The following is a 54832-nucleotide window of genomic DNA, read 5'->3' on the forward strand; positions in this document are numbered from 1 at the left end:
GACCCAGCTCCGCATCTGGGACGTGGACTCAGGCACGTCCAGAGGCGGCTGCGACGACCAGGCCGCCCATTACACCCTGGCCACCGGCTCGCTGCACTTCACCACCGACCCGCACACGATGGTGCTCAACTCCGACGACCGCACCGTACGCTTCGTGAACCCCGCGACCTGCGCGGTGCGCCGCAGCCTGCGCACCGGCAACGGCAACGCCACCCTCAGCCCCGACGGCGCCCTCATGACCACCGAGGAGCCGCTCCGGCTATGGGACACCCGCACCCTCGAACCCCTCGGCGACCCCCTTCCCTTCGACGACTGGCGTGACCACCCCCGCCCCGCCTTCACCACCGACGGCAGACACCTCATGGTGCTGACCGCCGACGGCTCGCTCCGGCGCTGGCCGGTCGCGCCGGACGAGCTGATCCGCATGGCCTGCACCATCGCCGCCCGCGAACTCACCCCCGCCGAATGGACCAGATTCCTCCCGGACAGCGACCCCCGCCCCGCCTGCGGTCAGGGCTCTTGACCGCACCGTCGGTTCGTGCCGATCTCCGCCCCTTCACTCCCTGCCGAGCAGGTCCTTCAGCGCGCGGCGGACCTTGGCGGGGGCCTTGGAGGCGAGGGTCGTCGCCTGGATCATTCCGTCGAACAGCGGCCGGGGCAGCGCCCCGAAGGCTTCTGCGATGTAGCCGCGTACGACCTCGTCGTGCCACACCCCGTACACCTCGCTCAGGCCGCGCCGAGCCTGCGTGATCATTTCGCGGGCCTCCGGGTCGCCCCGCCCGTCCGGGGCGCTCTGGCGGGCTATGCCGAGCTGGAGCAGGGATTTAAGGGTGTCAGGGTGCCGCTCGCCCAGTACCAGCCGCTGGCCCTGGAAGGCCAGGCCCGCGTGCTCGGAGACGAGCGGGAAGTCGAGCGCCCGCAGGGCGGCGCAGCTCAGGCCGTAGCGGACGCGCAGCCTGATGGGATGGAGCTCGTCCAGGACGGCGCTGGCCTGCTCGTCCGCCGCCTCCAGCACCTCCCGGCCGGCGTCGGCGTCCTGCCAGCCCGCCAGGTTGATGCCGTAGCCCACTTTTGCGCTCAGTGCGAGCGGGTTCGTGGGGCCCAGCGTGCGCTCGTACTCCTCACACAGCTCCTTCATCCGGGCGAGCTGCTCTCTGTCCACCTTGCCGAACGGCATCGGCCGATGGGCGAACGCCGCCAGCTCCGCGTCCACCAGTGCCACGGCCGCCTCGAACGCCAGGGGATGCCGCGCCAGCCCGGCGCGTTCGAAACCGGCGAGCGCCTTCTCCGCAGCCGCCCGCGCGACCCGGGGCCGGCTGGTCAACGCGTGCAACAGCGCCTTCTCCAGCAGGCGTTGCGGCAGCTCGGAAGCGGTGACCTGGGTCAGCATGGCAGTCGCGTCCTGTAGCCTGCCCCGCTGCCGCAGCGCCCGCGCCCGGTCGATGCGCATCCGGTCAGCCCGTCCGTCGGACATCCTGGGCAGTTGCTCCTCCAGCCGCTCCCAGTACGGCTCCGCCTCCGCGTACTCACCGAGCCCGTCGAGCGCGGCGGCCAGCGCATGCAACGCCCCCACCTCGGTGCGTGGCGGAGGAGCGGTGAGAGCCCACCGGGCCAGGTCGGCTGCCGGGGCGTAGTCGGCGACGGTGACGAGCAGAAGCGCGGCGCGGGTGGCGGCCGCGCGGGCGCGTGGGTCGCCCGGGCCATGGCGGTGGCGCCGTCGTTCCGCGAGGTCTCGTGCGTACCCGGCGGCGGAGACGTGGTTCCCGGCCCGCTCGTCGATCGCGGCCAGCCGCGACAGCAGGACCTCGGCGATCTCCCCGGGCAGTTCCTCCTGGCCCACCAGGTGCCGGGCGTGCGCCACCACTTCGGGCTCGAGGGCCTCGGCCGCAGGTGTGTCCGGCCGACTGTCGGGCTCGGCGATCGCCAGGTCCACGGGGTCGGACGGGGCCAGGCGTTCGGCCACCGCCCGGCCTACGGCGGCGAGGCAGCCGTGCTGGGCCGTGTCAGGCAGGGCGCGCAGCACGCGTGCGTGAACCGACACGCTCTCGCCCGCCGAGACCACGAGACACCGGCGGACCAGCGACCCCAGCGCCGGCAGAAGCCGGTCCTGCGTCTCCTGCCTGCTCCAGCCGTGCAGCAGCGCCGCCGCCCGGCTCAGCAGGCCGCTCGGGAACGGGACCGGAGCGAGGAACGACGCCAGCCCGAGCACCGTCAGGGCCGGGGCGTCGAGTTCGCGCAGGATGTCCGCGAGCACGTCGTCCGCGGCTCCGGTGACCGCACGGCGGTACTCCGCCACGGTGATCATGCCGCGGCCCGCCCGCAGCTTGGCCCCCGCCACGCGAAGGTCCTGGGGATGCCCGCCGAGGTCGCGGACGAGCCGGACCGCCTCGGCCTCCTCCCCGACCTCGTACCCGTCCTTGAGGAGCGCGAGCCCTTCCGCCTCGCGCAGCCCGTCGAGGCGTACGGGCCCGCCCAGGTCCGTGAACCGGTCCTCCCGGCAGGTCAGGACCGTGCGGACGTACCGGGAGGGGATCAGCAGTTCCCGCACCACGTCATCGGAGACTCCTTCGGGGACTTGGTCGACGACCCACAACACCGGCTCCGCCCGTTCGTTGACGCGCCCGGCGAGGTGTGAGCGCAGGTGCTCGTCATCGACGCCGTCGAGCGGGACGCGGGTGGCGGCGGCCATCTCCCTCACCAAGCGGCGATAGGCGATCAGCACTTCGGAGCCGGAGAGACCGGGGTCGAGAGCGAACCAGTGCGCGCCACCGGGGAAGGCGGCCGCGAACGCCTGGGCGTACTGGGCGGCCAGAGTGGTCTTGCCGCTTCCCGGCAGCCCGGAGACCACCGCCACCCCCATCCTCGGCCCCGGCTCGACCAGCGGCGACGCGCCCGCGTGCAGCGCGGAGTGCAACCGCCACAGCTCCGCGTACCGCTGGATCGCCCCGCGATCGGGCAGCGGCTCACCCGGCCACCAGTGCGGCGCCCTGCCGCCCGCGACCGCGCCCAACGGCCCGGGAAGCGCCCCCACCAGCTCCGCCACCTCCTTGGCGAAGCGCCGCCGCTCGTCCTCGGACACCGGTGGCCGCCGGTACTTGAGGTCACGTAACTCCACCGGCTCGACGTGCTCCGAGCCCTCCTCGGGATTGACCACGAGAATCCGCCCCTGCACGGTTCCGCTCCGCTGGGCCAGCAGGAACGCGAAGGTCAGCTCAAGTTGGCAGGCCGGGCGCGTCGCGTACGCCCGCGAGTAGTAGGCGAGCAGGACGGCCGACCTGAGAACCCCCTCGGTGACCTTCCCGGTGATGCTCTCGTGATGCCCTATGGACCGCTCGTCCATGAACACCCGAAGCTTCACCCGTCGCAGCGCCTCCGCCAGGTCCCGCGCCTGCTCGCGGTCATGGCCGGCGTAACTGAGGAAGACGTCGTACTCGTCCGCTCCCATGCCACCCTCTCGGTGCACCCACCTACGAGAATCCTCCTACAGGAGGCCTTGTCGTGCTGTGATCACGCCGAGATCTGTCCGTGAGAAGATCACCGACTCTCGGCTCTGGCAGGCAGGGCCGGGCATTCTGCGAGGAGATCATCACCAGATGAAGCGTTGGGCGTCGGTCGTGGTCCTTGTCGTGGCCGCATCGGCACTTCACGGCAGCCCCGCCGCCGGCGCGGCCACCACCGCCAAGGATCCGGCGGCGGCGATTCAGCGGCAGCTGGTCGAAGGGCGCGGTGTGCGGGTCACCGAGTACAGCACGTTCAACTCGGGCGCCACTTCCGGCTGGGAGCGGTTCAAGCCGACCAAGGGTGTCGTCGCGTTCGGTGATGGCAAGGTGGTGGCGACCGACCTCTGGGAGGCGGGCGTTCGCGTCGTCTGCATCGGCAAGCGGCGCTGGCAGCACGTTCCGAAGAAGAAGCTGCCCAAAGGCAAGAAGTGGGTCACCCTCAAATATCCTTGCGATTTCCGCCTGGGCACGGGCTTTCTGCGCTTGGACGAGCCGGACGTGCTCAGAGCCGTTTTGTCGACGACGACGAGCACCAAGGCATCGGTGAAGTACGACGGCTCGCCCACGACCCTTCACCAGGGGTCGATCTCGTTTCGCCGGCTGTGGGATGTCAGGCCGGATCTTCGCGGCGGCTCTGTGAAGGAAGAGCACGCCGACTGGGAGATCGACTGGCGGCTGTGGATCGGCAAGGACGGTCTCGTACGCCGGGCCTGGTCCAAGTGGCGCCAGCCGGAAGGTGACAAGCTCAAGGGCACGACGGGTGGCCAGGGCTGGTTCGGCTTCGTGAAGGACGTCCGCTATTCGGACTGGGGAATGAGGCTCGCCATCAAGCCCCCGCCCGCCGCCCAGACCATGGCCGCTTTATGACTCCTGGCCGCCGAAAAGCCGGTGCAGTCCCGCTGTGGCGCGGTTGAGGGCCACGAGGTCGTCGAAGAAGGAGTCGTTCCGTTCCCACGAGTTGATGATCGCCAGGATCGCCTCACGCCGCACCCTCGCGGCCTCGGGGTCGGCCAGGTCAAGCGCCATCTGCAGCTGGTCGGCGGTCAGGTCGGTGCAGTAGGCGGGGGTGCCTGCTTGCATGCGCCAGCCATCCTCGGCGGTGCCCGCGTCCACGGGGTCGAAGCCGGTGTCGTCCACCAGAGTCATCACGAGCTTCTTGGCGGCCGGGTCGGTGCCGGCGACGGGTACGGCGAGGCGGTCGGGGGCGCCGGGTGGTCTGCCCTTGTCGGCCAGCGTCGTCTGGACGAGGGCGTTCCAGGCGCGGATGACGGGCCGGCCTAGCTGTTGCTCGATCCAGACGCCTTGGGACATTCCGATGTCCTTGAGGTGGCCGTCGCGTTGGGGGAGGTGGTTCGAGGTGTCGGCCACCACGACGCCGGCCGGGAGGCGGTCGATGATCGGCCTCAGGGCGGGCACGCGGCCCAGGGGGATGGAGGTGATCAGGACGTCCACGTCGCGGCCGACCTCGTCGAGGGTGACGGGAGTGGCGCCCGACTTCGATGCCAGGGCGGTCATGCTGGACGGCCCTCGCGTGTTCGCGACCCGCATGGTGTGTCCGGCCGTGCCGAGCTTGTACGTGAGCGTGGCCCCGATGCCGCCGGTGCCGATGACGCCGATCCTCAAAACAGGCTCCTTCCAGAAAAGGGTGACATGAGCAGCTTGGCAACGGCGGGCGGGGCCGCGCGATGATGAAGGAGGCACCGGTCATTACCCTCAGGGTCATGAAACGGATCGAGGTCCGCGAGCTCGAATACTTCCTGGCCGTGGCTGACACGCTGCACTTCGCGCAGGCGGCCGAACGGCTCGGCATCGCGCCTCCGCCGCTGTCGCGGGCGATCGCGCACCTCGAACGACGGCTGGGCGCCAAGCTGTTCGAACGGACGAGCCGCCGGGTGGAGCCGACCCCGGCGGGCCGCGTGTTCGAGGTCGAGGCGCGCAACACGCTCAGGGCCCTGGACCAGGCGGTCCGTCGCGTGCAGCAGGCCGGCCGGGGCGTCCTGCGCATCGCGACCCCGCCGGGAACCGGTGCGGGGCTGCTGCGCGAGCTGGTACGCGGCTACGTCGTGCGCTTCGGCGGCGACACCGTCGAGCTCGTCTTCACCAGGAAGCAGACCACGGCGGTCCGCGACGGCCGGGCCGACGCCGCGCTGGTCTGCTCCGACGAGGAGCTGACCGGCCTGGACGTCCAGACCATCGCCACCGAGCAGCCGGTGGCGCTGGTCCCCGAGGGCCACCCGTTGGCGTCCGAGCAGGCACTGACCTCGGCGGACCTGCGCCAGGACCCCGCCTACACCGCCGACCTGCCGCCCGTCGGCCTGGACGCGCTCATCGATCTGGTGGCCACCGGGCAACTGCTGGCGGTCGTCGGTGACAGCGCCGTCGACCGGCTCGGACCGTACGTCACCGCCGTTCCCGTGACAGGGCTGCCTCCGAGGGAGGTCCTGCTGGCCTGGCCGGCCGGCTCGCACGACCCGCGCATCGACGACCTGCTGGCCGCTACCTCGTGACCAGGAGGGGGAACGTCACTCCGGTGAGATCCTCGGAGACGGCCCACAGCCGCTGCTGGAGCGGCATGTCGTAGGACTGCGGGCTGGAGGTGACGAGGCGGGGGTGGCCCATGATCTGGTTGCGTCCGCCGGGGCCGTAGTACTGGCCGCCGAGCACGGCGGGGTCGGTGGCGGCGCGCAGGGTCGGCAGCGCGCCCATCGCGGGGGTCTGGAGGACCAGCGGTGCGAGCCCGTTGACCACGGGCCGGAGAAGCGCGGGGGTGTTGCGGGCGAGTTCGGTGCTGGACCCGCCGGGGTGGGCGGCCACCGCGACGGTGGTGCCGTGCGGGGCGAGCCGGCGCTGCAGCTCGTACGTGAACAGCAGGTTGGCCAGCTTGGACTGGCCGTAGGCCCCGACCCTGCTGTACGAGCGCTCCCATTGCAGGTCGTCGAAGTGGATCGCGGCCCTGATGCGGTGACCGGTGCTGCTGACCGTCACCACGCGGGAGCCTGGCACCGGCAGCATCAGGTCGAGCAGCAGCCCGGTGAGCGCGAAGTGGCCGAGGTGGTTCGTGCCGAACTGCAGCTCGAAGCCGTCGCGGGTGGTCTGACGAGGGGTGTACATGACGCCCGCGTTGTTGATCAGCAGGTCGATGCGGCCGAACCGGGACCGCAGCGCGGCGGCGGCGGTGCGTACGGAGTCGAGCGAGGTCAGGTCCAGCTCCTGGACGGTGACGTCCCCGCGCATACGAGCCGCCGCCTGCGCGCCCTTGGCGGTGTCGCGTACGGCGAGGACCACGGAGGCCCCGCGCTCGGCCAGCGCCTTGGCGGTCTCGTAGCCCAGTCCGGTGTTGGCTCCGGTCACCACGGCGACGCGCCCGTGCTGGTCGGGGATGTCAGTCGTCGTCCATTTCGCGCCCATGCCGGGCTCCCATCTAACGTACCGAAGGTATCTTCCGCCCATGACAGTAAAGTACCGTTGGTACGGTGTCAACGTACCGACGGTACTTAAGTTAGGCTGGCGAACGTGAGTTTCCAGCGGGCCCGGACGGAAGAGCAGCGGGAGATCCGCCGACGGGCGATCCTCGACGCGGCGTCGGCGATGCTCGACGAGATGCCCGTCGCCGACGTCACTCTCAACGAGCTGAGCCGCCGCGCGGGCCTGGCCAAGCCCAACGTGCTGCGCTACTTCGAGTCCCGCGAGGCGGTGCTGCTCGAGCTCCTCGACCGTTTCCTGCGGGAATGGCTGGTGGAGCTGGAGGGCGAGCTGGCCGCCGGGGTCGGCGACGACCTGCCCATGCCCGAGCGGGCGACGGCGGTGGCCGGCATCCTCAGCCGCTCGCTCGCCGGCCGTACGGTGCTGTGCGACCTGTTCGGCGCGCAGGGCAGCGTCCTCGAACGCAACGTCTCCGTCGAGGTCGTCACCCGCTACAAGCGCGCCTCCCTGCAGCGCCTGGAGACCTTGACCGCCCTCACCCGGAAACACCTGCCCGAGTTGGGCGAGAACGCGACCCTGTTCAGCCTGCAGGCCATGGTGCTGGCGGGCGCGCTGTCGCCGTACGACACGCCCCCGCCCAGCCTGCAGGCCGCCTACCAGGCCGAGCCCGACCTGGCCCGCTTCCACCCGCAGCTGCGGGACGCCCTCAACCTGGCCCTCACCGCGACACTCCTCGGCGTGCTGCCCCGCCCCTGATCAGCCGAGGGGCTCTGCGGCGGGCGGCCGGGCGACGGACTCGCGCGCGCGGACGGGCATCGGCACCCGGTGCACCCGGCCCGGCCGCCCGGCGTCCCCGCGGTCGCGCTCGATCTCGGCGAACAGCACGTCCACCGCCTTGCGGCCCAGCTCGTAGTGGGGCAGCGCCACGGTCGTCAGCCGGGGCCGTACCCAGGAGGCGATGGGATGGTCGTCGAAGGAGACGACGGAGACGTCCGCGGGCACCTTGAGCCCGAAGTCGTCGAGCGCCTGGTAGGCGCCCATCGCGATCCGGTCGTTGAAGCAGATCAGCGCGCGCGGCCGGACCGTCCGCAGCAGGTCCCGCGTCGCGGCGAGCCCGTACTCCGGCAGCCAGTCGGGGCAGGTACGCGCGCCCGCCACCTTGACCCCCGCCTCGCCGAGCGCCTCGTGGATGCCGGCCAGCCGTTCCGCCGCCGCGACGCTCTGCTGGGGGACGTCGCCCGGGCCGGGGCCGGCGCCGATCAGGTAGACGCCGTCGCGGTGACCGGCGTCCAGCAGGACACGGGCGGCGTGGCGGCCGGCCTCGATCTCGTCGGGCAGGACGGCGGGCAGGGGAGTGGGCCGGTCGGGCAGCGCGTTGAGCAGGACGGCGGGTGCGGCGGTGACGGCCTTAGGCACCGTGATGGTGCGGGTGAACATCGAGGCCAGGATGAGCCCGTCGACCTGGCGGTCGTGCATGGCCTGCAGCAGGAGGCGTTCGAGCTCGGCGTCGCCCTCGGTCTCGCCGATGAACAGCATGAAGCCGCGCTCGCGAGCGGCCTCGAGGGCTCCTTTGATCATGTCGCCCGCCAGTCGTGAGGTGGCGACGGTGTCGGAGACGAAACCGATCGTCCTGCTGATGCCCGTGCGCAGGCCCACGGAGACGATGTTGGGCCGGTACTGCAGCTCCTCGGCGGCGCGCAGCACGCGCTGCTCGACGTCCTGGGAGATCCGCAGCTCGCGGCCGCGGCCGGACAGCACGAGCGAGGCGGTCGTGCGGGAGACGCCCGCAGCCTTGGCCACATCGGCCAGCGTGACCCGTCGTGGGCTCACCCAGAATCTCCGATCGTCAAGAGTGTGTTACGAGGGGTTGACATGCTACGACGCGCGTGGTGAGACTATCGGGCGCTAACCCGATTTAGCAACGGACTCCGGAGGCCTGCCGGGGTGCCGTCGTCCCCCAGCGGCCAAGGAGATGCAACATGGCTCGTCGAGTTCGCCCCGGCAGGGCCGGCGCCGCGCTGGTGATCGCCATGGGGACGCTCGCCGCCGCCTGCGCGGCCCCCGGCAGCGACAGCCCGCGGCCCGCGGCCACCAGCGCGGCGCCGCAGTCCGCCGCGCCCACCTGCGGCACGACGCCGATCACGATGAACGGCTACTTCGAGACGGGCTTCCCGCTGCCGAAGGCGCTGACCACCGAGTTCAGCAAGCAACATCCGAACGTCACGTGGAACATCCGCGAGGACCAGTTCGCGGTCATCACGCAGAACGCGCCCCGGGTGCTCGTGGACAACCCGCCCGACCTGATGCGCCTGCCCCAGGTCTCCGAGCTGGTCAAGGACGACCTGCTGAAGAACCTCGACGGTTACGCCACCGCGTTCGGCTGGGACAAGTGGCCGGCCTCGCAGCTCGAACAACTACGCCTCGGCCCCGGCGGGCGACCGCGCGGCGAGGGCTCGCTGTACGCACTCGGGCTCAACATGAGCATGACCGGGCTCTTCTACAACAAGAAGCTCGCCGCCCAGATCGGGATGTCCACGCCGCCCGCCACTCTGGCGGAGCTCGACCAGGCGCTGAAGCAGGCCAAGGACGCCGGCATCACGCCCATCGTGCAGTTCAACGGCGGCGCCACCGGCGGCCTGGCCTTCCCGCTGCAGAACCTCATGGCCTCCTACGGCCCCGCGGCGCCGATCAACGACTGGATCTACCAGAAGCCGGGCGCCACCATCGACACCCCGACCAACCTCCAGGCCGTCCAGCACCTGGAGCGCTGGATCAAGGCCGGTTACTTCCAGAAGGACGTCAACGCGGTCGACTACGCGACCATGATGAGCCGCTTCATCGACGGCCAGGGCCTGTTCATGTTCAACGGCGACTGGGAGTCGGGCAACCTCGACAAGCAGATGGCGGGCGACGTCGGCTTCACCCTGATGCCGCCGGCCGAACAGGGCGGCAAACGCGCCGCCATGTCGGCCCCGCTCACCTTCGGCATCGCCGCCGGCGCGAAGAACGCCGACTGCGCCGCCTTCTTCCTCAACTGGGTGGCCACCGACAAGCGCGCCCGGGACATCGGCGTCGAGGTCGGGGGGTCGCGCCCGATGGGGCCCGCCGACGCGTACATGCCGGCCGTCGGCGAGGACAAGGTCACCGCCGCGACCCTGGCGGCCGGGGCGGACATCGCCGAGGACGACGGCGCGATGGACTTCATCGCCAACGCCACCGGCGCCATCTACGCCAAGAGCTGGACGCCGAACCTGCAGAAGCTGGTGGCCGGCGAGCAGACGCCGGAGGATCTGCTGAAGACGGTCCAGGCCGACTACGCCGGCCAGCTCGAAGGGAACTGATCACGTTGATGGCCCGGCCCGCGCGCCGGCTGCGCGGCGCCCGCGGCGCCCGCGGCGTGGCCGGCTGGCTGTTCGTCGTCCCGGCGCTCGCCTTCTACGCGGTGTTCGTCCTGCGCCCGATCGCCCTGACCGTCCAGTACTCGCTGTACGACTGGAACGGCATCGGCGCCTCCACCTGGGTGGGGCTGGCGAACTACGGCACGGTCTTCACCGACCCCGACCTGTTCGACTCGCTGGTCAACGCCTTCCAGCTGATCGTGTTCTTCAGCGTGATCCCGGTCGTGCTGGGCCTCGCGATCGCCGCCACGATCCGCCGGATCGCCGCGAGCAGGCTCGCCCTCGTGGCGCGGACCGTGCTGTTCCTGCCGCAGGTCATCCCGCTGGTGGCCGCGGGCATCGCGTGGAGCTGGCTGCTGGCCTCCACCGGAGTGGTCAACCAGCTGCTCTCGCTCGTCGGCCTCGGCGGGGTGACCAGGGCCTGGCTGGGCGACTTCGCCACCGCCCTGCCGGCGGTCGGCATGATCGGCGCGTGGGTGCTGCTGGGCCTCTGCACGCTGCTGCTCCTGGCCGGCATGAGCAAGATCGATCCCGCACTGTACGAGGCCGCGCGCCTCGACGGAGCCGGGGCATGGCGGGAGTTCGTCTCCATCACGGTGCCCAGCCTGCGGCAGGAGATCGCGGTCTGCGTCACCGTGACCGTGATCGCCGCCCTGGCCAGCTTCGACATCGTCTACATCGCCACCCAGGGCGGTCCCGGCAACACGACCATGGTGCCCGGCCTGCAGATCTTCTACCTCGCCTTCACCGAACGCGAGGTGGGCACCGCCTCGGCCCTGGCCGTCGTGCTCATGCTTCTCGTGATCGCCTGCGCCCTTCCCATCCAGTGGTTCACAAAGGACGACAACCGATGATCACCGCAGGCCGGGAGGCCTGGACCGGCCGGCTGCTGCTCATCGCCATGATGGCGGTCACGCTCCTGCCGTTCCTCAGCCTGTTCGTCACCGCCCTGCACCCCTCGGGCACCTATCCGGCCGGTCTGGCCTGGCCGCAGGACCCGCGGTGGAGCAACTTCCTGCGGGCCTTCGAGGCCGCGAACATGGCCGAGCTGCTGAAGTCGAGCGTTCTCATCGTGCTGGGCGTGGTGCCGATCTCGATCCTGCTGGGCACCATGGCCGGCTTCGCCATCGGCCACCTGCGCGTGATCGGCGGACGCATCGTCTTCCTGCTGTTCGTGCTCGGCCTGACCCTCCCCTTCGAGGGCATCATCACGCCGCTGTACTACCAGATCCGCGACATGGGACTGCTGAACACCCGGTGGGCCATCATCCTGCCGCTCATCGGCCTGTTCATGCCGTTCTCCGTCTTCTGGATGCGGGCGCACTTCGTCAACATGCCAGGGGAGCTGTCGGAGAGCGCCCGCATGGACGGCGCCAACGTGTGGCAGCTGTTCCGGCGCATCCACGTGCCCCTGGCCATGCCGGCGATCTCGTCCCTGGCCATCCTGCTGTTCCTGTGGACCTGGAACCAGTTCCTGCTGGCGATCGTCCTGGTCGACGACCCTGCCAAGCGCACGATGTCCGGCGCGCTCGGTGCCTTCCAGGGGCAGTGGGGCACCGACATCCCGCTGCTGTGCGCGGGATCGCTGCTGATCCTGACGCCCACACTCGCGATCTTCCTCGTCTTCCAGCGTCACTTCGTCAAGGCCCTGCTGCAGGGCTCACTGAAGGGCTGACCCCGTCGTGCTGCCGCCCGCCCGCTGGACCAGCCGGCACCTCGACCTGCCGGCCGAGAGCGCCGGCGACACGGCGCCCGTCATCGGCGCCGCGTCCGTACGCCGGATCCTGCCCGGCCACGACCTGTGGGACCTGTGGCCGATCCAGGAGGAGAACGGCGCCACGAGCGTGCTCGAAGGACGCGAGCTGTGGATGGCCCTGTCGGCTCCCGCGCTCGGTCATCCAGAAAGCCGCCACGACCAGGCCAGGATCCGCCTGCTCGGCAAGATCCGCGAGCAGTGGGAGGACCTGGGCGACGCCTTCGCCGACGGCGCCTCACCGGGCAGCCGCGAGTGGTCGGGATCGGCGGTCCGCCGGCCCGACGGCACCGTGTCGGTGTTCTACACGGCCGCCGGACGGCGCGGCGAAGCACGCCCGACCTACCGGCAGAGCGTCATCGAGACCCGCCCCGCCCTGGTCGCCGGCGGTGGCGGCATAGCGCTGCGGCAGGACGCCGGGCATCGGGAGGTCCTGCGCTCCGACGGCCGGACGTACCTGCCGGCCGACGAGACGGACGGAGTGCCGGGCCGCATCAGGGCCTTCCGCGATCCGGGCTGGTTCCGCGACCCGGCGGACGGCCGCGACCACCTGCTCGTCGCCGCGTCCACCGCCTGGAAGGGCGGCTTCACCGGCGCGATCGCCCTCGCCGAGCGACGGGGCGGCACCTGGTCGCTGCTGCCGCCCCTGATCGTCGCCGACGGCGTCAACCACGAGCTCGAGCGCCCGCACGTCGTCGTGCACGACTCCTGGTACTACCTGTTCTTCTGCACCCAGCGCCACGCCTTCCACCCGGCCGGCCGCGCACCCACCGGGCTGTACGGCTTCGCCGCGCCCAGCCTGAGGGGACCCTACGAACCGCTCAACGGATCCGGGCTCGTCCTGCGCAACCCCTCCACCGCACCCGACCAGGCCTACGCCTGGCTGGTGCTGCCCGACCTGCGGGTGGTCAGCTTCGTCAACTACCTCTGCGGCGCGGGCGTGGACCCGCGCTCCGCAGGAGCCGCACAGGCACGGGCCTGCTTCGGCGGAACCCTCGCCCCCACGCTCACGCTCACCCTGGACGGCACGTCCACCTCCATCACGCCAACCGGCCGGCCTGATCAGTGAGTGCTGGACGGCGAGGCGGAGGCGCCGTGGCTGTTGTGGCCGCTGTGGCCGCCGTCCTCCTCCACCGTGCCGCCGAGCTTTCCGCTCAGCTCCTGCATGAAGGACTTCGACTTGGCCGACAGCACCCATCGATCACCTCTGAGGTAGAGGCCGCCGTACATCTCGGCGTAGTCGAGCCACTCGCGCTGGCCCGTGGCCGTGGCGAAGTCGAGGAACACGTACGGGATCCCGTCGCTGGTGCATTCGCCCTGACGGTAGTCCAGGGCCTTGAGGGTGATCGTGGCGGTGCAGCCGACCTCGGCGGCCAGTTGCTCGATGGTGTACGTACGTGACACCTCCTTCCCGGCTGCCGGCCCCGTACCTTTGCCCGCCCCGGCTTGACCGCCGCACCCGGCGAGCATGAGCGCCGAGGCGACGGCCAGGGACAGGACGGCGCCGGCCCGGCGGCGCCTCCTGACGATGCCGGCCACCCGCACCGTGCCCACCGGCGCGGCATCTCGCACGTCTCGCGGGCGGGAGACGTCCATCATGCTCTTGACCTTTCTCGCGCTGATCGCGGTCCTAAGCGGAGCGACGAGGCCGGTGTGGCCGCTCGCCCGGCCACACCGTGCCCCGCTCCTGGCCGCCGGTCGCTGCCGGCGGGGATCAGCGGCAGCGCCTGCCGCTGTTGATGCAGGTGACGACCCGCTGCATCTGCTGCTCGTTCATCAGGCTGATGAAGTCGCTGTGGTCGGTGATCGGTTTGTGCAGCTCCTCCGGGAAGCCGTCGACGGCGAAGTTTGGGCCGCGCGGCACGTTGTAGACGAGCCGGTGCTCCAGCGCCGGGATCGGCTGGAAGCCCTGCGGGCAGCTCCCGTCAGCCTCGGGGAAGGTGACGTGGGTACGGTGGTTGGCGCTGTCGATGTTCTGGCCGTCCCAGCAGCTCTGGAAGTCGAAGACCCGGACGAGCCTGCTGCCGCGCGGGCAGAGCGGGTACTTGTCGGTCAGCTGGCGGTTCTCGAACCCGGTGCAGGTCCATCCGGCGTTGTGCTCGGCTCCGTTGACCCGGGCGTTGCCGGTGATGATGCGCAGGAACTGCGGCGCCGGCACCACCTTCGCGGTCGGGTTGCCCTTGAACGTGATCTGCACCTGAACCGGGGTGAGGATCTTGCCGACGTTCAGGTCGAGACCGCCGCCGCGCTGGTCGGCGTCGAACTCCTCCTGGCCCAGTGCCCTCAGCACAGGCCAGTAGTGCGTGGACTTGTCGCCGTTGGTGCACGTGGTGCCTGCGGCGAGCAGGCTCTCGTTGGTGGACTGGTTGTTGGTGGACTCGTTGCCCACGTAGTCGTGGGTGTGCTGGGCGCCGTTGGACACGCCCGGTGCCACGATGACGTTGTCGGAGTTGAAGATCCGCCCCTCGTTACGGCCGCAGTCCACGCTGAAGGTGCCTCGGGAGCCGTTCCGCTGGGTGCGGGGGGTTCTCACGTTCGGGCGTACCGAACGGATGTCGACGAAGTCCGCGGCTACGGGCCCTCTGGCCTGCCCGCCGTTGTTGTCGCCATTACCTCCGTCGTTTCCGGTATTTCCGTCGTTGCCGTTGTTACCGTCGTTTCCGTTGTTGCCGCCATTTCCCGGGTTGCCCACCTCACAGGTCGCCAGGGTGCGCAGATCGGCCGGCGCACGGGCACCGGCTCGCTGGAAGGCGAGCGCTATGCGCTGAAGGGTGGCCGTCCGCTTGTCCTTCAGCGGTCCGAGGATGGCGTTGCGGACGAAGTTGGAGCCGCCTTGTCCTGCCGCGCGCTCCAGCCGCCGGTTCGCCTCGGCGATCTGGGTCTCCAGCTGGCGCAGGTTGCGCTGCACCTCAGCGCGGGCACGCGCGGGAATCTGACCCAGCCGGTCCGCCACGGAGGGACAGGTGATCCCACCGGTAGCGCCGGTCTCGCCGCCGTTGTCCTGCTGGCCGTCGTCCTGCTGTTCACCGTTGCCCTGACCGGCATCGTCCTGCTGGCCGCCGTTGTCCTGGCCGTTGTCCTGGCCGTTGTCCTGGCCGGTGCCGTTGCCGTCGTCGTTGCCATCGCCGGTGCCGTCGTCCCGCACGGAGCAGGTGGCCAGACCGTCCAGGCCGTTCGGAACCTGGGCGCCGGCGCGCCGGAAGGCGATCTCGATCCGCTGCAGCGCGGCCGTTCGTTTGTCCTTCAGCGGGCTGAGAATCGCGTTCCGTACGAAGTTGGGCCCGCCCTGTCCCTGAGAGGACGCCAGCCGCCGGTTCGCCTCGGCGATCTGGGTCTCCAGCTGCTGCAGGTTACGCTGCACCTCCGCCTGGGCCCGAGCAGGAACGTCACCCACCCTGTCGGCCACGGCGGGGCAGGAGATGGCCGGCGCGAAGGCTGCGCCGGATGTCGCGTTCGCCGCCGCGCCCGTGGCGCCGACCGTCAGACTGCCGCCCACGACGGCCAAGGCCGTGAGCATGCCCGCGGTTCGGCGGCGGATCCGGGACCTATGTCGAACTCTCATCACAATCCCTCTCTCCCCTCTGTAGCTGCGGCCCGGCCTGCGCACGCGTCAGGCACCAGAACGGAAGGGTTGCGGCCGATCGTCATCACGGGATACGGGGGCACGGCGGCTTAGGTTCGATGTCACTTGCTCCGCTCCGCACCACTGGGCACCGCGACGGCCCAGGATCGCAGGTCGGCGGGCGCGTGCTCGGGCGGAAATCCGGCACCGCGGCGGCTGCCCCGGCCGGGCGCCCGACGCCGGCCGCGTGATGTCGCGAGCCGGTGCCGGGCCATGCGGGTGCGGCGGGCGCCGGGTGAGCCTCATGAGCCCGCCGGCGGTGGGCGCCGTGGGTCCGCCGCGCCTGCTCTCGCGCTCGGCCCGCGGGTCGCTGAGCAGGCGCGCCGTCCCGAAGCGTCCGCGAGCCGCAGCGGCTCAGCGAGATGCTCCTGGTCGAGGTGCCCTGACCGGCCGCGTCCTGGGCCGGCCGAACCTCCACAGCAGGCCGGCGGCGGCCAGGGCCGAGATCGCCTCACCGATCGGCAGGCTGAGCCAGAGTCCTGACGGGCCGCGCGTCCCGAGCGCCAGGACGAGCGGCGCCTTGATGATCACGAGCGTGCCGATCGAGATCAGGTACGACGGCGCGGCTCTGCCGAGGGACTGGAAGTAGGCGGAGATGAGAGGCGGGACACCGGCGAAGACGAACGCGATCGCGATGACCCGCATCGCATCGACCGTGAGGGCCGTGGTCGCCGGGTCGCTGACGAACAGCCCTGTGAGCGGCCGCGCGAGCAGGGCGGCGAGTGCTGCGGTGGTCGCCCCGTACAGGACGGTGGCGCGCAGGGCCAGCGTGAGGGTGCGCTGGACGCGGCCGGTCAGGCCCCGGCCGGCGTTGAAGCCGACGATCGGCTGGATCCCCTGGGTGATGCCGATCTGCGGGGTGAACACGAAGGTCTGCACCCGCGCGCACACCGCGTACGCGGTGAGCGCGACCGCGCCGGTCCCGGCCAGAGTCGTGTTGATCAGCGCTGCCAGCAGCGTGGCGCCGAAGCCGGCGAGGAAGGAGGGGGCGCCCACCGCGAGCACCGCCGCGATCGTCGCCGGGTGCGGGCGCAGATCGGCCGGCCGGATCCGGTACGGACGCTCGCGCTGGACGAAGAAGAACCACAGCGCCATGCCGGCCGACACCGCCTGGCCGCCGACCGTGCCCAGAGCCGCGCCGGTGACCCCCAGGCCGCAGACGAAGATCAGCAGCGGATCCAGAACGATCTGCACCAGCACCGGCAGCACCCACAGCATCGTGGAGAAGCGCAGCCGTCCTTCCGCGCGCACCAGAGCCGAGAACCCGGTCGAGAAGATCGACCCTGCGATGATCACTGCCGCGTAGGGCCGCGCGTAAGCCGACGTAGGGCCGGATCCGCCCAGTACGGCCAGCAGCGGGTCGAGCGCGAGCAGACCTGCCACGGTGACGGACGACGCCACGAGCCAGAACACGACGAACGCGTTCCCCGCGGCGCGTGCGGCCTGATCGGGCCGGCCGGCGCCGAGGCTGCGCGAGACCACCGACGCGCCGCCGACGCCGACGGTCGTCGAGACCGCGCCCAGAATCAGGAGGATCGGCGCGACGAGGTTGACCGCCGCCAGGGCCGTCTCGCCGATGCCTCGGGCGACGAACCAGGCGTTGGTGAGCGCGTAGATGCCGTAGACGCCCACCGAGAGCGTCGTCTGGGAGCAGGTCCACCACAGCAGCGGCCCGATCGGGCGGCTGCCCAGCGACTGCGCGTGATCACGCACTGCCGGGCCGCGCCGGCCCATCAGCCGGTCACCGGGTGCGGCCGAACCGCGCCATCAGCAGGTCCAGCTGCGCACGGCCGAAGTCGTCGCCGCCGGGCACCTGGGTGCTTTCATAGGCTCGCTCGATCATCGCCTGGAGCGTCTCGAGCGGGTGCCGGTTCTTCGTGATGCTCTTCATCGCAACTCCCGTCCGGCCGCCCCTTGCCGTGCCTCGGCTCGATCGCCCGCCGGGGGATTCTACAGAAAACCGACATAGGTGACGGAATCTGGCGATGCCAGGCTCATGCAGCAGTGATTCGTCCATGCGCGTGCCCGGTGGGAGCATCACGTCGGCCGGGGATCTCGTGAACGGCGGGAGAAGGAGCGGCTGGTGGGGATCAGGGCGGCCGCGGCAGGAGCGGCGAAGCACACGATCGTGCAGACGGCGAGGAGCCGAAGCCTGCCGGTGGCGGCTCAGGACCGCGAACGGAGGGCGGCCTGTTCGATGACGCGGGCTACGACGTCGGGGTGGGAGACGGCGACCGAGTGCGAGGCGCGCACCTCGGTGACGCGTGAATGCGCGCGCTTGGCCATGAAGCGCTGCGCCGCGGGCGGGATGTTGAGGTCCTCGGTCGCGATCACCGCCCAGCTCGGAATGGCCTTCCAGGCCGCGACGGCGGCCCTCTCCTCCAGCGCTGCCTGAGCGATGGGCCGTTGCGTGGCGGCCATCAGGGCGGCGGCGCTCGCGGGTACGTCCGCCGCGAACTGGTGGTGGTACTTGCCGGCCTTGATGTAGAGGTCGGTGCCGGTGGTACCGTCCGGCAGCCGGTACGGGACGGGGTCGAGCGTGTCGGGCAGGGTGCTGCCGGGGAACTTGCCGGTCAGCTCCAGTGCGGACTCCCCGACGTCCGGCAGGAACGCGGCGACGTACACCAGCGCCTTGACCTTTGTGTCACCCGCGGCCGCGGTGCTGATGACCGATCCTCCGTAGGAGTGACCCACGAGGACCACCGGGCCGTCCACATGGTCCAGGAGGCTGCGCAGTGCCGCCGCGTCGGCGGCGGGCCCGCGCAGCGGGTTGGCAGCGGCGATCACCCGGTAACCGTCCTTGCGCAAGCGCTCGATCACACCGTTCCAGCTGGAGGTCTCGGCGAACGCGCCATGCTCCAGCACGACGGTCGGCTTCGCACCAGCCGGTGCGCTCGCACCGGCGGCGGGCCCGCTCAGCGCGAGCGCACCGAGCGCGCCCACGGCCACAAGTCCCGCCAACGCCCCCGTCCTCAGCCGGGGACGCCGTTCGGAGCGGAGGCTGGAGGAAGACAACATGGGTTTCATCCTTTCGACAGTCATGGCAACAGGCGTGACCGGTGCCCGTCTTCGCCGCGAGGTTGGGTCTGCTCGTCATGCGCGCCGATGACGGCGGCGCGCGACGGCTTGGAGCAGGGCTCGCCGTCGGTCTCAGTGACCAAGTACTGAGTACACGCCGGTCGTCGGTAACTTCAAATGAACCGACGTCACATGCAGTCAACCGACGAGACATCGGCCGAGATCGCCGGTGTCGTGGCCAGTCTCAAGCTGGGTCAGACCCTGGCTGGTCGGGCGGTGCCTCTCCAGTCTCACAGTCCTCAAGTGCTCCGTGGTCTTGCGGGTGAAAGAGGGGATGGGCCCGGTTGGATGCGCAGATCGAGCGGCTGTTCGCAGCTTCGGCGGCACGTATGGCTCCCCGGCGGTCACGAGGGACCTGCACGAGGCGGGCCGGCGGTTGTCGGAGAACTCGGAGAACACCGTCGCGGCGCGGATGGCTGAACTCGGCCTGGCCGGGCGGGTGCCGAAGAGGCCGCGCTGCGCCCGGGCTAGCCGACCGGTCAGGTATTCGGGAGCCGTCGGGTCGTACGCTGGTGGCATGGGACGGACCAGCGATGCCAGGGAGAAGATCCTCGACGCCGCGCGCACGCTCATCGAACTGCGCGGCTACTCAGGCCTAGGCGTAGCGGAGATCTGCAAGGCGGCCGGCGTGCCCAAGGGCAGCTTCTACTACTTCTTCGCGTCCAAGGAGGCCCTCGCCCTGGCGGTCATCGACGAGCACTGGGCCGCCCAGGAACGCGACTGGAGGCGGATCCTGAGCGGTCAGGCGCCGCCGTTGCAGCGGTTGCGGCAGCTGTTCGAGGCGACGGAGGCCACCATGCGTACCGGGCAGCGCAGCTGCGGCAGCGTCGCGGGGTGCCTGTTCGGCAACCTGACGCTGGAGCTGAGCAACCAGACAGAGGCCATCCGCGTACGGCTCCAGGAGATCTTCGCCGTGCAGGTCGAGATGATCGAGGCGGTCATCGCCGAGGCCGTCGCGCGGGGGGAGGCCGGCGTGTCCGATGCCCGGCAGGCCGCACGGTCGGTGGTGGCGCAGCTGGAGGGACAGGTCATGTTCGCCAAGCTGTACAACGACCCGCAGCGGATGGGCGCCCTGTGGGCCGGCTGCCTGGCGCTGCTCGGCGCCGGCGCGCCCGGCGAGGTGGCCGTCGGGCTCTGACGCGCGTTCGCTGGTAGGCGCAGCCTCCCACCTGGCCCAGTAGCATGACGGAGTGGAGCTGCGTCAGCTGCGATACTTCGTCGCGGTCGCCGAGGAGCTGAATTTCGGCCGCGCCGCCGGGCGGCTGCTGATCGCCGGGCCTTCGCTGTCCCAGCAGATCAAGGCGCTGGAACGAGATCTGGGTGTGCGCCTGTTCGACCGGGATCGCCGTTCGGTGTCACTCACCCCGGCCGGGGCCACGCTGCTCGCAGACGCGCGGGCTCTGCTGGAGCGTGCCGACGAGCTGCGTCACCGGGCCCGGCGGCTGTCCGGCTCCGAGCCGGTCCGGCTCGGCTACGTGAACTGGCTGCCGCCGGACCTGGGCGCCCGCACCGCGGCGGTGGCGCAGGTGCACCTCGACGCGTGGGTGGCGCCGTCCCACACGCAGGCGGCCCGTGTCGCCGACGGCGGTCTTGATCTGGCGGTTTGCTGGGTGCGCGCCGCCGACCTGGCGGAACGCGGGCTGCGTGCGCAACTCATCGGCGCCGATCGGCTGTATGCGGTGGCCACCGGTCACGACACCGGCGACGTCTCCGCCCGGGAGACCGCGATCCTGCTCGATGACGACGCCACCTCCTGGTCGTCGTGGAACGTCTACGCCGCGGAACTGGCCGCCCGGACCGGAGCGCGCGCCGTACGTATCTCCGACGGCGGGATCACCGGTCCGGCCTTCTTCGACCACGTACGCCGCTGCCGCCACCCGGTGATCAACTCGCCCAAGGGCCAGACCGCGGCGCTGCCGCCGGATCTGGTGCGGCGGCAGATCGTCGCGCCGGAGGTCTACTGGACGTGGTCGCTGGTGTGGCGGCGAGGAGAGGATCGCACCTCGGTGCTCGACGTCGTGGAGGCCCTGCGCGCCGACGGCCACTTCGGCATTCACGACCCTGGCGCCTGGCTGCCCGAGGACGACCCGCACCGGCGCTGACTGGCCCGACCTCTGTAGGAGCCTGAAGCTCTCAGCTGAGAGGACGCCGGTCCTGGCTCCACGGGCATGAGGCTTGGCCTTCCCTGCGTTAGCAGCCTACGTTGGTACACGAATAGACGACCGATCGTCTATCACCGAAGATCGGCCGTAGGAGAAGGGTTCATCATGAGCATTCAGCAGCAGAGGGTCGCTGTGGTGACGGGTGCGTCGCAGGGCATCGGTGCCGGAGTGGTGGAGGGCTACCGCAAGCTGGCTTACGCGGTCGTCGCGGTCTCCCGCACCATCGCCCCCTCCACCGATCCCCACATCGTGACCGTTCAGGGCGATGTGGCCGACCGGGCCACCGCCGAACGCGCGGTCACCGCGGCCGTGGAGCGGTTCGGCCGCCTGGACAGCCTCATCAACAACGCGGGGATCTTCATCGCCAAGCCGTTCACCGACTACACGCTCGACGACTACACCGCCGCACGCGGAGTGAACCTCGACGGCTTCTTCCACATCACCCAACTGGCCATCGCCCAGATGCTGGAGCAAGGCGGCGGCCACATCGTCACGATCACCACCAGCCTGGTCGACAACGCCGACACGCGCGTCCCATCCGTGCTGGCCTCGCTGACCAAGGGCGGCCTGCAGTCGGCCACCAAGTCCCTGGCCATCGAATACGCCACCCGCGGCATCCGGATCAACGCCGTCTCACCCGGCACCATCAAGACCCCGATGCACCCGCAGGAGAACCACGAGACGCTGGCCGAGCTGCACCCCGTCGGCCGGATGGGCGAGCTGAGCGACATCACCGACGCCGTCCTGTTCCTGGAGAACGCGCCCTTCATCACCGGCGAAATCCTGCACGTCGACGGCGGCATGAGCGCCGGACACCGATCATGAACACCGGCACCGAAGCAGCGCTCCAGGACATCCTGGACCGGTGGAAAGCCGGCATCGACGCACACCGGCCGCAGCAGATCGCCGGCCTGTTCGCCGAAGACGCGATCTTCCAGGGGCTGCGCCCCTACAGCGTCGGCCGGCCCGCCATCGCCGCCTACTACGACTCCCAGCCGCCCGGCCTGGCCGCCCACCATCGCATCGTCGAGACCCGGACCCTCGCCGACGACCTCATCCTCGGCTACCTCGCCGTCGACTTCACCTTCACCGACCGGCCCACCCTCCACGTGTGGCTCAGCGTGCTCGTGAAACGAACAGAAGACGGCTGGCAGATCACCCACTACCAGGTCTCCCACCTCGGCTGAGAACCAAGAACAGGAGACGCGCATGGACATGAAACTCGAAGTGATCGTCGTGCCGGTCACGGACGTCGACCTGGCCAAGAGCTTCTACACAGGGCTGGGATGGCGACTGGACCCCTCCGTCACCACCTTCACCTCAGCCTCGGACCTGGCGGCGGCGCTACGCCGCGCCGCAGCCGCACACGGCGAGCACGAGGCCCGCACCGGCGCCGAGGACCCCGACTGGCCCGACTGGTACGCCGACTACCTGGTAGGCGGACGAGCCGGAAGCGATCTCCCGATATGAACAACCCCACCCACCATGCCTCCGCCTACCGGGCCTTCACCGTCACCGGCCGGCAGCGGTTCGAGCTGGTCGAACGCGTGCGGCGTCCCCCACAGCCCGGACAGGTGCGGATCCGGGTCGAAGCCTGCGGCATCTGCCACACCGACGTCCTCGCCGTGGAGGGCTGCGGCCGGACCCGTCGGCGCCGATCGTGCCCGGTCACGAGATCATCGGCGTGATCGAGGCCATCGGCGAGGGCGCCGGCCCGGCCTGGCAGGTCGGCGACCGTGTCGGCGTCGGATTCCTCGGCGGGCAGGACAACACGTGCGAGTCGTGCCGGCGCGGCGACTACGTCAACTGTTCCGACCAGCCGCAGACCGGCACCGACGTGGACGGCGGCTACGCCGAAGTGACCTACGCGCGGGCGACCGGCCTGGTGCGAATCCCGCCCGGCCTCGACCCACTCGCCGGCGTACCTCTGCTGTGCGCGGGCCTCACCATGTACAACGCGCTGATCTCGGCGTCCGCGCGGCCCGGCTCCCTGGTCGCGGTGCAAGGCCTGGGCGGTCTCGGCCACCTCGGCATCCAGTACGCCCGCACGCTCGGCCACCGGGTCGCCGCCATCGCCCGGGGCACCGCCAAGGCCGCGCTCGCCGCAGAACTCGGCGCCCACCACTATGTCGACAGCACGCAGACCGACCCCGGAGCCGCCCTGCGAGGACTCGGCGGGGCAGCGGTCATCATCGCCACCGCCGCCTCCGGGGCATCGATGTCGCCACTGGTCCAGGGACTCGGCCCACGAGGCCAGTTGGTCGTCGTCGGAGCCGCCCCTGACCCGATCCAGGTGACGACGAGCGACCTCGTCTTCGGCGGCCGGACGGTGCGGGGCAGCCTGACCGGCACCGCGATCGAGAACGAGGACAACCTGCGCTTCGCCCTCGCCCTCGCCCTCGGCATCCGCTCCCGCAACGAGGTGTTCCCGCTGAGCGAGGCGCCCAAGGCGTACCAGCACATGCTCAACGGCGACGCCCGCTTCCGCGTCGTCCTCGGAATGGAGCAGTCATGAAGCCGCTGAATGGAGCCATGGCGCTCGTCACCGGCGCCAGCAGGCGGCATCCGCCACTATCACGAGCGCGGCCTGCTCGCCGAGCCCGGCCGCGACTCCTCCGGCTACCGGCGCTACACCGCCGGAGATGCCATCGACCTCGTCAAGATCAGGACGCTGGCCCATGCGGGTGAAGCGCGAACTCATGGCCGATCCCGAGTTCCGCGCCCTCTACCTCGAACACGACGCCGCCTACTACTGGCCGCCGGACGACCCCCGCCTCCCCGCCCTCGCGGACCGTACCCGGAACCGGTTCACCGGCCACCACAGCCGATCCGAGACCCGCCCCGTCGCCAACCCGGCCATCGCCCGGCTGGCCGCGCAATCCCAGCCCGGAGCCTCATCCCCGGCATGGGACCGTCTCGCCCGACTCATGGAAGGCCAGCCCCGTTTTCCGCACGTGGTGTGTCCAGTCAGTAGCCATCTCGCATGAGACAGCCGGGCGGGGCATCCGGAAAAGGTTGGACCACTACTTTGTGATACTTTATAGTGGTACTCGGCGCTACAGAGTACCGAGAAGGACCTTCCTCGATGGACGACCTGACAGAGATGCTGAAGGGCACGCTCGAAGGCTGCGTGCTCGACATCATCCGCAGCGAGGAGCTGGCGACGTTCTGGGCGAAGTGGGAGTACGTCACCACGCGGATCGACAAGCTCAAGGAGGGCGGAAGATGAGCTTCTGGGAGACCATCACGGGCAGCGATCTCACCAGAGAATGGAAGGCGTTCGAAGCCAGGGCGGCGGTCCTGCCGGTCGATCACCGGGCGGCGTGGGAACAGATGAAGGGTCACCTGTTCCTCTACGGGGACTTCACCGGCCGCAACCTGATGCCGATTCTCGACGGTGCCCTGGGCCTGCTGGAGGAGACGGCGGCCGACGGGCAGAGCATTCACGACGTACTGGGTGACGACATCGCCGGCTTCTGCGCGGCGCTGGCGGGCGAAGAAGGGGTTGGAAACTTCCGCGACCGGTGGCGGGAGCAGCTGAACAGGAACGTCGCCGGGAAACTGGGCCGGCTGGGAGGCTGACGTGGGCGTCCGGGACCTCATCGAGGGCAAGAAGCAGTGGCGGGCGCACATGGCCCGGGTCAAGGCGCTCCCTGCGGACTACGAGATCGTCTACAGGGAGATTCAGAAGTACTACTTCAAGGTCGGACCGATCGACCTGCTCAACGGGTCGCTGCTCGCAGACCTCCTCGACTTCTTCGAGGAGGGCGTCGCGGACGGCAAGGGCGTCCTCGGACTCATCGGCGAGGATGTCGCCGCCTTCGCCGACGACCTGATCAAGGACTCGCGCACCTTCGCGAAGATCCATCAGGAGTCCGTCGCCAGGAAGCTCGGCACAGCCGAGAAGTGACACCCTCTCCTTCCCTGTCAGCGCGGCCATCAGTTCTCCAGCGGCGGATGGTCGAGGTAGCCGCGCTCGTTCCCGCCGTAGTGGGTGCCGGGGTCGGGCTCGTTGTACGGGCCGCCCCGGGTGATCCGTCGCAGCAGGTCCGGGTCGGCGAGCCAGGCCGCGCCGAGCGCGACGACGTCGGCGCCCGAGGACAGGCCGTCCGCGACCGCCTCGTGCGGCGGCAGCGGCTCGGCGTCCCGGTGCGGGTTCTACCACCTCACCGACAGCGGCCGCTCCCTCATCCAGGCCGTGCACGCGGTCGCCTCGTGGGCGGCGCGCGAGGACCGGTGAGCCGTCAGGCCGTGCTCAGGCCGTGCTCAATCCGTCGGTGACGACGCCGAGGATCGGCTCCAGTTCGTCCTTCCTCGTCATGCACGCCGACATCAACGCCCTGACGTCCACGTAAGAGACGTCGGGGCGTACGGCGCCGGCTTTCTGGGCGGCGGCGAGCAACTCCTGCAGCCGGCCGCACAGGTCGGCGCCCGCGCGCTCGCCCAGCTCGTCCAGCCGGCGATCGTCCCCGGCCACCTCGGCCAGGCCGCAGTCCTCCGCGCCCGCCCGTACGAAGGCGGTGAAAAGGGCGAAGAAGGCGGTGCCGGGATCCTCGCGGCGGGCCAGCTCGTCGGCCTTGACGGTGAGCTCGGCCAGCCGGCTGCCCACGATCGCCGCCACCAGATCCTCCTTTGTCGGGAAATGTCGGCTCACCGTGCCCGTGCCCACCCCGGCGCGACGTGCGATCTCGGCCACCGGCACGGAAAAGCCCTCGGTGGCGAACGCCTCGGCCGCCACCTCCAGCACGCGTGCCCTGTTTCGCCGTGCGTCGGCTCGCAAGCGCTCGTCCGCCATGATCCTTGCCTCTCTGTCGACAACCGGGACGGCCATCCCGTATAGTCCGGCAATAAGCGGGATGTCCATCCCGATTCTAGGAGGTCCTCACATGTCGAACCAGCGCACCCTGGGAATCATCGGCAGCGGGAAAATCGGCGGCGCCATCGCCAGGTTCGCCGTGAACGCCGGCCTGAACGTCGTCCTCAGCAACTCCCGCGGCCCGGACACCCTGGCCGGCCTGGTCGAAGAGCTGGGCCCCTCGGCCCGCGCCGCCACTCCCGCCGAAGCCGGCGCCGCCGGCGACTGGGTCGTGGTCTCCATCCCGCTCAAGCATCACCACCAGGTCCCGGTGGCGCCGCTCGCGGGCAAGGTCGTCCTCGACACGACCAACTACTATCCCGAGCGCGACGGGTCGATAGCGGAGCTGGACGCCGAGCAGGTCACGACCAGCGAGCTGCTCCAGCGGCACCTGCCCGAGAGCAAGGTCGTCAAGGCGTTCAACAACATCTGGGTCGACCACCTGCTGTCCCTGGCCCGCCCGTCGGGCGCGCCCGACCGTACGGTCCTGCCGATCGCCGGCGACACGGCCGAGGCGAAGGCCGCCGCGAGCGAGCTGATCGACCTGCTCGGCTACGACACCCACGACGCGGGAACCCTCGCGGAAAGCTGGCGCTTCCAGCGCGACACCCCGGCGTACGTGAAGGTGTACTTCAAGAACCAGCAGGAGCTGACCGCGGACGACCCCGGCGGCCCGGCGAACGCCGAGCAGATCCGCGCCGCGCTGGCCGCGGCTCGGCGCCCCTGAACCGCCGCCAGGTCGCAGGAGCGAACGAACCGATCCCAGCTCGATCAGCGCGCCGGCCTTCCGGAGATCGGCTGCACCCACGGGGTGAGGTCCGGGCGTTTGGCCGTGCGGCCGTCGCCTGAGGAGCGGCCACGCAGGCGGCGGGCCATCCAGGGGCCCGCGAAGGTCGCGAACCAGCGCACCTCGTCCGCCGCCACTCGCCACCTCGCCGCAGGAGGCAGCGGCGGGAAGGGCAGCATCCACGAGTCGTCGCTGCCGGCCAGCCCCAGCGCGTGCGCCATGGCGGCGGCGATGCGGGCGTGGCCGACCGGGCTCGCGTGCAACCGGTCCACGCTCCACATCCGCGCGTCCGTGGCGAACTCCAGCCCGTACGTGTCCACCAGCGTGACTCCGTGGCGGGCGGCGGCGGACCGGATGTGGTCGTTGAGGTCGAGCACCCTGGGCACCAGCGGCCGGGCCATGGGGGCGATCCTGCCGATGTCGGGGAACGTCACGCTGACCACGTGCGCCCCCGCCCCGGTGAGCGCGGCGAACATCTCCTCCACCGCGCTCGCCACCGCGGCGGCGTCGAAGCCGGGGCGGATGATGTCGTTCATCCCCGCCATGACCGTGACCAGGTCGGGCCGCAGCGCCAGCGCGGCGTCCAGTTGCTCGTCGCGGATCTGCGCCGCCACCCGGCCCCGCACGGCCAGGTTGGCGTAACGAAGCTCGGGGCTGACGCGGGCCAGGTGCTCGGCCAGGCGGTCGGCCCAGCCGCGGTGGCCGTTGACGTCGTCGCCGTCGCCGAGCCCTTCGGTCTGGCTGTCTCCGAGCGCGACGTAACGCGCGTAGGCGGTCATGAGGTCTCCTTCTCGATGTGCGCGCGGGCGCGCGCCTCCAGCGTCCGCGCGGTACGCAGGCACCAGTCGCGCGTCTCGCGGGCCAGCCAGCAGCCGGCCTGGCAGGACAGGTACGGGCCCACGGGGTCGCCCTCGCGCAGGAACGTCTCCTCGTCCAGGTCGCCGCGCAGGCCGGCGAGGATCCGTTCGAAGATCTCCAGCTTGGCCTCTTCCTGCCGCGCCCGCTCGTGCAGCTGCTCGATCACCGGCCCGGCGTCGAGCAGGTCGACGGCGTGCACCTTGACGGCCAGGTCGTCACGCAGCACCAGCGGCCTGGCCGGAGCCTCGGCGAACGTGGCCAGCTCGGCCAGCCCGGCCTGGGTCACCCTGAACACGCGCTTGTTGGGGCGGCCCCGCTGGACCACCTCCCGGCCGGTGACCAGGCCGTCGGCCTCCAGCTTGGTCAGCTCGGCGTAGAGCTGCTGGGGGGCGGCGTACCAGAAGTTGGAGACGCCGATGTCGAAGATCTTGGTGAGCTGGTAACCGCTGTACTCGCCGTCGAGCAGGGCCGCCAGCACCGCATGCCGGAGAGCCATCAGTAATACTCATGAAATTGAGTAGTCATAGCGATGACTATAGGCGAGTGCCGCGAAGATGGGGAGCATGAACGCATCGAAGCCTCATCCCTACCTCCTCGACAATGCCAGGACGGAGGCGGGCGAGCGGTTCACCTGGATCTCCGAGCTGTTCGACGGCGTCACGCTGGGGCACGCCGACCGGCTCGGCGCGCGGGAGGGCGCGCGCTGCTGGGAGGTGGGCGCCGGAGGCCCCGGCATCCCCGAGGCGCTCGCCATGGCCGTAGGACCGGCCGGTCACGTGCTCGCCACCGACATCAACACGTCCTGGCTCGCCCAGGACGCCGGCTACGAGGTGCGCCGGCACGACGTCGCGACGGACCCGCCGCCGGGCACGTTCGACGTGGTGCACGCCCGGCTCGTGCTCGGCCACGTGCCGGACCGGGCCCGCGCGCTGGAGACGATGGTGGCGGCGCTGCGGCCCGGCGGCTTTCTGCTGGTCGAGGACGCCGACACCGAGCTGCAGCCGCTGGCCTGCCTGGACGAGACCGGCCCCGCCCAGCGGCGCGCCAACCGGCTGCGGCGCGCCGTCCGCGAGCTGATGGCTCGCCGCGGCACCGACCTGCGCTTCGGCCGTACGCTGCCGAACGCCCTGCGCGCGGCCGGGCTGGCCGACGTCGCGGCATCCGCGTTCTTCCCGGTCGGCGGGGCGGCCTGCGCCAGGCTGGAGAGCGCGACGGTCCGCATGCTCCGCGCCGACCTGCTGGAAGCGGGGCTGGCCGACGACGCCGAGATCGACGCCCACCTGGCCGCCGTGGACGCCGGCGAGCTCGACCTCACCCTCGCCCCGCTGATCTCCGCCTGGGGACGCCGCCCCGCATAGCCGTCAGGACAGGTGGTCGGCGCGGGAGGCGTAGGGGAGCAGGGCCATCTCGCGGGCGGTCTTGACGGCCTGGGCGATCCGCCGCTGCTGCTGGACGGTGACGCCGGTGACGCGACGGCTGCGGATCTTGCCCCGGTCGGAGATGAACGTGCGCAGCAGAGCGGTGTCCTTGTAGTCGACGCGGTCCACGCCGAGCAGCGGGTTGGGCTTCTTGCGCGGGGCGCGGCGGGGCTTCATGCGATCTCCTTGAGGTCGAGGATGGCGGTGAAGGGGTCGTCGTGGCCGGGGAGCTCGCCTTCGGCCAGCAGGCATGAGTCGAGCAGGCGGTGCAGGCGCCCGGCGTCGAGGTCGGGGCCGGTGAAGACCAGGTGCTGGACGCGGTCGCCGTGCTCGGGATGCCAGTCGAGGGCGGCCGCCACGCGGCGGGCGGGGGAGAGGAGGTCCCACGCGGCTTCGGGCAGTGCGGCCAGCCAGGGGCCGGCGTCCTCGACCGAGACGATGCCGGCGACCGCGTCCCACGCGAGCAGCTGTCCGGGGCGGGTGGCCAGCCAGAAGCGGCCGCGCGAGCGTACGGACGCGGTGACCAGCTCGTCCACGGCCTCGAAGAAGCGGCCGGGATGCAGCGGGCGGCGGCTGCGCCAGACCGTGGTGACGATCTCCTCGGTCGTGGCGTCGGCGGGCAGGCTCGCGGTGCGGGGGTCCACGCGTTCGGCCAGCTCGGACGTGCACAGGGCGGGGCCGGTGACCGCAGGCAGAGCCGCCACGGCGTGCACGGGGGTGACCGGGGCGAGGTGGGCGAGCACCCGCCGCGACAGGTCGCGGTCGTCGTCGTCTCCGCCGTGCAGCACCAGGCCCGTGGCGTATTCGAGCTGCCGGGCCAGGACCTCGGCCAGATAGCGCTGGTCGCCCGCGGCCGCGGGTCTGCCGAGCGTACCGAGGGGCTCGCCGCGGGTGATGTCGTCGGGCAGGGCCGCGGCGTCGAGGGCGGTGAGCACGGCGGTGAGCCGCAGGAGATCGCGGGCCTCGTCGCAGTCGACGGCCTCGGCGACCGAGCGCGGCTCGACCGTGTCCCACAGATCGACGATCAGCAGGGATGCGCCGGGCGCCAGCAGGACGAGCTGGGGGAGCAGGTCCTCGCGGACGGTGCAGGTGACGCAGCCATGGGCGAGACGCACGTCGGTCGTGTCCAGCACGCGGACGCCGTCGCGGACGGTGCGTCGTACGCGGCCGTGGACGACGCCGCCCAGATCGTGGTGGACGGCGACGGAGCCCGGATGCCGGGCCAGCAGCTCGTCGACGGCGGCGGTGCGGGCCGTGTCATGCAGGCCGGCGACGAGGACGACGGGGGTTGACACCATGCCTCCCAGTGGCAGAATGAAAATCATTATCGTTATGCTGCACAGTACCGCACGCCGAAAGGAACTGCTGTGGCGAGAAACGAGGTGCGTCCCGACCCCGACATCCAGCAGCGCCGCTACTGGGTGGCAGCAGAGGACCGGTTCGACCGGCTCAGGCTCAGCGCCCGCGCGATCAAGAGGATCGACAAGATCGGCGGCGCCTCGTCCGTGCGTACCGGCGCGGGCTGATGACGGCCGATTGAGATGACGAAAGGCCGCAGGGCTCGGCGCGAGCCCTGCGGCCTTTCCCACGATGGCCGGGGCAGCGGGCGAGCACGCCGCCGCCCCGGTGGCGGTGACCGGCGGCTTTCGTCAGCCGCAGTGGACCCCGAACGCGGCATCGCCGGTGGCGAGGGCGGGCTGCGCCGCCACCGCCGGCAGCGGGATGGTCACGACGCACGCCGCCAGGACGGCGGACAGCTTGCCACGCAGAGACAAAGGGGGAGCCTTTCACGCGGGTGATCACAGACTTGCGCGATTCAACTTGCCGGCCCGCTCGGTGAGGCATGCCCGCGGTGAAGGCATCACGCCGGGATCAACGAATCCTCAACGCGGACTCGACACCGGCGCGGACACACTGGCCGGGACCTGCGCGTTCACCTGACGACGGAACCTGATCACGGAGCCGGCATGACCACTGTCACCTCACGGGACGACCTCGAACTCGAATCGCGGTACGAGCCGCCACGCACCGACACAGAACGCCGGCTGGCCGCCCTGTGGGAGGACAAGCTGGGCGTCGCGCCCGTCGGCATCGAGGACGACTTCTTCGAGCTGGGCGGCGACTCCCTGCTGGCGGCCGACGTGCAGTTCGCGATCGACCGCGAGTTCGGCTTCGAGGTGCCCGCCTGGGCGCTGTTCCTGTCGCCGACCATCGCCGAGCTGGCCGCCGTGATCGGCCATGCGTGACCTGTCCGACCCCGGCCTGTTCGAGGCGGGCGGCCAGTACGCGGCCTGGCGGTGGCTGCGCGAGAACGACCCGGTGCACCGGCACGAGCGGGGCTTCTGGTCGGTCACGCGGTACGCCGACGTGGACCGCGTCCTGCGCGACCACACGTGCTTCACCAGCGAGCGCGGCACCCTGCTCAACCTGCTGGGCCGCCCCGACCCGGCCGCCGGCCGGCAGCTCGCCGCCACCGACCCGCCCGCGCACGACCGGATGCGGGCCCCGCTGCAGAAGCTCATGGGCATGCGCTCGGCCGCCGCCTACGAGCCCGCCATCGTCGCGGCGATCACCGAGCTGCTCGCCCCCGGCCTGGACGGGCGGCCTTTCGACGTGGCCGAGGCCGTGCGCGGGCTGCCGCTCGCGCTGGTCGGGCCGCTGCTCGACCTGCCGCACGCCGACCGGCCGCGCCTGCTCACGCTGGTCATGGCGGCCGGCGCCGAGGACGACCCCGACTACCAGGTCGCCGGTGACGCGGCCACGACGCTGCGGCAGGCGCACCGCGAGCTGTTCGCGTACTTCCTGCACCTGGTACGCGAGCGCGCCCGCACCCCCGGCGACGACCTGATCAGCCTGATGCTGCCGGAAGGCCCCGGCACGGTGGTCTCCAACTGCTACAGCCTGCTGCTCGGCGCGAGCGTGACCCTGCCGAACGTGGTCAACTCGACCGTCGCGGAGCTGGCCCGGGACGGCGGCTACCGCGCCTGGGCCGCCCGCCCCGATCTGCTGCGCGGCGGGGTGGAGGAGGCGCTGCGCTGGGCGTCGCCCGGCAGCCACTTCATGCGGCACACCACCCGCCCGGTACGCCTGTCCGGCGTGGCGCTCCCGGCGGGCGAGCCGGTGGTCGCCTGGATCGGCGCCGCCAACAGGGACCCCGAGATCTTCCCTGACCCGGACGCGTTCGACCCGGCCCGTACGCCGAACCGCCACCTCGCCTTCGGCAGCGGACACCACTACTGCATCGGCTCCCACCTGGCCCGGCTCACGCTGCGGCTGTTCTTCCAGACGCTCTTCGCGACCTTCGCCGACGTCGCGCTCGCCGCGGAGCCGGTCCGCGTGCGATCGACCTTCCTCACCGGCTTCAAGAAGCTGATCATCACGGGCGTGCCCAGGAGAGGCAGATGACGACAGAGATCCCGTTCACCTACGCCCAGCAGCTGCTGCTCGGGCTTGAGCTGGCCGTGCCGGGCAGCGTGCTCAACCCGGCGTTCATCGTGCGCGCCGCCTACCGGGTCGCGCACGAGATCGACGAAGACGTGCTGCGCCGGGCCGTGGACGACGTCGTGGCCCGGCACGACGCGCTGCGCACGGCCGTGGTCCGCGACGCCGGCCAGGGCATCAAGGCGCACGTGCACGACAGCGTGCCGGGCCGGCTGCTGGTGCACGACGTGAACGACGCGGACGACGAGGACGCCTTCCTCGCGATGGCGACGAACGCGGCGTACCCGCCGGACGAGCCGCCGCTGCTGTGGGTGCACCTCGGCCGCTGCGCGGACGGCACCAGCCTGCTGGTGATCGTCACCCACCACCTCGTCTCCGACGCCTGGTCGCTGACGCTGCTGGCGCGCGACCTGGCCGACGCCTACACCGCCCGGCTGCGGGGCGGACCGCCGCCGGGCTCGCAGGCCCTGGGGTACGCCGAGGTCGCCGCCGACGACTTCTCGCCCTCATGGGAGAAGACGATCACGGACGCGCTGCCGTACTGGAAGGACCGGCTGGACGGCGTGGCGGACCTCGCCCTGCCGGTGCCGACCCCCGGCAGGCGCGGCGAGCAGCGGACGTGCCGCTTCACCGTGCCCGACGAGCTGTGGCGGCGGCTCGCCGAGGTGGCGCGGCGGCGCAGGACGACGCCGTTCACGCTGCTGCTCACGGCGTTCACCGCGTCGGTCTGGGCCGGGCGCCATGACGCCGTCGTGCCGATCATCACCGCCGGGCGCAAGCCATCGGAGTGGTACACGGCCGGCTTCATGCTCAACCTGCTCTGGCTGCGGATCACCACCGAGAACCCCGGCGACCTGGACGAGCTGAGCCGCCGCGCCGACGAGGTGTGCCGGGCGGCCTACCGGCACGACGTGCCGCTGCTGCGGGTGCTGCCCGAGGCGCCGGACCTCACCGCGCTGATCTTCGATCCGGCGGAGGTCGTGGAGCGCACGTTCCCGGTGTTCCAGCTCATCCCGAAGTCGCCGTTCGCGCCCACCTCGGACGAACCGGCGCTGCTGCTGACGCCCGTGCCCGAGGAGCGGCAGCCCGCGCCCGTGATGCCGCTGCACCTGCTGTGGTCGATGCGGGTGGACGAGGAGGTGGTCGGCATCGTCTCCTGCGAGGCCGAGATGTTCGGGCAGGAGTGGGTGGAGGAGAAGATCGCCGGGTTCCTGCGCGTACTGGAGCGGCTGGCCGATGCTTGAGCTCATCGAAACGCACCTGACCAGCCCGGCCACCGCGATCGCCGACCGCGAAGGCGGGCTGTCCTACCGGGAGCTGGACCGGCGCAGCGCCGGGCTCGCGCGGGCGCTGCTGGAGGCGGGCCTTGAACCCGACGAGCCCGTGGTGATCCACGCCCACCTGTCGCGGTGGGCGGTGATCGGGATGCTCGCCGTCCTGCGGGCCGGCGGCCGGTACGTCGCCATCGACGCCGCCTTCCCCGTCGGCCGGCAGCAGGACGTCGCCCAGGCGTGCGGGGCGCGGATCGCCCTCATCGAGCCGGACATGATCGTCCCGCTGAACGGGCCGTCGTGCCGCATCGACATGACCACGCTCTCCGGCGACGCGGTCCCTGCCGGCCCGGCCCGGCTCGCCTACACCTGCTACACCAGCGGCTCGACGGGCACGCCCAAGCCCGTCACGATCTCCCGGGCGGCCCTTGCCTGGTCCACCTCCGCCCGGCTGGCCTACTACCCGTCGCCGGTCACCGGGTTCCTGCTGTGCTCGTCCATCTCGTTCGACAGCTCGGTCGCCGGCATCTACTGGACGCTGGCCGGTGGCGGCACCCTGGTCATCCCCAGCCAGCGCCCCTCCGACCTGGCCGCCGCCGCGCGCTTCGCCGCCGAGCACCGGCCCTCCCACCTGCTCATGGTGCCGTCGCTGTACGGGCTCGCGCTCCGCAACGGCCTGGCGGACGCGTTCGGATCGCTCGGCACGGTGATCGTCGCCGGCGAGACCTGCCCGCCCGCGCTGGTCGGCGCGCACTACGCCGCGCTGCCCGGCGCGGTCCTCTACAACGAGTACGGCCCCACCGAGTGCACCGTCTGGAGCACGGTCCACCGCTGCGTCCCCGAGGACGCCCATTCTGCGCGGGTGCCCATCGGCCACCCCGTCCAGGGCGCGCGGGTGTCCATCGCGGAGCAGAACAACGACGGCGTCGGCGAACTGGTGATCTCCGGTCCCGGCCTGGCCGAGGGCGTCGGGGACGCCTACCGTACCGGTGACCTGGTCTCCCGGCGCGGCGACGGGGCCCTGCTGTTCCACGGCCGCGCCGACCACCAGCTCAAGCTGAGCGGCGCGCGGGTGGAGCGCGCGGAGATCGAGCACGCCATGGCCGGTTTCCCCGGCGTACGGGAGGCCGCGGTCGGCGTGACGCGGGGCCCGGCGCGGCTCAAGGGTTTCCTGGCCACCGACCAGGAGCGGATCGACCGCCGGGCGTTGCGCGCGCACCTGCTGGACCGGCTGCCGGTGGTGGCCGTGCCGACGGTGTTCCAGCGGGTGGACGCCCTGCCGCGCCTGCCCAACGGCAAGGTCGACTACACGGCGCTCGACGACGGCTGATCTTGACGCGCCCGGTGCGGCATGTTGTGATCAACCCACGAATTTCGTACTGGTTCAGTAGGAAATGGGTGGTCATGAGGTTCCTCCAGCGCGCCGCCGCGGTCGTCATGCTCTTCGTGAGCGCGGCGGGCGTCCAAGCCGTGCACAGTGGACCGGCGCAGGCGGCTCTCCCCACCGCCGCCGTCGCGCTCGGCGACAGCTTCGTCAGCGGCGAGGGCGCGGGGGACTACCAGCCCGTCGTCGACTCCTCCGGCACGACGCAGGGTTTCCCCGGCTGGTCGGCGGCCAACAGCAACGCCTACTTCTGCCACCGGTCGGCGAACGCCTCGCTGTTCAAGGCGTCGCTGCCGGGCATCCAGCAACGCGTCAACCTCGCCTGCTCCGGAGCCCAGCCCGCCGACATCACCGCACCCGCCAGCGCCCGCCCCGAGGGCCGCACCGTCGCCGCCCAGCTCGACCAGCTGCGCGCCGTCGCCCAGACGCACGACATCGACGTCGTCCTCATCGGGCTCGGCTCCAACAACAGCCAGTTCACCTTCGGCGACGTCGCCACGTTATGCGCCAACCGGTTCATCGCCGACGCCTGGACCGGCTGGTGGGAGTTCTGGGCGTACCTGAAGGGCGAGGTGCCGCAGCAGCCCTGCTCCGCCTCCGACCTGGCCACCGCCGCCGAGGTCGCCGCCGCCACCACCGAGACCACCGCCGCCCTGCGGCAGATACTCGACACCCTCGCCCAGGTCGACGCCGACGGCGTCCACCAGGTGATCCTGCAGACCTACACCAACCCGCTGCCGCCCGAGCTCGCCACGCCGTACCACGAGGAGGACGGCCGCAAGGACACCCGCGACAAGTTCCGCGCGCTCGGCGCCGAGCGCTACGCCGCCGGCTGCCCGATCCACCGCGCCAGCCTCGGGCCGGGGCACGTGTTCTCCGAGAACCTCGGCACCCTGGTCAGGAACGCGCACGCCACGCTGGCGGCCGAACGCCCGGCGGCCGACGTGCGCGTCCTGGACGTCCAGCGCGCCTTCGACGGGGCTCGCCTCTGCGAGAACTCCGGCAGCCCGTCCGGCGCGCTCGCGACGCCGGTCCGCGTCCAGGACGGGCCGACCGGTACGCCCGTCACCAGCCTGTCCGGGTGGGACAAGATCCGCATCCAGCGGGCGGCGAACACCTGCGTCACCTACTTCCAGACCTGCCAGGAGTCATGGCACCCCAGCGCCGCCGGCCACACGGTCCTCGGCCAGTGCCTGAGCGGCGCCGTCGCCGCGGGGCCGCGCGCGAGCGTCACGTGCGCCCGCGACTCGAACGGCACGATCACCGTCTCCTGACCCGGGCCCGGTACGGTCGGGCGTCATGGGTGTGGAACAACATGTGGTGTCGCCGGGTGAGGACTTCCACCGGACTTACCCGGCGGCACAGAGCAACGCGATCGCCGACGCGATCGAAGAGCGGGGCGAGTTCCCGTACGAGCTGACCTATCTCGGCGACGGCGGCGAGCTGTGGCGCGCGGGCGAGGCGCAGTCCGGCATGGAGACGCTGCCCGAGCGGTACGCCGGGCAGCTCCTCGCGCTCGCGCCGCCGTCGTCGCCGGTGCGGATCGTCGACTTGGGACCGGGTACGACGCGTCCCGTGCGCGGGGTCATCCGCCACTTCCTGGACGCGTCCCGGCTGGCCGGTTACCGCGGGATCGACATCAGCGGGGAGATCCTCGAAATGGCGGGGGAGGCCCTGCGCGCCGACTTCCCCTCGCAACGCTTCGTGCTGTGCCAGGGCGACTTCGCCGGGCCCGACCTCGCCCGTGTCCTGACCGATGAGCCCGATGAGGCGGTCCGGCTCGTGGTCCTGGCCGGCGGGACCGCGTACAACGTGCCCGATCCCGACCGGCTCCTGCGGCACGTACGCGCCGCCATGAACGATCAGGACGTGCTGCTGCTGACGCTGCGCGTCGACACCGGCGTGGACCGGCCGCCGTTCATGGACAAGGTCAGCGTCGGCGGCCCGTACAAGCCGCAGCAGCTGATGGGGCTGGACCTGCTCGGCATCGACCGCTCCTGGTACGTCACCGAGACCGGCTTCGGCCCCGTCCGCAGCGAGGTCTTCGTCCGGGTGCGGTTCGCCGAGCCGGTCACCGTGGCCTTCGGCGCGCGGACGGCGTCGTTCGAGCCGGGCGACCGCGTGCTCATCTGGCGCTACCTCTACCACGACGGCGCGGCGGTGCGAGACCAGCTCACCCGCTGCGGCTTCCGCGTGCGCCTCTTCGAGCACGGCGACGACCGGCAGATGATCCTCGTCGCCGCCACACCTTCTCAGGATGATCCCTCCTGACTACACTCGGCACTTGATCACCAGTGTGGTACCGGAAGGCTTCGGATGACACTCAACTTCCCCACCGCGGTCCAGCTCCGTGGTGACCTCGACAGCGTGCTCCAGACGTCCATGAAGGACACCGTCTGGAGCGTCAGGCTGAAGGACGACGACAACCTCGACCCCGCCGACGTCCACGGTGCGTGACGGTTCGGATTGACCCGGCTCACCACCGGCGGGGACGGCGTGATCACCCACCCCGTTCCCGCCCCCGGCGACACCCGCAAGGCGTGTCTGTCCGGCACCCACCGCGTGCTGGCCCCCGCCGAAACGCTGCGGCGCATCCAGCCGCTCTTCCCGATCGTCGGCATCACCCGGCTCGCCGACGTCACCTGGCTCGACGAGATCGGCATCCCGGTGTGGCAGGCCGTACGCCCCAACTCCCGCGCGGTGTCCGTGAGCCAGGGCAAGGGCCTCACCCACGACCACGCCCGCGTTTCGGCCGCCATGGAGTCGATCGAGTCCTGGCACGCCGAACGCCTCGGCCCAGGCGACGTGACCGCGACCGTCGCCGACATGGAACGCGTCTGCGGCTACCGCGTCCACGACCTGCACCTCGAACCCCGCCACCACCTCCGGCCAGGGCTGGAGCTGGCGTGGACCAGGGCGACCCGCATGGACGACGGAACACCCACGTTTCTGCCCACCGAACTGCTGCGGCTCGACGGCCGCGTCCGCGACACCTGGATGCCGCCGCTGTTCGCCCAGAACAGCAACGGGCTGGCCGGCGGCAACACCTTCGAGGAAGCGGCGCTGCACGGCCTCTACGAGGTCATCGAACGCGACAGCCTGGCCCGCGCCGAAACCGGCCCGCCGTCACCGCTCCTGAACCTGGCCACCGTCGACGGCCCCGCCGGGGAACTGCTGGAGCTGATGGCCGCGGCCGGCATCGACGTCCAGGTGGAGGTGCCCCCGTCGCCCACCGGCCTGGCCTGCTTCCTGGCCACCATCAGGAGCGAGGAGTTCCCCGTGCTGTTCGCCGGCGCGGGCACCCACCTCGACCGTGACGTCGCCCTGTGCCGCGCCCTGACCGAGGCCGCGCAGTCACGCGTCACCCAGATCGCCGGCGCCAGGGACGACCTCACCTCGAGCGCCTACCGGCGCGCCGTCACCGACGTCCCCGCCGATCTGACGCCGCCGTCGGACGCCGGGCGGCTCGGCTACGACGAGATCCCCTCCGTACGCAACGAGACCCTAGCGGACGACCTGCGCACCACGGTCGGCCGCGTGGTGGCCCTGGCCGGGCGGCCCCCGCTGGTCGCCGACCACACCAGGCCCGACCTGGGCGTCCCCGTCGTCCGCGTGGTCTGCCCCGGGCTGCTCCGCCGATCGGCGTTCCTGTGATGACCACGTACCTCTTCGCCGGCCCCAGCCTGCCGGACGCCGCCGGCCTGCTCGCCGCGGACGACGTCACCGTGCTGCCGCCGGTGGGTGCGGGAGACCTGCTGAAGCTCGCGCCCAAGCAGGGCGACGTCGTCGGCATCATCGACGGCTACTTCCGTCAGACCCGTGCCGTCCGGCACAAGGAGATCCTCGCCCTCATCGAGTCCGGCGTCACCGTCGTCGGCGCCGCCAGCATGGGCGCCCTGCGGGCGGCCGAGCTCGACACGTTCGGCATGCGCGGCGTCGGGCGTGTCTACCGCGACTACCGCGACGGCCGGCTGACCGCCGACGACGAGGTGGCGCTCCTGCACGGCCCGCCGGAGGACGGCTACCGGCCCATCACCGAGGCCCTCGTCAACATCCGCGCGACCCTGCGGTTGTGCGTACGGGAAGGCATCCTCGGCGAACCCACCGCCGCGGATCTCGCCGCCGAGCTGGCCCGCCGCCCGTACCGGCTGCGCTCGTACCCCGCCCTCATCGAGCTGGCCCGCGCTCTTGGAGCCGAGAAGCTCGAAGCGCTGCGGCACGTGTGCACGACCCGCCCCGTCAACCTCAAACGCGACGACGCCCTGGAGCTGATCGCAGAGCTCCGCACGTTCCGGCCTGACCCCGCGCCCGCTTCGTTCACCCTGGCGCGGTCCATCTACCTGCACCGCTGGCAGCTCGGCGCCCGAGACCTCGACACCGGGGACGGGCCGATCCCCGAGCTGAGCATCCTGCGGATGTGCCAGCTCTTCGCCGAGGATTACCCCGACTTCTACCGGAACCTGGCCTACACCCACATCGTCCAGGAATGCACCGACCAGCCCCCGCAGCCGACCCTGGACGCCGCCCTGGCACACGCCCGCCACCGCACGATCATCCCCGAGACGCCCGACGAGCTGGACTTCTTGGACCTGTGGCTGACCCCCGCAGAACGCAGTCAGCCCTCGAAGGAACAACTCGCCACCTTCCTGACCCGCAGCTTCCAACTGACCCCCGGAGCCCCCGCCGACGCCCCGGCCCTGGACGCTTTGCGCGGCCGCCCGATCATGTCGGCTGCGGCGAACCTCGTCCACGCCGCAAGAACGGTGAACCAGCACGCCCAGCGGACGCAGTCCACCTTCGACATCCACACGTTGTCAACGGACCGCATCCTTGACCTGATCAGCGAACGCTGGGGCGCCGACCCCGACACCCTGGAACTGCAGGCCCTGGACCGAGGGATTCCCTCCCGAGACACCCTGATCGCCGCTGCCAGACCCTTCTACCTCCTGGCGAAGTACAACCCTGACCTCATGGACCTGCGCGTCGGCTGACTCGTCAGGGCGGGCGGGCAGGCGCCTGTGCCGGGATCACGCCTGCTGGGCGACTGCGATCAGTTTTTCCAGGCGCTTGCGGCGGCGGGCGGCGTTCAGGCGGAGGGCGACGACCGCGAGGGTGAGCAGGGCGGCCAGGGTGAGTTGTGGCCAGGGCAGCGCCCACACCCTTGTGGTGGCCGCCGCCTGCTCGGTGGCGACGCCTGGGAGGGGGCCGGTCGCGGGGGAGGGGAGTGCCACGATCGTCGTGCCGATCGGGCCCAGTGGCCAGGTGCCGGGCAGGTGGGCGGTGAAGGTGCGGCGGCCGCCTGGCATCAGTTCCCTGGCCCTGGCTGTTGATGGGTCGGTCCAGGTGTTCTCGGTGAACAAGGTGGAGGTCAGGACCTGGTTGCCGGTGACCGCGCGGACGTTGCCGGTGTTGGCGACGGTGTAGGTCACCTCGACCGTTCCCGCGGTGAAGGGGTTCCAGGAACCTGTGTACTCCGCTCTTACGTCGGTCACGGCCAGCTTGGCCACGTAGGCGCCGGTGACGCGGATGTTCAGGCGGACGCCCACCCGGTTCTGGACGCGTACCTGGCCGGAGACCGTCTCCAGGGATGCGGTCACGCCGGCCGGGTGGTCGCCTGGCGTCGCGTTCCTGGGGACTGACACCGTCACCGGGACGACCGAGGTGGCGCCGGCGGCGACGGTGACCGTCTCGGGGACCGTGATCCAGGAGCCGCCGTCGACCGGCTCGACCCCGGACGGCCGCATGTCGAAGTAGCCCTTCGAGGTCAGGTAGCCGTCGCCCGCGTCGATGCCGAACACGACCGGCTCCGTTGAGCGGTTGATGACCGCCACATGCTCGACCACCTGCTGGCCGCCGGCGAGTTCGAGGTCGATGGCGGTGCGGCCGTCGGGGCCGCCGGTGTTCGCCGGTACGACCGACCAGGTGACGTCGGTGTTCGCCGGTACGACCGACCAGGTGACGTCGGCGTGGGCCGCCGGCCCCACCAGGACGGCCGCCGGCCCCACCAGGACGGCCGCCGGTCCCATCAGGACGGCGGCCGACAAGGCGGCCAGCGCGGCGAGGGTGCGCCGCCTACGGCTTGTGATCAACAGGGTCAACAGGCATGTCTCCGGTCTCGTCAGGGGCCGTCCGGGACCCTGAGGCCCCGGACGGCCGGCCACGTGTCAGGACTGGTTGAACAGGGAGAGTGTCAGCGTCGTGCGGTACTCACCGGCGGCGACGTCGGCGGGCGTGCGCAGCGCCAGGTCGGCGTTGACCTGCCAGGTGCCGATCTCGTCGGCGGAGTTCGCCGTCGAGACCAGCAGCTCCTGGCCCTGCAGGCCGACCGTGGGCGCTCCCGAGCCGTCGGAGATGACGCTGGAGACGGGCTCACCGGCCGCGACCGCGCCGGTGGGGGAGTCGCTCAGCAACTGCGGCCGCCAGCCCAGGTACTGCGGGCCGATGGGCGGCGCGGAGCCGTCCGCCGAGACGAACTCCCCGGCCTGACCCACGACCGCCCAGAAGTCACCGGCGGGAATCTGCGCGGGGTCGCGGGTGTCGGTCACCGTGACCGTCGGCAGGGTGCCGACGAACTGCCGGGCGGCGGCGTCGGAGCCGTTCTCCTGCAGGGCCACGCCCGTGTTGTCGGCGACGGTCATGGACACCGCGCCTGGAGTGGTGCGCGGCTCGATCGTCACCGACACGTCGATGCCGTCCTCGGGGTCGTCCTGCGCCACGGCGGGACCGGTCACGGCGACGCCGGTGAGGGCGGCGCCGATCACCGCGGCGGCGAGCAGCCGCGGAATCCTGGTGGTGATCATGTGATCCCTCCGTCTCTCATGAGCAGTCGAGCGCCGGGTACGCGGCGTCGTACGACGAGGTGACCTCCCGGCCGCCGATCGTCGCCGTGCCCTCCACGGTCACCGTGCCGGCCTCGATCTGCCCGGCCCGGCTGTTGAAGGACTGGTACGCCTGCTTGCCCGGCGTCACGCCGGCCACGGTCTTCGTACCGAACGGCGTGGTCAGCGTCACCGAGGCCGATGCGGCGGAGCGGTTGACGGCGGTGACCGCCACGTACGCCGACGCGCCGATGCAGCGGGACGCGGCGGAGACCACCAGCTCGACCTGCGCCGCCTCGGTGAGGCGGAAGTGGTCGAACGTGACCGTCTTGGAGGCCGTCTGGTTGGTGCCGATGGTGAAGACACCGACCTTCACGTCGCCGGAGGCCAGCGCGCTGTTCTCCACCGGGGCGGACAGCGCCGTCCACGTCTCGCCGTCGGCGGAGTACGAGCCGGTGAAGGTGCTGCCCTCCTTGACCAGCCGCAGGTGCCATTCACCGCCGGTGAGGTTACTGGCCTGCGGTTGCGGGCTCTGCACGGTGCCGCCGACCTCGCTGCGCAGCTCGATGGCCCGCGCCACCGTGGCCCCTGGGGCGTTGGTGGTGAGGAAGTCGAGCTTCACGTAGTCGTCGTCACCGGCGTACACCATGAGCCCGCCCTGCTGGTACTGCTCGTTGAGCGCCGAGGCGTCCAGCTTGGTCTCCAGCGTCCAGTCGCCGTCCGGGGCCGGTTGCAGGATGAGGTTCTTCGGGTCGCTGTTGGTGGTGCCGTAGATGTCGCCCGTCGTGGTGTCGAGCTCCAGCTTGCCGTCACGCACCCGCAGCGCGGCGGGGTCGGGGCGGACGATCTCGCTCCAGCGGCAGGCGTCCAGCGCGGTGCCGTCGAACTCGTCGTCCGGGGCGGGCGCGGTCGCCGTGTCGTCGGGGATGAGGTGGAACCAGTCGAAGGCGGCGTCCACCACCGGATGGTTCGCCCCGGCGAGCGAGATCAGGCCGATCTTCGGGTTGGTGATCCCGGCGAGCGACTTGGTCTGCGGCATCGCGGTGAACGTGGTGCCGTCGGCGGAGTAGTGGGCGGTGATGCTGCTGCCGTCGCTGACGAACCGCACGTACACCGTGTCGGGGTAGGCGTCCCCGAGCGCGGCCGTGTTGCTCTCGGCCACCTCGTTCGGGGCGGCGTTCTCCTCCCTGATGAACTGGAAGATGCGGCTGGCGTGGTCGGGACCCGAGGTCGAGCGGGCCTGCAGCACCATCTTGGCGTAGTTGTCGTCGTCGCCGTAGATGACCAGGCCCGCCTGCTGGTACGCGTCCCGCGCGTCCAGCGTCAGCTTGGCCGTGGCCGTCCAGGCGCCCGTCGGGGCCGGCTGCAGGACGATGTTCGGCGTGTTCCCGCCCGTGCTGTAGATGTCGGTGGTCGAGGTCGGGATCACCAGCTTGCCGTCCTCGACCTTGAGGTCCTGGTTCTCCCTGACGACGGTCCAGCGGTCACGGTCGAGCTGGTCGCCGAGGAAGTCGTCGGATCGGCCGGTGAAGCACACCGTCGGTGGCGCGGTCACCCTGACCGGCACCTGCGCGGTGGCCGACGCGCCCTTGTCGTCGGTCGCGGTCACCACGGCGGTGTAGGTGCCCGGCACGGTGTAGGTGTGGCTCGCCTCGGCGGTGGTGGGCTCGGGAGCGCCGTCCACGCCGAAGTTCCACTTGTAGGTGATCGGGTCGCCCTCGGGGTCGGTGGCCGTCGCCTTGAAGGCGACCTCCAGCGGGGCGACGCCCGTCTCCGGGGTGGCCGTCGCGGTCACCACCGGGTGCTGGTTGTGCGTCGCGCCCTTGCCGACGAAGTCGACCCAGTTGACGTTGAGCAGGTACGCGTCGTCGGCGGCCTCCGCCGGCTTGCGCACGACGAAGTAGAGCGGCCCGCTCTGCGTCGGCGGCTCCGCCAGGTCGATCGTGACGTCGGTGAACGTCTGCCAGCCGCCGGTGGGCGCCACCTCGGCCGAGCCGATCAGCGTACCGGTCTCCGGATCGCCCATCCGGACCTGCACCGTCCCGCCGGGGCCGCCGGAGGCGGCGCGCAGCCGGATCGCGGTCAGGTTCGACAGGTTCGCCGGGTCGAACGACCACCAGTCGCCGTCCTGGATGGACGCGACGTGCTCGTTGCCGCCCTGCGGATCGGAGGTCGTCTCCACCGCGACGCCCGGGGTGTCGGTGCCGGTGCCGCCGGTCACCCGGCCGGTCCGGGTGAAGTGCTCAGCCTGCTTGCGCTTGGGCGCCAGCATGACCTCGCCGCGCCCGGTCAGGGAAGAGGCGCCGTTGGCGCCGTCGTCGGCGTAACTGGCCTCGATGACGTAGAACAGGTCCTCGTACTCGCCGTGCCCGGCCTGCTGGGTCTGCAGCACGCCTTCGCAGCCCTGCTGCTGGTCGAGCGGGTGGCCGTGGCTGTCGTGGCCGAGGATCGCCTGGATCCGCACCCGGTCACAGTCGATCGTGCCGTCCTCGGCATCGGTCACGGTGACCTCGAACCGCACCTGGTCGCCGAACTCGAAGAACGCGCCGTTCGGCGGCACGTCCACGGTGACGGTGGGACGGGTGTTGCCCGCGGCGATCGTCACGCTCGCGGTGGCGGTCCTGCCGTCGGGGTTCGTGACGGTCAGGACGGCGTTGTAGTCGCCGCCCTCCTCGTAGGTGAAGGACGGGCCCGGGTCGGTGGAGTCGGTGTCGCCGTCGCCGTCGAGGTCCCAGGCGTAGGTGAGCGGCTTGCCGTCCGGGTCCCTGCTGCCCTCGCTGGAGAACGTGACGGTCAGCGGCAGCGGCCCGTCCGTCTTGTCCGCCGTGGCGCGGGCGATCAGCGGGCGGGTCCCCTTGGTGTACTCGACGCGGTAGATGCCGGAGTCGGCGTTGTCGCCGCCGAAGCCGGAGCCCCACTCGACCATGTAGAGCGCGCCGTCGGGGCCGAACTTCATGTCCATGGGCTTCTTGAACGACAAGCCGGTGAGGATCTTGTTCATCTCGACGAGCTCGGTGCCGTCCTCGTCGAGCTGGAACGACCACACCGTGTCGTTGTTCCACTCACCGAAGATCGCCTTGCCGTCCCAGTACGCCGGCCACTTGACGTCCGAGTCCAGCTCGGGGTCGTCGCGGTAGACCGGCCCGCCCATGGGCGCGCCGCCGTTCAGCTCGGGGAAGTGCTGCGGGTCGGCCGCGTAGTGGTACCAGACCGTCGCGGGGACGATCGGCGGCAGGCTGGTCAGGCCGTCGTTGTTCGGCGAGTCGTTGACCGGCGCCGCGCAGTTGAAGGCCGCCCCCGACTGCCGGGTGGCGAAGTCGAAGTCGACGTACGGGGTGTTGTCGCCGACGCAGTACGGCCAGCCGTAGTTGCCCGGCTCGGAGACGATGTTCCACTCGACGGTGTTCTGCGGGCCGCGCGCCGCGCTGGCGGAGGAGGCGTCGGGGCCGTACTCGCCGAGCATGATGTGCCCGGTCTTCGGGTCGAGGCCCATGCGGAACGGGTTGCGCAGCCCCATGCCGTAGATCTCCGGCTTCGTCTTCTCCGTCCCCGGCGGGAACAGGTTGCCGTCCGGGATCGTGTACGTGCCGTCGTCCTCGGGGTGGATGCGCAGCAGCTTGCCGCTCAGGCTGTTGGTGTTGCCCGCGGTGCGCTGGGCGTCCCAGGCGGAGCGGCCTGAGCGCTCGTCGATCGGCGTGTAGCCGTCGGAGGCGAACGGGTTGGTGTTGTCGCCGGTGGCGAGCCAGAGGTCGCCGCTCTTCGGGTCGATCACCATGCCCCCGCCGTGGTGGCAGCACTCGGCCCGCTGGACGGGGACGTCGAGGATCGTCTTCTCGCTGTCCAGGTCCAGGGTGTCGCCGGTGACGGTGAACCTGCTCAGCCGGTCGACGTTCTCCCCGGCGGGTGAGTAGTACAGGTACACCCAGTTGTTGGTGGCGAAGCCCGGGTCGAGCGCCAGGCCGAGCAGGCCGCTCTCGTTGGCGGTGAAGACGTCGAGCTGCGCGGCGGTCACGGTGCCGCCGGACGGCTTGATGATCCTGACGTCGCCGAGGCGGTCGATGTAGAAGACGCGGCCGTCCTCGGCGACGTCCACCATCATCGGGTTGGAGGTGTCGTCGTCCAGGGTGACCTTCTCGAAGCTGGAGCTCTGCGAGGCCGAGCAGTCGGCCCTGATCGCGCCCGCGGCCGTCTGGATGCCGCCGAGCAGCAGCTTGAGGAAGTTCGGCTCGCTGTAGTTCTCCTTCATGTGGCCGAGCCCGGTGTACCAGGAGCGGCCGCCGTCGAAGTCGTGGCACCAGGTGATCGGGTGGTCGGCGCCCATCGTGGCGCCGCTGTAGGACGTCTCGTCCATCGACGCCAGCACGTGGACCTCGTTGCGCGGGTTCGCCTGGTAGTCGTACCACTCGTCGGTACGGCTCCACGTCACCGGCAGGTCCTTCGTGGACGGATGCGCCGGGTCCTCGACCTTGACCGTGGCCTGCTGGATCGCCGGGTGGCTCTTGAAGTACGCCCCGACCAGGTCGCCGTACCACTCCCAGCTGTAACCGCTGTCGGCGGCGGCGTGCACGCCGACGAAGCCGCCGCCGTTCCTGATGTAGCGCTGGAAGGCGTCCTTCTGGTCCTGTGTGGTCAGCGGGTCACCGGTCGTGGACAGGAAGATCACGGCCTGGTACTGCGCGAGGTTCTGGTCCGTGAACGCGGTGCTGTCCTCGGTGGTGTCGACCGCGAAGTCGTTGTCCTGACCGAGCTGCTGGATGGCCGCGATGCCCTCGGGGATCGCGTCGTGCCGGAAGCCGGTCGTCTTGGAGAAGATCAGGACCTTGAAGGCGTGGTGCGCCGTGGCGGTCGCGGCGGTCGCGGTGGTGGCGGTGGCGGTCGTGGCGGTCATGGCGCTCACCGGCGCCGGGAGGAGGGCGATGAGGAGGGATAAGGCGGTGATCGTCGTGGTCCGGCGCCTGGGTAACGGGCGTAACGGCAGGACTGCACGGAGCAGCCTGGCCCACGTGCGATGACGTGGTGACATGGAGAACCTTCCTGACCATGGGGACGTCAGGCAAGGCGCGCGCCGCCGCGCTGTTGCCACTTCGGTGGAGCAGGTGGTGCCAAGGCTGGAGGGTGCCGTCTCCAAGCCCCTTTTTGTTGGGCCTCCGAGATCAATTCAACGGAGTTGTAACACGGGGATGTCCGGCCGGGAAGGCCTCTCTCGCGTGACGAGATGGCATCGGCGTATTAACGCGTGAGATCCGGCGTAAGTTATCGAACCGTTACCAAAGTCGCAAACGATTTCACCCTTGTGTCGGCGAAAGTCCCCTCTTTTAATTCGGCTTGTCGCACTGCGCCCTTTTCGTGCCCCGTACGAGAACGTCCCGCCCGCCTGAGCAGCCGGTACGAGCCGCACCGGCATCGTTGACGCCGACCTCGGTGCCGCCGCGGTGGTGCCGACCGGCCCGTCAGGCGGGCGGGGCACGGTCCTGTGATCACTACGCCGATCTCTGATGCTGGTGGTGGGCGAGACCTCGCATGAGGCCGTGCACGGTGGTCGCGTCGTCAGGGGTGGCACGGCGAACGGACATCACGGTGATGTTCCTGGTGAGGTCGGCTTTCCAACCCTGCCCCCGTTGGGTATGCGGGCGGGAACAGTGAAGGTGTCAGCCGTGTTCCGCGTGCCGGCCGTGGTCGGTCACCTGCGCGTCGAACCAGGCGTGCAACGCGGCGATCAGTGACGCGTCGGTCGTGGTGTAGGTGATCCGGGCGCCGTCGGGCAGCTCGGCGTAGCGGATGGCGATGCGTCTGTGGCCCTGTTCGAGCTCGCGCAGGCCCGGCATCTCGCCGCCGTGGATAGAGGCGGGGTCGCCGTAGTCGCCCTTGCCGAAGCCGGCCGCCTCGGCGGTGAGGTGCTCGCGGATCAACCTGACCTGTTCGGCGTCGCCGGGGTCGTCGGAGGTGACCGTCTGCACGCCGCCGGTGGCCGCCTTGGCGAAGCGGTGGGTGGTGCGCTCCAGATCGAACGGCATCACCTGCCCGCTCTTGGCCGCGATCTCGGCCTGCCGGTCGGCCAGGGCCCGCTCGTCGTGGCGGATGATGAGCGCGTACGCCGTCGCGGCCGCGGCGACGAGCGCCAGTGCCGCGATGAGCGCCTGGACGCGGCGGTCTCTAAGTGTCATCGATGGCCTCCGTGAGGATGGTCAGGGCGCGCAGGACGTCGGCGCGTTCGGCTTCGGGGACGCGGTCAAGGACGGCGGAGAACCGCTGAGCCCTGGCCTCGGCCAGCCGGGCCGCCGCCTGGGCTCCCCGGCCGGTGAGCCGGACCAGCCGCCCGCGCCCGTCACCCGGTGCGGGGATGCGCTCGGCCCAGCCGCGGTTGATGAGCTGGGTGACCAGCCGGCTCGTGGTGCTCTTCTCCAGCTTGAGCCGGTGCGCCAGCTCGCTCTGACGCAGGGCGCCGTCCCTGGCCAGCTCGCCCAGCGCGTGCGCCTCCGACACGGGGACGGGCTGCCCGCACGGGGTCTGGTCCGGCTGGTGCAGCCCGAACGCCCGCACGAACCGGGCCACCGCCTCCTGGAGGTCACGCTCATCCGCCATGGTTCGACGATACAACCAAGTAGTTGTGCCCTACAACCATCGCGGTGCTGGTCTACGGGTGCGGCTCACGGACTCCAAGCCGGTCAACCCCTTCCTGGCCGCCTTCCTGAGCCGTCAAGCCGCCGCCAACCCCGGCTGACCTGCCCGTTCAGGCCCCGATGGTCCCCGTGTGATCGCGGGCGGGTCCGATTGATCATCTTCGCTTGAAGATCTTGTGCCGGTAAACGATCAATCGCTAGGTTTTCTCCCAGTAAGCGGGACGTGTCTGAAGCGCGTACTGGCGCGAGGCATCCGCTCAATCGAAGGGACGAACAGGTGAAGCACAAGCTCATGAAGGCGACAGGCGCGGTCCTGGTCAGCATCACCTGCGTGATGAGCCTCGGCACGAGCGCTCATGCGGTCGACAACCTCGCGTGCGCCCCCAACAAGTTCTGCCTGTACGAGCACGACAACTTCAAGAGCGGGTACATGGTCCAGTTCCCGATCACGGGTCAGTGCTGGACGCAGACCGGGAAGTTCAGCAACATGGCCAGCTCGATGGTGAACAACACCGGCAAGACCGCCTGGCTGTTCGACAAGCCCAACTGCGCCGGCACCCGGGGCTACACGGCCAAGCCCGAGAGCGAGGACAAGGACTTCACCAACAACGGCTGGGACAACAAGACGAGCTCGGTCCTGTGATCTCGTTCTCGGGACGGCCCTGCCCGTCATGGCGTCGCAGCCGGCAGTGTCCGTCCGGCTGACGGGCGTCGTGCTGGGATGCGTCGTCGCCGCCGGATGTTCGGCGGCGACGACGTACGCGCCTCCCCAGCAGGCGGTCCCGCCGCCGGGAGCGGAGGCACGCCGGCTCAGCGTCCCCTTCGACGTCTACAACTTCTCCCCGGCCGAGATGACGATCATCGAGGACGCCGAGGACGTGCTCATCGGCGACTGCATGCGCGAGCAGGGCATGACGTGGGAACCCCTGCCCAGGGTCCGGCAGGAGGACGTCGAACCCCCGCACCGGCGCCGGTACGGCGTCATCGAACCGGAGATGGCCCGGCTGTTCGGCTATCACGTCCCCGCCGAGATGCCCTCGGTGGCGGCCCGCAGGGCGCGATGGGATCTCCGGACGGAGAAGCTGTCGCCCATGGAGCGGCGTGCCGCGTACGGCGACAGCCCGGACGGCGACGAGGCCGGCTGCAAGGCGAGGGCGAGCAGGACTCGGCTCCACGCCGCCCCGGACGTCGACGCCTCCCTCTTCAACAGGCTCATCGACCAGACCTTCGACGCCTCCCAGCGCGACGAGGACGTGCTGCGCGTCTTCCGCTCCTGGAGCACCTGCATGAAGGCGGCCGGCATCACGTACGCGGACCCTCTTCAGGCGATCACCGACGAGCGATGGCTGCGCGCCGCCACGCCGTCGCCCGAGGAGATCCGCGTGGCCGTGGCCGACGTGCGGTGCAAGGAGAAGACCGGCCTGGTCCCCGTCTGGGCCGAAGCGGAAGAACGCCTCCAGAACGACGTCGTCCGCGATCACGCCGACCAGTTCCGGGCGCTGAAGGCGAGCAAGGACCGGCAACTCGAAACGGCCCGCAGCATCCTCGCCCGCACACCGTAGCGCGAGCGCTGACACGCTGCCTGACCTCGCAGGATGATTGCCCGCCCGTCCGGGTACGTGTACTCGGCATCGAGGGACATCGGGGGCATCGTCTGGGAGGTCGTCCGTGAACAGGCCGGCGCACTGGTTCTCCGATGCGCTGTTTCCCCACGGCACGAACGAGCACGGCCCCTTGCCGGCGTTGCTCGTCATGCTGATGGTCTCGTCCGGGCTCATCGACGCCGTCACCTTCCTCGGCCTGAACCACGTCTTCGTCGCCAACATGACCGGCAACGTGGTCTTCGCCGGCTTCTCGGTCCTCGGCCAGCCCCGGCACCAGCTGTGGGCGCACCTGCTGGCCCTGGCCGCGTTCGCCGCCGGGGCGTGGAGCGAGGGGCGCGTGTCCAGGAAGATCGAGGAACCGCGCCGCCGGCTGTTCCACCTCACGGTCACGCACGCGGTCCTGGTGGCGGCGGCGCTCGGCGTGGTCCTGCTGACCGACGAGCAGGGCACGGCCTCGACGGTGGCGCTCATCGTGCTGCTCGGCTACGGCATGGGCATGCAGAACGCCGTCGCGCTCCGCATGGCGGTGCCCGACCTGGTCAACATCACGGTCGTCACGAGCATCGTCACCCGGCTGGTCTCGCAGGCGCCCGAGCACGCGTGGCGGCGCCGGGCCTGCGCGGTCACCGCCATGTTCGCCGGCGCCCTCCTGGGCGCCGGGCTCTACATGGTCACTGGCATGTCCGCCCCGCTCGCGGCCGACCTCATCCTGCTCATCCTCATCGCGTACGTGGCCCGCGACCTCATGCCCCGTACACAGCCACGCTGAGAGAACGATCGGTCTTGCGATTACCGGCGGGCGAGGCCATCAGCGCTGCCTTCCACAACGGCGGCACGGAAGGAGCGAACGCAGGCCTGGCATACCAAGATCGCGTAGCGTGTCCCCTGGCCAGCGGATGAATTGCCGAGATGAGGTCAGGAATGCACAGACTTGCCGGCGCCTTGATGGTGATGCTTCTTTCGGGCTGTACGGCACCCGTCCAGGGGGATCGCGAAGCGGCGCCTTCCACGACAGAACCACTTCGTCCGTTACGCACCTCCACCACAACTCCGTTGAAAATGCGACCTCTCGCCGACTTGAAAGAAAGAGTCAAAGGGAAGGTGGTGCTTTCGTACGCCGATGAGAAGGCAGAGCGGAGCAGCTGGACCGCAGAAGCAAGGTTCAGCAACGGTTACGTGGTGGCGGTGGACTGCGTCGGCTTCGAGGGAAAGTTGAAGGTCATCACCACTAGTGGGCTGAATTTCCTCCGCAAATGTATCGATGGCTACACTACGGTGACGGTCGACAATTATCCGCGCAAGCCGCTGAAAAATCATCAGGTCACAGTCCATGCCCCGCCCGGAGCCAAGTGGGCCGTACTCATCGTCCGATTGCCTTGAGGGCCCGCCAAAGACCTCCACCATTCGCCTCCGTATAGCGGTTTGCCGCCATGACGCCCGGGACAATGCCGTGTCAGGAGAAAGTCGACTCCTTCGGTGGAGGAGCCATTCGCTCGCCCCCACAGCCACGTCTCCGGGGTCTGCTTGCCGTCGTGACTGGCAGCCGTCGCACAGGTCGGGCGAGCCCGCGTCCTAGCACGCTTGCTCGTCAGCGGGCGTGAGCGGCTTGGCGGAGACGAGTCCGCGCTGTGTCCGAAACCCGTGTTCCGGGCTCGCCCACAGCACGTCCCTGACTCGCTTCTCGACGGGGTGGGTCGCGGTCTTCGTCCGCGTCACGTGCACCATCTCGCGCCGCCACCACACCCCGGTGCCTGAGGGCCGGGCGGCCAGCCTGTCGGCCGCCGCGGCGAGCACCGTAAGCGATGAGCAGCACCACGTCGCGTTCACCGCGCGACAGCCCTGTCAGCGCGGCCGGCACCGCCGGCGTGCCCGGATCGGGAGTGCCGGGGGTGACCGGCGAGGCAGGCACCTACGTCGCCGATTTCGGCATTTGCCGCCCCTGACCAGCGCGTCGGTTCGTGACCCGATGCCAGAGTTCCGTGCCGTCCTCAGCGGCATCGTCACCAGGAGTGTTGCGCCGAGATCAGCTCACGGTCGCAGCCGGCTCTAGGAACAAGCTCCCAGAGCGAATCCTCCAAGAGGCTGAAGAAACCCGGAGCGCGAGCAACGAAACTGTGGGCATGATCGCAAAAACCTCAGTACTCGTGCTGGCCGCGGCCTTGTTGCCCGGCGCACCGACCCCGCCGACCGGACTGCATGAGTGCGCGACCGCGACCACGCGCTGCGACGGCACCATCGAGGTCCCCCTCGATTGGGAGAACCCCTCCTCCGAACGCATCTCCGTAGCCTTCACCTTCATCCCGGCCAAGGACGCCGACGGCACGGTGGCGGCCAACCGCGGCGGGCCGCAACCGGCTCTGCCGGCGACACCCGAGATTCAGCAGGTTCTCGGACCTGTCCTTGACCGGAAAAACCTCCTGGTCATGGATCCGCGCGGGATGGGGCAGTCCTCGCCGCTGCTGTGTCCGGGAGCCGACCCCTTCAAGCCGGCTACCGTCGCCGCCTGCGCCAAGAGCGTGGGTCCCCGGGGCGCGTACTTCACCGCCGACCAGGCCTCACACGACCTCGACGCGGTCCGGCGAGCGCTCGGCCTGGGCAAGATGAGCTACTTCGGCAACTCCTACGGCACCCTGTACGCCCAGGCATATGCGGCCCGGTACCCGAACAGCCTGGACGCGATCTTCCTGGACAGCTCGATGGTCATCGGTCGCGACGGCTACGCCGACCAGAGGTTCGACGCCCGGCTCGACAACCTCGATCTCGTCTGCGGGCGGTCGAAGGCGTGTGACGCGCTGCCGGGCGAAGCCTCCGGCACATGGACGAGGCTGGTGGACCGGCTGCGAAAGCAACCCGACCCGGAGGTGACGCTGCACCAGGCACTCACCCTGCGTGAGCCGGCCGAAGCGGTGCTCGGCCGGGAGAGCGTCGCGGCCGCACACGCCTACCTCAACGGCGACCCGGCTCCCCTACGCCGTCTGGCCCGGCTGACTCCCGAAACCATCCCGCCGTTCAACCCTCCGTGGCTTGCGGGGCATGTGGCCTTCCGTTGCGGCGACGGCTCCTTCCCCTTCGACCGGCCGGCATCGGCAGCCGAGCGTCAAGCGCAGGCCGAGCGGTACTACGACCGGGAACGCCCGATGGCGCCCTTCCAGCCCACCGACTTCTTCGCCACCGAGGCGATCGCCAGCCTGGAGTGGTGCATCAACTGGCCGACCCCGCGGCACAGCCCGCTGCGCCCGCCCGGACAGGCGCTGCCCGGCGTGCCCGTCCTGGCCGTGGCGGGGGACTTCGACGTCAACCGCCCCGCCGAGGTGGAGCGTTCACTTCGGGCCTTCCCGAACGCCACCGTCATCCGCATCCCGTTCGGGATCCACGCGCAGTCCTTCCTTCCGTCGCCGATGGGTGAGTGCGTGCGCGGCATGCTGCGCACCTTCCTGACCACCAAGCGGGTGGTCGACCAGAAATGCACCGGTGAGAACTACCGCGCCGTCGGCGCATTCCCGCAGAAGCTCAGGGACGTGGCGCCGCACCCGGCCCGCGAGCTCAGCCCGAGCCGGCGGCGGATCCTCGCGGCCACCTTCGCCACCGCCGCCGACGCCACCGCCCGTCGCAACCCGCACGCCTTCTACTACTTCGGGCGGACGGACGAGCCGGGGCTGCGCGGCGGCCGGGTCACCTTCGGCCAGGACATCACGCTCGACAGCGTGCGGTTCGTACGCGATCTGCGGGTCAGCGGCACCATCAAGCTCGACCCGGACGGCCGCGCCACCGCCACGCTCCGTGCCGAGACCGGCGGACGCTCCCACGAGGTGACGCTGACCTGGACGGCATTCGGAACTCACCCGTCCCTGTCCGGCACCTTCGACGGCGTACCCTTCGGCTAGCGCTGTGACCGGAAAGGCGCACCGGCCTTGCCGTCCCCCCTTTCCACCTGGTGCCCGGCTTCCTCCAGGGCGATGACGGCCTGCTGTTTTTTCTCAAGTGGAACCAGAACCAGGTCGGCGTCGGACGTCGAGGCGACGAACACCGGGATCGCCGCCTCTGCCAGCGGCTTGATGATCGCTACCCAGCATCCCGGGAACGTCCAGACCGTGGGCCGTCGCACCGCTGTAGAAACCGATCCATCGTTCCCCTTGACTCCAGGAGCCGGACCGCGCGGACGACGGTCAGCCCTTCGGGCGCGCGAACAAGCACGATCCAGTCGTCCTCGGGCGACGCCGTATGCGGCAGCTGCTCGATGGCGAACTCTGGAGAGACGATTCGCAGGTGCTGGGTCGTGAGCGAGATCATGGACGCGTGTTCACCAGAGATCCTGCGCCCCGCCCGCTCATGTGGCGGTGGCACCCGGCGAACGTTTTGAAACCCTAAGCCGAGTGTGCGGGCGGTGCCGTCTCACGCTGTGACGCCGGACGTACAGGTCGCGGCGCAAGCCTTCGCGCGCCTGGCGTCACCGGGCGGAGTGTGCAGGCGGAACTCTTCTGAGAATTTCGCCGAAGGTGGATAAGGTGCCCGGATGACGAGAAGCGAGCGGCTCGCGGAGCAGTTGGACTGGCACTGGCGCAAGAACCTGAGGCCGCGCCTCGGCGGTCTCACCGATGAGGAGTACTTCTGGGAGCCGGTACGCGGCTGCTGGAGCATCCGGCCCCAGGGGCGGTCGGTCGCGCCGATGCCGGCGGGGGCGGGGGAGTGGACGATGGACTACGCGTCCCCCGATCCGGTACCGGCGCCGGTGACCACGATCGCCTGGCGGATGGCGCACGTCATCGTCTCGTGCCTGGGATATCGGGTCGGATGGCACTTCGGCGGCGAGGACATCGACGTCCAGACATTTCCGTACGCG

At 70.7% G+C, this 54832-nt stretch carries 58 protein-coding genes and 2 pseudogenes (2 of these 60 running past the window's edge); 39 read left to right on the forward strand and 21 right to left on the reverse strand.

Translation table 11 applies throughout. The features are described from left to right. A protein-coding gene (locus AB0K18_RS30195) for a TIR domain-containing protein (RefSeq protein WP_364920825.1) crosses the window boundary here: on the forward strand, positions 1-523 show its 3' end. Its footprint begins 2660 nt before the window's first position; only the last 523 of its 3183 coding nucleotides appear in the window; its start codon lies off the left edge, out of view; the stop codon is at positions 521-523. Between the two features lie 33 nt (positions 524-556). Here AB0K18_RS30195 and AB0K18_RS30200 read toward each other — a convergent pair whose 3' ends face one another. Beyond that, the gene (locus AB0K18_RS30200) at positions 557-3445 is read right to left on the reverse strand and encodes a toll/interleukin-1 receptor domain-containing protein (RefSeq protein WP_364920828.1); all 2889 of its coding nucleotides are present in this window, start codon (positions 3443-3445) and stop codon (positions 557-559) included. Positions 3446-3593: 148 nt separating this feature from the next. On the opposite strand from AB0K18_RS30200, the gene AB0K18_RS30205 reads away from it, so the two are divergent. Next, on the forward strand, positions 3594-4367 hold the full coding sequence (locus AB0K18_RS30205) for a hypothetical protein (RefSeq protein ID WP_364920831.1): 774 nt from the start codon (positions 3594-3596) through the stop codon (positions 4365-4367). On the opposite strand, the gene AB0K18_RS30210 is transcribed toward AB0K18_RS30205, so the two are convergent. Continuing rightward, positions 4362-5123, reverse strand: coding sequence for an NAD(P)-binding domain-containing protein (locus AB0K18_RS30210; protein ID WP_364920834.1), 762 nt, complete (start codon positions 5121-5123; stop codon positions 4362-4364). The genes AB0K18_RS30205 and AB0K18_RS30210 overlap by 6 nt on opposite strands. Positions 5124-5221: 98 nt before the next feature. Between AB0K18_RS30210 and AB0K18_RS30215 the strand changes: the two genes are divergently transcribed. Beyond that, positions 5222-6007: a LysR family transcriptional regulator gene (locus AB0K18_RS30215; protein WP_364920836.1), complete on the forward strand. Its 786-nt coding sequence runs from the start codon at positions 5222-5224 to the stop codon at positions 6005-6007. Here the strand turns inward: AB0K18_RS30215 and AB0K18_RS30220 are convergent. Then, the gene (locus AB0K18_RS30220) at positions 5997-6908 is read right to left on the reverse strand and encodes an SDR family NAD(P)-dependent oxidoreductase (RefSeq protein WP_364920839.1); all 912 of its coding nucleotides are present in this window, start codon (positions 6906-6908) and stop codon (positions 5997-5999) included. The genes AB0K18_RS30215 and AB0K18_RS30220 overlap by 11 nt on opposite strands. Positions 6909-7013: 105 nt before the next feature. Here AB0K18_RS30220 and AB0K18_RS30225 point away from each other — a divergent pair, with 105 nt between their 5' ends. Further along, positions 7014-7679 (forward strand): TetR/AcrR family transcriptional regulator, encoded by a 666-nt coding sequence (locus AB0K18_RS30225; RefSeq protein WP_364920842.1) that lies wholly within the window; start codon positions 7014-7016, stop codon positions 7677-7679. Here the strand turns inward: AB0K18_RS30225 and AB0K18_RS30230 are convergent, their stop codons facing one another. Further along, positions 7680-8753, reverse strand: a complete 1074-nt coding sequence (locus AB0K18_RS30230) for a LacI family DNA-binding transcriptional regulator (protein WP_364920844.1) — start codon at positions 8751-8753, stop codon at positions 7680-7682. 149 nt (positions 8754-8902) lie between these two features. Between AB0K18_RS30230 and AB0K18_RS30235 the strand changes: the two genes are divergently transcribed. Genes AB0K18_RS30235 through AB0K18_RS30250 form a run of 4 tightly spaced genes read left to right on the forward strand, consistent with a single transcriptional unit; the run spans position 8903 to position 13143 of the window. Next, the gene (locus tag AB0K18_RS30235; RefSeq protein WP_364920846.1) at positions 8903-10264 is read left to right on the forward strand and encodes a hypothetical protein; all 1362 of its coding nucleotides are present in this window, start codon (positions 8903-8905) and stop codon (positions 10262-10264) included. An 8-nt stretch (positions 10265-10272) separates the two neighbouring features. Next, a complete protein-coding gene (locus AB0K18_RS30240) occupies positions 10273-11175 on the forward strand; it encodes a sugar ABC transporter permease (RefSeq protein ID WP_364920850.1) in 903 nt (300 codons plus the stop codon). Continuing rightward, a complete protein-coding gene (locus AB0K18_RS30245) occupies positions 11172-11996 on the forward strand; it encodes a carbohydrate ABC transporter permease (protein ID WP_364920853.1) in 825 nt (274 codons plus the stop codon). The genes AB0K18_RS30240 and AB0K18_RS30245 overlap by 4 nt, the downstream gene beginning before the upstream one ends. Before the next feature lie 7 nt (positions 11997-12003). Then, positions 12004-13143 carry a glycoside hydrolase family 68 protein gene (locus AB0K18_RS30250; RefSeq protein ID WP_364920856.1) on the forward strand — a complete coding sequence of 380 codons (1140 nt, stop codon included), beginning with the start codon at positions 12004-12006 and terminating at the stop codon, positions 13141-13143. Here AB0K18_RS30250 and AB0K18_RS30255 read toward each other — a convergent pair. The 5 genes from AB0K18_RS30255 to AB0K18_RS30275 all read right to left on the reverse strand — a co-directional run bounded on the left by AB0K18_RS30255 (position 13137) and on the right by AB0K18_RS30275 (position 18657). Further along, complete coding sequence (locus AB0K18_RS30255; RefSeq protein ID WP_364920858.1) at positions 13137-13673, reverse strand: hypothetical protein; 537 nt, start codon at positions 13671-13673, stop codon at positions 13137-13139. The genes AB0K18_RS30250 and AB0K18_RS30255 overlap by 7 nt on opposite strands. Before the next feature lie 115 nt (positions 13674-13788). Continuing rightward, on the reverse strand, positions 13789-15681 hold the full coding sequence (locus AB0K18_RS30260; RefSeq protein WP_364920861.1) for a DUF1996 domain-containing protein: 1893 nt from the start codon (positions 15679-15681) through the stop codon (positions 13789-13791). Positions 15682-16050: 369 nt separating this feature from the next. After that, positions 16051-17409, reverse strand: a complete 1359-nt coding sequence (locus AB0K18_RS30265) for an MATE family efflux transporter (protein ID WP_364920864.1) — start codon at positions 17407-17409, stop codon at positions 16051-16053. A gap of 28 nt (positions 17410-17437) precedes the next feature. After that, the gene (locus tag AB0K18_RS30270) at positions 17438-17587 is read right to left on the reverse strand and encodes a hypothetical protein (RefSeq protein WP_364920867.1); all 150 of its coding nucleotides are present in this window, start codon (positions 17585-17587) and stop codon (positions 17438-17440) included. Positions 17588-17862: 275 nt separating this feature from the next. After that, positions 17863-18657: an alpha/beta hydrolase gene (locus AB0K18_RS30275; RefSeq protein ID WP_364920870.1), complete on the reverse strand. Its 795-nt coding sequence runs from the start codon at positions 18655-18657 to the stop codon at positions 17863-17865. Positions 18658-19291: 634 nt separating this feature from the next. On the opposite strand from AB0K18_RS30275, the gene AB0K18_RS30280 reads away from it, so the two are divergent. The 13 genes and pseudogenes from AB0K18_RS30280 to AB0K18_RS30340 all read left to right on the forward strand — a co-directional run bounded on the left by AB0K18_RS30280 (position 19292) and on the right by AB0K18_RS30340 (position 25176). Continuing rightward, on the forward strand, positions 19292-19912 hold the full coding sequence (locus tag AB0K18_RS30280; protein WP_364920873.1) for a TetR/AcrR family transcriptional regulator: 621 nt from the start codon (positions 19292-19294) through the stop codon (positions 19910-19912). Between the two features lie 52 nt (positions 19913-19964). Next, complete coding sequence (locus tag AB0K18_RS30285) at positions 19965-20876, forward strand: LysR family transcriptional regulator (RefSeq protein ID WP_364920876.1); 912 nt, start codon at positions 19965-19967, stop codon at positions 20874-20876. Between the two features lie 165 nt (positions 20877-21041). Next, positions 21042-21761 carry an SDR family oxidoreductase gene (locus AB0K18_RS30290; RefSeq protein ID WP_364920878.1) on the forward strand — a complete coding sequence of 240 codons (720 nt, stop codon included), beginning with the start codon at positions 21042-21044 and terminating at the stop codon, positions 21759-21761. Beyond that, entirely contained in the window at positions 21758-22123 is a 366-nt protein-coding gene (locus tag AB0K18_RS30295; protein WP_364920881.1) for an SgcJ/EcaC family oxidoreductase, read from the forward strand. The genes AB0K18_RS30290 and AB0K18_RS30295 overlap by 4 nt, the downstream gene beginning before the upstream one ends. A gap of 22 nt (positions 22124-22145) precedes the next feature. Continuing rightward, positions 22146-22406, forward strand: a complete 261-nt coding sequence (locus AB0K18_RS30300; protein ID WP_364920883.1) for a hypothetical protein — start codon at positions 22146-22148, stop codon at positions 22404-22406. Beyond that, positions 22403-22767, forward strand: a pseudogene (locus tag AB0K18_RS30305) (alcohol dehydrogenase catalytic domain-containing protein); the annotation flags it as partial. The gene AB0K18_RS30300 and the pseudogene AB0K18_RS30305, both read left to right, overlap by 4 nt. Before the next feature lie 117 nt (positions 22768-22884). After that, on the forward strand, positions 22885-23451 hold the full coding sequence (locus AB0K18_RS30310) for a zinc-binding dehydrogenase (RefSeq protein WP_364921180.1): 567 nt from the start codon (positions 22885-22887) through the stop codon (positions 23449-23451). Positions 23452-23460: 9 nt separating this feature from the next. After that, positions 23461-23565 (forward strand): annotated as a pseudogene (locus tag AB0K18_RS30315) (MerR family DNA-binding transcriptional regulator); the annotation flags it as partial. Positions 23566-23614: 49 nt separating this feature from the next. Continuing rightward, positions 23615-23923, forward strand: coding sequence for a hypothetical protein (locus AB0K18_RS30320; protein WP_364921200.1), 309 nt, complete (start codon positions 23615-23617; stop codon positions 23921-23923). A 98-nt stretch (positions 23924-24021) separates the two neighbouring features. Beyond that, positions 24022-24165, forward strand: a complete 144-nt coding sequence (locus tag AB0K18_RS30325) for a hypothetical protein (RefSeq protein ID WP_364920886.1) — start codon at positions 24022-24024, stop codon at positions 24163-24165. Then, positions 24162-24518, forward strand: a complete 357-nt coding sequence (locus tag AB0K18_RS30330) for a DUF1048 domain-containing protein (RefSeq protein ID WP_364920889.1) — start codon at positions 24162-24164, stop codon at positions 24516-24518. The genes AB0K18_RS30325 and AB0K18_RS30330 overlap by 4 nt, the downstream gene beginning before the upstream one ends. 1 nt (position 24519) lies before the next feature. Continuing rightward, positions 24520-24846, forward strand: a complete 327-nt coding sequence (locus tag AB0K18_RS30335; RefSeq protein ID WP_364920891.1) for a DUF1048 domain-containing protein — start codon at positions 24520-24522, stop codon at positions 24844-24846. A gap of 120 nt (positions 24847-24966) precedes the next feature. After that, entirely contained in the window at positions 24967-25176 is a 210-nt protein-coding gene (locus AB0K18_RS30340; RefSeq protein ID WP_364920894.1) for a hypothetical protein, read from the forward strand. Between the two features lie 15 nt (positions 25177-25191). Here the strand turns inward: AB0K18_RS30340 and AB0K18_RS30345 are convergent, their stop codons facing one another. Further along, complete coding sequence (locus AB0K18_RS30345) at positions 25192-25731, reverse strand: helix-turn-helix domain-containing protein (RefSeq protein ID WP_364920897.1); 540 nt, start codon at positions 25729-25731, stop codon at positions 25192-25194. A gap of 91 nt (positions 25732-25822) precedes the next feature. Between AB0K18_RS30345 and AB0K18_RS30350 the strand changes: the two genes are divergently transcribed. Continuing rightward, the gene (locus AB0K18_RS30350) at positions 25823-26518 is read left to right on the forward strand and encodes an NAD(P)-binding domain-containing protein (protein ID WP_364920899.1); all 696 of its coding nucleotides are present in this window, start codon (positions 25823-25825) and stop codon (positions 26516-26518) included. A 44-nt stretch (positions 26519-26562) separates the two neighbouring features. Here AB0K18_RS30350 and AB0K18_RS30355 read toward each other — a convergent pair whose 3' ends face one another. Both AB0K18_RS30355 and AB0K18_RS30360 read right to left on the reverse strand, forming a co-directional pair. Continuing rightward, entirely contained in the window at positions 26563-27357 is a 795-nt protein-coding gene (locus AB0K18_RS30355) for an SGNH/GDSL hydrolase family protein (RefSeq protein ID WP_364920902.1), read from the reverse strand. Beyond that, complete coding sequence (locus tag AB0K18_RS30360) at positions 27354-27932, reverse strand: PadR family transcriptional regulator (RefSeq protein WP_364920904.1); 579 nt, start codon at positions 27930-27932, stop codon at positions 27354-27356. Before AB0K18_RS30360 ends, AB0K18_RS30355 begins: the two co-directional genes overlap by 4 nt. Positions 27933-27999: 67 nt before the next feature. On the opposite strand from AB0K18_RS30360, the gene AB0K18_RS30365 reads away from it, so the two are divergent. Then, positions 28000-28794 (forward strand): methyltransferase domain-containing protein, encoded by a 795-nt coding sequence (locus AB0K18_RS30365; RefSeq protein ID WP_364920907.1) that lies wholly within the window; start codon positions 28000-28002, stop codon positions 28792-28794. Positions 28795-28797: 3 nt separating this feature from the next. Here AB0K18_RS30365 and rpsR read toward each other — a convergent pair whose 3' ends face one another. Beyond that, complete coding sequence (gene rpsR, locus AB0K18_RS30370; RefSeq protein ID WP_364920909.1) at positions 28798-29031, reverse strand: 30S ribosomal protein S18; 234 nt, start codon at positions 29029-29031, stop codon at positions 28798-28800. Next, positions 29028-30152 (reverse strand): GTP-binding protein, encoded by a 1125-nt coding sequence (locus tag AB0K18_RS30375; RefSeq protein WP_364920912.1) that lies wholly within the window; start codon positions 30150-30152, stop codon positions 29028-29030. Before AB0K18_RS30375 ends, rpsR begins: the two co-directional genes overlap by 4 nt. Positions 30153-30221: 69 nt before the next feature. Between AB0K18_RS30375 and AB0K18_RS30380 the strand changes: the two genes are divergently transcribed. Then, complete coding sequence (locus tag AB0K18_RS30380) at positions 30222-30380, forward strand: L28 family ribosomal protein (protein ID WP_364920915.1); 159 nt, start codon at positions 30222-30224, stop codon at positions 30378-30380. 123 nt (positions 30381-30503) lie between these two features. Here AB0K18_RS30380 and AB0K18_RS30385 read toward each other — a convergent pair whose 3' ends face one another. Further along, positions 30504-30629, reverse strand: coding sequence for a hypothetical protein (locus AB0K18_RS30385; RefSeq protein ID WP_364920918.1), 126 nt, complete (start codon positions 30627-30629; stop codon positions 30504-30506). 192 nt (positions 30630-30821) lie between these two features. Here AB0K18_RS30385 and AB0K18_RS30390 point away from each other — a divergent pair, with 192 nt between their 5' ends. The 9 genes from AB0K18_RS30390 (at position 30822) to AB0K18_RS30430 (ending at position 39941) form a co-directional block, all read left to right on the forward strand. Beyond that, entirely contained in the window at positions 30822-31100 is a 279-nt protein-coding gene (locus AB0K18_RS30390) for a phosphopantetheine-binding protein (RefSeq protein WP_364920921.1), read from the forward strand. Continuing rightward, positions 31093-32259 carry a cytochrome P450 gene (locus AB0K18_RS30395; RefSeq protein WP_364920924.1) on the forward strand — a complete coding sequence of 389 codons (1167 nt, stop codon included), beginning with the start codon at positions 31093-31095 and terminating at the stop codon, positions 32257-32259. Before AB0K18_RS30390 ends, AB0K18_RS30395 begins: the two co-directional genes overlap by 8 nt. Then, positions 32256-33539, forward strand: coding sequence for a condensation domain-containing protein (locus AB0K18_RS30400; RefSeq protein WP_364920927.1), 1284 nt, complete (start codon positions 32256-32258; stop codon positions 33537-33539). The genes AB0K18_RS30395 and AB0K18_RS30400 overlap by 4 nt, the downstream gene beginning before the upstream one ends. Next, the gene (locus tag AB0K18_RS30405; RefSeq protein WP_364920930.1) at positions 33532-34896 is read left to right on the forward strand and encodes an amino acid adenylation domain-containing protein; all 1365 of its coding nucleotides are present in this window, start codon (positions 33532-33534) and stop codon (positions 34894-34896) included. The genes AB0K18_RS30400 and AB0K18_RS30405 overlap by 8 nt, the downstream gene beginning before the upstream one ends. Positions 34897-34970: 74 nt before the next feature. Continuing rightward, positions 34971-36224: an SGNH/GDSL hydrolase family protein gene (locus tag AB0K18_RS30410; RefSeq protein WP_364920932.1), complete on the forward strand. Its 1254-nt coding sequence runs from the start codon at positions 34971-34973 to the stop codon at positions 36222-36224. Between the two features lie 25 nt (positions 36225-36249). After that, positions 36250-37221 (forward strand): L-histidine N(alpha)-methyltransferase, encoded by a 972-nt coding sequence (locus AB0K18_RS30415; protein WP_364920935.1) that lies wholly within the window; start codon positions 36250-36252, stop codon positions 37219-37221. A gap of 45 nt (positions 37222-37266) precedes the next feature. Next, positions 37267-37407 (forward strand): hypothetical protein, encoded by a 141-nt coding sequence (locus tag AB0K18_RS30420; protein ID WP_364920937.1) that lies wholly within the window; start codon positions 37267-37269, stop codon positions 37405-37407. 9 nt (positions 37408-37416) lie between these two features. Next, entirely contained in the window at positions 37417-38604 is a 1188-nt protein-coding gene (locus tag AB0K18_RS30425) for a YcaO-like family protein (RefSeq protein ID WP_364920940.1), read from the forward strand. Then, positions 38604-39941, forward strand: a complete 1338-nt coding sequence (locus AB0K18_RS30430; protein ID WP_364920943.1) for a TfuA-like protein — start codon at positions 38604-38606, stop codon at positions 39939-39941. The genes AB0K18_RS30425 and AB0K18_RS30430 overlap by 1 nt, the downstream gene beginning before the upstream one ends. Before the next feature lie 36 nt (positions 39942-39977). Here the strand turns inward: AB0K18_RS30430 and AB0K18_RS30435 are convergent, their stop codons facing one another. From AB0K18_RS30435 to AB0K18_RS30455, 5 genes are all read right to left on the reverse strand, one after another. Further along, a complete protein-coding gene (locus AB0K18_RS30435) occupies positions 39978-41048 on the reverse strand; it encodes a hypothetical protein (RefSeq protein WP_364920946.1) in 1071 nt (356 codons plus the stop codon). 66 nt (positions 41049-41114) lie between these two features. Continuing rightward, the gene (locus tag AB0K18_RS30440) at positions 41115-41750 is read right to left on the reverse strand and encodes a hypothetical protein (protein WP_364920949.1); all 636 of its coding nucleotides are present in this window, start codon (positions 41748-41750) and stop codon (positions 41115-41117) included. A gap of 16 nt (positions 41751-41766) precedes the next feature. Then, the gene (locus tag AB0K18_RS30445) at positions 41767-46656 is read right to left on the reverse strand and encodes a ThuA domain-containing protein (RefSeq protein WP_364920953.1); all 4890 of its coding nucleotides are present in this window, start codon (positions 46654-46656) and stop codon (positions 41767-41769) included. Between the two features lie 760 nt (positions 46657-47416). Next, complete coding sequence (locus AB0K18_RS30450) at positions 47417-47932, reverse strand: hypothetical protein (protein ID WP_364920956.1); 516 nt, start codon at positions 47930-47932, stop codon at positions 47417-47419. Continuing rightward, a complete protein-coding gene (locus AB0K18_RS30455) occupies positions 47922-48350 on the reverse strand; it encodes a MarR family winged helix-turn-helix transcriptional regulator (protein ID WP_364920958.1) in 429 nt (142 codons plus the stop codon). Before AB0K18_RS30455 ends, AB0K18_RS30450 begins: the two co-directional genes overlap by 11 nt. Positions 48351-48665: 315 nt before the next feature. Here AB0K18_RS30455 and AB0K18_RS30460 point away from each other — a divergent pair, with 315 nt between their 5' ends. The 5 genes from AB0K18_RS30460 (at position 48666) to AB0K18_RS30480 (ending at position 53876) form a co-directional block, all read left to right on the forward strand. Then, positions 48666-49031 carry a peptidase inhibitor family I36 protein gene (locus AB0K18_RS30460; protein WP_364920960.1) on the forward strand — a complete coding sequence of 122 codons (366 nt, stop codon included), beginning with the start codon at positions 48666-48668 and terminating at the stop codon, positions 49029-49031. A gap of 28 nt (positions 49032-49059) precedes the next feature. After that, positions 49060-49950, forward strand: coding sequence for a hypothetical protein (locus tag AB0K18_RS30465; protein WP_364920963.1), 891 nt, complete (start codon positions 49060-49062; stop codon positions 49948-49950). A 106-nt stretch (positions 49951-50056) separates the two neighbouring features. Next, complete coding sequence (locus AB0K18_RS30470; protein ID WP_364920966.1) at positions 50057-50761, forward strand: YoaK family protein; 705 nt, start codon at positions 50057-50059, stop codon at positions 50759-50761. 152 nt (positions 50762-50913) lie between these two features. Then, positions 50914-51372, forward strand: coding sequence for a hypothetical protein (locus tag AB0K18_RS30475; RefSeq protein WP_364920969.1), 459 nt, complete (start codon positions 50914-50916; stop codon positions 51370-51372). Between the two features lie 740 nt (positions 51373-52112). Further along, a complete protein-coding gene (locus tag AB0K18_RS30480; RefSeq protein WP_364920971.1) occupies positions 52113-53876 on the forward strand; it encodes an alpha/beta fold hydrolase in 1764 nt (587 codons plus the stop codon). On the opposite strand, the gene AB0K18_RS30485 is transcribed toward AB0K18_RS30480, so the two are convergent. Continuing rightward, entirely contained in the window at positions 53873-54097 is a 225-nt protein-coding gene (locus tag AB0K18_RS30485; protein ID WP_364920974.1) for an ACT domain-containing protein, read from the reverse strand. The genes AB0K18_RS30480 and AB0K18_RS30485 overlap by 4 nt on opposite strands. Positions 54098-54505: 408 nt before the next feature. Between AB0K18_RS30485 and AB0K18_RS30490 the strand changes: the two genes are divergently transcribed. After that, positions 54506-54832, forward strand: partial view of a DinB family protein gene (locus tag AB0K18_RS30490; RefSeq protein ID WP_364920976.1) — the 5' portion only. 225 nt of this gene lie beyond the right edge of the window; 327 of the gene's 552 nt are visible here — the first part of the coding sequence; its start codon is at positions 54506-54508; the stop codon falls past the right edge of the window.

Source organism: Nonomuraea sp. NPDC049421 (assembly GCF_040677005.1).
GTDB classification, from domain to species: domain Bacteria; phylum Actinomycetota; class Actinomycetes; order Streptosporangiales; family Streptosporangiaceae; genus Nonomuraea; species Nonomuraea salmonea.

What these genes read in the sequence shown, in the direction of transcription:
- AB0K18_RS30200 (WP_364920828.1), bottom strand. Translation starts at nt 3,445, where the DNA reads ATGGGAGCGGACGAGTACGACGTCTTCCTCAGTTACGCCGGCCATGAC.
- AB0K18_RS30205 (WP_364920831.1), top strand. Translation starts at nt 3,594, where the DNA reads ATGAAGCGTTGGGCGTCGGTCGTGGTCCTTGTCGTGGCCGCATCGGCA.
- AB0K18_RS30215 (WP_364920836.1), top strand. Translation starts at nt 5,222, where the DNA reads ATGAAACGGATCGAGGTCCGCGAGCTCGAATACTTCCTGGCCGTGGCT.
- AB0K18_RS30220 (WP_364920839.1), bottom strand. Translation starts at nt 6,908, where the DNA reads ATGGGCGCGAAATGGACGACGACTGACATCCCCGACCAGCACGGGCGC.
- AB0K18_RS30235 (WP_364920846.1), top strand. Translation starts at nt 8,903, where the DNA reads ATGGCTCGTCGAGTTCGCCCCGGCAGGGCCGGCGCCGCGCTGGTGATC.
- AB0K18_RS30240 (WP_364920850.1), top strand. Translation starts at nt 10,273, where the DNA reads ATGGCCCGGCCCGCGCGCCGGCTGCGCGGCGCCCGCGGCGCCCGCGGC.
- AB0K18_RS30245 (WP_364920853.1), top strand. Translation starts at nt 11,172, where the DNA reads ATGATCACCGCAGGCCGGGAGGCCTGGACCGGCCGGCTGCTGCTCATC.
- AB0K18_RS30255 (WP_364920858.1), bottom strand. Translation starts at nt 13,673, where the DNA reads ATGATGGACGTCTCCCGCCCGCGAGACGTGCGAGATGCCGCGCCGGTG.
- AB0K18_RS30270 (WP_364920867.1), bottom strand. Translation starts at nt 17,587, where the DNA reads ATGAAGAGCATCACGAAGAACCGGCACCCGCTCGAGACGCTCCAGGCG.
- AB0K18_RS30280 (WP_364920873.1), top strand. Translation starts at nt 19,292, where the DNA reads ATGGGACGGACCAGCGATGCCAGGGAGAAGATCCTCGACGCCGCGCGC.
- AB0K18_RS30290 (WP_364920878.1), top strand. Translation starts at nt 21,042, where the DNA reads ATGAGCATTCAGCAGCAGAGGGTCGCTGTGGTGACGGGTGCGTCGCAG.
- AB0K18_RS30295 (WP_364920881.1), top strand. Translation starts at nt 21,758, where the DNA reads ATGAACACCGGCACCGAAGCAGCGCTCCAGGACATCCTGGACCGGTGG.
- AB0K18_RS30300 (WP_364920883.1), top strand. Translation starts at nt 22,146, where the DNA reads ATGGACATGAAACTCGAAGTGATCGTCGTGCCGGTCACGGACGTCGAC.
- AB0K18_RS30310 (WP_364921180.1), top strand. Translation starts at nt 22,885, where the DNA reads ATGTACAACGCGCTGATCTCGGCGTCCGCGCGGCCCGGCTCCCTGGTC.
- AB0K18_RS30320 (WP_364921200.1), top strand. Translation starts at nt 23,615, where the DNA reads ATGCGGGTGAAGCGCGAACTCATGGCCGATCCCGAGTTCCGCGCCCTC.
- AB0K18_RS30325 (WP_364920886.1), top strand. Translation starts at nt 24,022, where the DNA reads ATGGACGACCTGACAGAGATGCTGAAGGGCACGCTCGAAGGCTGCGTG.
- AB0K18_RS30330 (WP_364920889.1), top strand. Translation starts at nt 24,162, where the DNA reads ATGAGCTTCTGGGAGACCATCACGGGCAGCGATCTCACCAGAGAATGG.
- AB0K18_RS30345 (WP_364920897.1), bottom strand. Translation starts at nt 25,731, where the DNA reads ATGGCGGACGAGCGCTTGCGAGCCGACGCACGGCGAAACAGGGCACGC.
- AB0K18_RS30350 (WP_364920899.1), top strand. Translation starts at nt 25,823, where the DNA reads ATGTCGAACCAGCGCACCCTGGGAATCATCGGCAGCGGGAAAATCGGC.
- AB0K18_RS30355 (WP_364920902.1), bottom strand. Translation starts at nt 27,357, where the DNA reads ATGACCGCCTACGCGCGTTACGTCGCGCTCGGAGACAGCCAGACCGAA.
- AB0K18_RS30360 (WP_364920904.1), bottom strand. Translation starts at nt 27,932, where the DNA reads ATGGCTCTCCGGCATGCGGTGCTGGCGGCCCTGCTCGACGGCGAGTAC.
- AB0K18_RS30365 (WP_364920907.1), top strand. Translation starts at nt 28,000, where the DNA reads ATGAACGCATCGAAGCCTCATCCCTACCTCCTCGACAATGCCAGGACG.
- rpsR (WP_364920909.1), bottom strand. Translation starts at nt 29,031, where the DNA reads ATGAAGCCCCGCCGCGCCCCGCGCAAGAAGCCCAACCCGCTGCTCGGC.
- AB0K18_RS30375 (WP_364920912.1), bottom strand. Translation starts at nt 30,152, where the DNA reads ATGGTGTCAACCCCCGTCGTCCTCGTCGCCGGCCTGCATGACACGGCC.
- AB0K18_RS30390 (WP_364920921.1), top strand. Translation starts at nt 30,822, where the DNA reads ATGACCACTGTCACCTCACGGGACGACCTCGAACTCGAATCGCGGTAC.
- AB0K18_RS30395 (WP_364920924.1), top strand. Translation starts at nt 31,093, where the DNA reads ATGCGTGACCTGTCCGACCCCGGCCTGTTCGAGGCGGGCGGCCAGTAC.
- AB0K18_RS30400 (WP_364920927.1), top strand. Translation starts at nt 32,256, where the DNA reads ATGACGACAGAGATCCCGTTCACCTACGCCCAGCAGCTGCTGCTCGGG.
- AB0K18_RS30405 (WP_364920930.1), top strand. Translation starts at nt 33,532, where the DNA reads ATGCTTGAGCTCATCGAAACGCACCTGACCAGCCCGGCCACCGCGATC.
- AB0K18_RS30410 (WP_364920932.1), top strand. Translation starts at nt 34,971, where the DNA reads ATGAGGTTCCTCCAGCGCGCCGCCGCGGTCGTCATGCTCTTCGTGAGC.
- AB0K18_RS30415 (WP_364920935.1), top strand. Translation starts at nt 36,250, where the DNA reads ATGGGTGTGGAACAACATGTGGTGTCGCCGGGTGAGGACTTCCACCGG.
- AB0K18_RS30420 (WP_364920937.1), top strand. Translation starts at nt 37,267, where the DNA reads ATGACACTCAACTTCCCCACCGCGGTCCAGCTCCGTGGTGACCTCGAC.
- AB0K18_RS30430 (WP_364920943.1), top strand. Translation starts at nt 38,604, where the DNA reads ATGACCACGTACCTCTTCGCCGGCCCCAGCCTGCCGGACGCCGCCGGC.
- AB0K18_RS30440 (WP_364920949.1), bottom strand. Translation starts at nt 41,750, where the DNA reads ATGATCACCACCAGGATTCCGCGGCTGCTCGCCGCCGCGGTGATCGGC.
- AB0K18_RS30445 (WP_364920953.1), bottom strand. Translation starts at nt 46,656, where the DNA reads ATGACCGCCACGACCGCCACCGCCACCACCGCGACCGCCGCGACCGCC.
- AB0K18_RS30450 (WP_364920956.1), bottom strand. Translation starts at nt 47,932, where the DNA reads ATGACACTTAGAGACCGCCGCGTCCAGGCGCTCATCGCGGCACTGGCG.
- AB0K18_RS30455 (WP_364920958.1), bottom strand. Translation starts at nt 48,350, where the DNA reads ATGGCGGATGAGCGTGACCTCCAGGAGGCGGTGGCCCGGTTCGTGCGG.
- AB0K18_RS30465 (WP_364920963.1), top strand. Translation starts at nt 49,060, where the DNA reads ATGGCGTCGCAGCCGGCAGTGTCCGTCCGGCTGACGGGCGTCGTGCTG.
- AB0K18_RS30475 (WP_364920969.1), top strand. Translation starts at nt 50,914, where the DNA reads ATGCACAGACTTGCCGGCGCCTTGATGGTGATGCTTCTTTCGGGCTGT.
- AB0K18_RS30480 (WP_364920971.1), top strand. Translation starts at nt 52,113, where the DNA reads ATGATCGCAAAAACCTCAGTACTCGTGCTGGCCGCGGCCTTGTTGCCC.